A 56472-nucleotide genomic window follows, 5' to 3' on the forward strand; every position below is an offset into this window, starting at 1 on the left:
CCTACGCAACGGCGCCTGATCGACGGGACGGCCGCGAACCGCCGCTGCGCGGCGGCCCCTCCTCGAGCTCGGGTCGTGCGGGGCTGGTTCGGTGGCTGTGGGCTTGTCAGGGGTAGGTGGTAGACCTGGGCGCTGCGGAGCTTGCCGGTGCGGCGGAAGGATGAGGGCATGAGCGGGAGAACACGGCGCGAGCGGGCCGAGATCGTCGATCCGGCGGCGTTGACGCGCCCCACCGCGACCGGTGGTGTGCCCGCGACCCTGCGGGAGGTCGGCGAGCAGGCGATGGTCGCCGTGCGGCGCTGGGCCGATCCGCGGGAGCGGGAGCTGCGCCGCCGGCGCCGGGCCCGCAGGCGGAGTTTCCAGCTCGGCACCGCGTCGGGCATCACGACGGTCGGTGCGGTGGGTCTGGCTGTGGTGTCGGCCCCGGCCTGGGCGGTCGTCGTGATCGGCGGCGGCGCTGTCGCTTTCGTGACCGGTACCGCGCTGAGTGCCCGCCGGTATCTGCAATTGCGCGGTCAGCCGCTGCCCCAGGCGGCGTTCGTCGCCCGCAAGTCACCCGGTCTGCGCTCGGTGGCCCGTGGCCCGATCCAGCGGTTGATCCGCGCCGAACGCGCGCTGCACGGTCTGGGCGCCCAGATCGCCCGCACCCGGCGCCTGCCCGAGGACGAGTTGCGCGACCTGCTCGAGACGGCCCGCTCCGGCGCGGCCGCCCTGCACGCGCTGGCCACCGACATCATGGCGATGGAACAGGCCGCCGACACCGTCGGGCGCGCCAATCCCGACACCGTCGCCGCGCTGAAAGTCACCGTCAACGGGGTGCTCGCGCGGCTGGAGACCGGCGTCATGGAATACGAACAGCTCGTCGCCGCGGCGGCGCGCATTCTCGCCGTCCCCGAGGACACGGTGGTGGCCTACCAGTTCAACGGCATCGTCGCGGACCTGCGCGAGGCCGCCGACCGGCTCGACGGCTGGGCCCAGGCCCTCGCCGATCTGGCCGACGGTTCCGTCCACCGGCCGCGCTAGGCCCCAGCCGCACAACGACTTCCGGCCCCGACGCCTTCCGGTGGCGGGGCCGGTTCGTGTCAGGCGATGGTCTGGCGCAGCGCGTCGAGTTCGACCGCGCGCGGATCCGCCACGGTCGACGATTCCGGGATGTCGAAGATCCGTACCCGCTTGTCCGCGCTGTCGAAGGGTGCCCAGCCCGGGTCGCCATCGGTCGCGAAAGCCACCCAGGCCGCGTGGATCTCGTCGGCCAGCGCCTGCGGTGGGTTCGGTCCGGTCAGCGAATGCGCCCCGTCGAGGGCGTCGAAGACGAACGGCACCTCCAGCACGTGGCAGGCGCCCAAGCCGGGAAGACCGGTGGGCCAGGCGAATTCGTAGACATGGGTCGGCGCGCCCGCCGCGTTCGCCTCGGCGAAGTCGACGGTGCCGGCGCGGAAGCACCAGTCGGTGAGGATCGCATTGAAGATCTCGGCCGGCGTGGCGTCCGGCCGCTGGGCCGTATACGTCTGCGCGACAGCCGGATCGATGCCGTAGCGGGTGAGCACGAACGGCAGGGTGTCGGCGGTGACGGCGGCGGTGATGCCGGTCGGGACGGTGAAGAAGCGGAATTCGTCGGCGGTGGTGCCCGCGATGAGCGGGACCGCGCGCTCCGGATGCTCGGCCAGGACCGCCGTGGGCGCGCCGGGCACGATGTCGTCGTCGAGCACCGGGAACAGGCTCATGATGCCCATGCCCTGCCCGATCACCGAGGCGCCCCAGCGCTGCGGGTCCGGATCGGTCATCATCGCGAGTGCGACCGCGTTCTGCGCGGCACGCAGCTCGTCCGGGCCGAGTGTGCCGAAATCGGCCGCGGTCGGCGCGATGCCGAGTTCGTCGGCCAGCGCGGCCGCCACCCGCCGTGCGTCCTGCGCGTCGGCGGCGACCGACCCGTTGCCGCTCTGCATGATCGCCCGCCGGAACAGCCCGGCCGACTGCGGCGCGGCGATCAGCGCCGCCACGCTCATCCCGCCGGCCGACTCCCCGAAGATGGTCACATTGTCCGGGTCGCCACCGAAGGCGGCGATATTGTCGCGGACCCAGCGCAGCGCGAAGAGCTGGTCGTGCAGGCCGCGATTGAGCGGGGCGCCGTCGAGCGCGGCGAACCCGGAGATCCCGAGCCGGTAGTTGATCGATACCAGCACCACGCCGTCGCGCGCGAACGCCGTGCCGTCGTAGATGGCGCGCGCGTTCGACCCGCGCACGAACGCCCCGCCGTGGATCCACACCAGCACCGGCAGCCCGCTCGCGGCCGGGTCCGGCGTCCATACGTTCGCGTTGAGGTACTCGTCGCCGGGGATGCCGTCGCTGCCGATCAGCGCGTGGATCGGCGCCGGATACGGCGACTGCGCGCAGGTCCCGCCCATCTCCGTCGCCTCCCGCACGCCCTCCCAGGCGGGCGCGGGCTCGGGCAGCTGGAAACGTTTCGCGCCGACCGGCGCCGCCGCGTAGGGCACCCCGAGAAAACGGATGACGCCCGCCTCGGTCCGGCCGCGCACCGCGCCGCTCGCGATCGTGACGATGGGTTCCATGGACTCCTCCTCGCTGATGCCCCGATTATGGGCGCGCGCCCGGGCCGCCGTCAGTCGTTTGGCGGACGGACGGGACGGTGCCCCGGCTACGGGACCAGTGGCCCGGCCAGTACCCGCTCGCCGGCGGCGCGGTCGCCGGTCCAGGCGAGTGCGGGGTCGGACGCCGACCTGCGCGCCCAGAGCGCGAGCAGCAGATCCGAGGCGGTGCCGGCGAGCTCGGCGACCGGTTCACCGGGACCGTAGGTCCAGCTGCGGTCGGCGTCGGTGGCGCGCACGCGCAGGGCGACCTCCGGTGCGGTCGCCAGGCCACGGTGGATCATCCGGGGTGCGAAGAGCTCGAAGACCTCGTCGATGCCGTCGACCGCGATCTCGGGGTCGAACGGCTCGGCCGCACCGAGCGCGTTGCGGCCGTCCCACAGGTGCATGAGCGTCTCGTGCGCGCGTCTGCGGCGCCAGAACCCGACCGTGCGCGGCATGGTCCGGGTGAAGGTCCATGCCTCGCGATCCGGATCGGCCGACAGTGTGGTCACCAGGGCGTCGGCGGTCGTCTCGTACCAATCGCGGAGCGCCGCAGTGTCCTTCGGGGCGGGATCGCCCGCGTAATCGCCGCGCAGCTCCGTCACCGCGGTGACGACCCACATGTTGCCACTGCCGACATGGTCGACGAGGTCGTAGAGGGTCCAGTCGCCGCAGGAAGGGACCGGCGTGGCGAGGTCGGAGTCCGCCGTGACGAGTTCACCGAAGGACGTGAGTTTCGCGCGCAGCAGAGCCAGGTAGTCCATCTCACTCACGGTAGCCGCTCCGCAGGCGTGCAATCCGATGATCCGGTCTCGGGGTGAACCCTGAGATCGCCCCCGATTTCCGGGTTGACCTGGTGATTTATCGGATCGTGGGTGGGAGCATCGAAGGTGTCGGATCGCCGGAGGGCGGTCACGGAACTGGCGAGGAGCACATCATGGTCTGGAAAGTCATCGGCATCGTCGTGGTCGCATTGATCGCGTTCTGGATCATCGGGGCGCTGATCAAGGCGCTGTTGCCGGTCCTGGTGATCGCCGCGATCGGTACCGGCCTGTACCTGCTGTACAAGGCGGTGTCCGGGTCGAACGACAAGTCCCCGCTCGCCAAGCCGTAATCCGGCCTGCGCTTAGCATGGGCCGGGTGGATCAGGTACCTGAAGACTGGCAGCGCGGACTGGTGATCGTCGCGCATCCCGACGACATCGAATACGGCGCGGCGGCCGCGGTCGCGCGATGGACCGCGCAGGGCAAGGACATTCGCTATCTGCTGGTCACCCGCGGTGAAGCGGGAATCGCGGGAATGCCGCCCGCGCAGGCCGGGCCGTTGCGTGAGGTCGAGGAGATCGCGGGCGCTCGCGAAGTCGGCGTGCACACCGTCGAATTCCTCGGCCATCCCGACGGCCGGATCGAAGAGGGGCTCGCGTTGCGGCGCGAACTGGCCGCCGCGCTGCGCAGGCACCGCCCGGAGATGGTGGTGCTGTTCAACTTCGGCGATACCTGGGCGCCCGGGTTCGTCAACAGCGCCGATCACCGGGCGGTGGGCCGCTCGGCGATGGACGCCATCTCCGACGCGGGCAACGAGTGGATCTTCCCCGAGATCGCCGACCTGGCACCGTGGTCGGCACGCTGGGCCGCCGTGGTCGGTCCGGTCATGACTCACGCCGTCGATGTCGGCGCCCACCTGGAGCAGGCGCGGGCTTCGCTGTCCGCGCACCGGCGCTATCTGCAGGTGCTCAGCTCGGTGCCGGTCGAGCAGCAGGTCGACGAGATCATCGCGCGCGCAACAGGTCCCAAGGAGGGGTTCCCCGCCGCACACGCGGTCGGCTTCGAGCTGTTCACCTTCGCCTGGTGACCGCGGTGCGCCCGGCCGCAAGCTAGCGGCGCTGGGCGCCATTGCACGGCCACCACACGCCGACCCCGCGGCGGCGCGGCCGACCATGCCGAGGGATATGGCAGTCTGGCGGCATGCGAGTAGCTGTGGTGGCCGGGCCCGATCCGGGGCATGCGTTTCCCGCGATCGCGCTGTGCCTGCGATTGCTGAAGGCGGGAGACGAGCCGGTGCTGTTCACCGGTCCACGCTGGCTGGACGCGGCCAGAGCCGCCGGAATCAGCGTGCGCAGGCTCAAAGGGCTGGCCCCACGCCCCACCGACGACGACACCGACGCGGGCGCCCGGATCCACGAGCGCGCCGCTCACATCGCGACCGAGAACCTGCCCGAACTGAGCGCGATGCTGCCGGACCTGATCGTCTCGGACGTGCTCACTGCGGGCGGCGGGATGGCGGCCGAAAAGCTGATGCTGCCCTGGGTGGAACTGTCGCCGCATCCGCTGTATCTACCCTCGAAAGCGTTGCCGCCCATCGGCAGTGGGCTCGCACCGGGGGAGGGCGTGCGCGGCCGGGTGCGCGACGGGGTGCTGCGCACGATGACCGCGCGCGCGGTCCGGGTGGGCGCTCGGCAGCGCTCGGCCGCGCGCGAGACCATCGGCCTGCCCGCCGAGGATCCGGGTCCGACCGCGCGGCTCGTCGCCACGCTGCCCGCGCTGGAGCTGGACCGTCCCGACTGGCCCACCGACACCCATGTCGTCGGGCCGCTGCTGTGGGAACCGACCGACGCGATCCTGCCGGTGCCGCCGGGCGAGGCGCCCCTGGTGATGGTGGCGCCCTCGACCGCGCATACCGGGGTGGCCGCTATGGCCGAGACCGTGCTGGCCGGTTTGGCCGGACTCGGTGTGCGTGCGGCCATCTCGATGCTCGACACCCCACCGGCCGACCTGCCCGACTGGGCGACCGCCGGCTTGGGCCGCCAGGACGAACTGCTCACCAAGGCCGCGGTGGTCGTCGGCGGCGGCGGACACGGACTGCTCGCCAAATCCCTGGCCGCCGGGGTGCCGGTGGTGACTGTCCCCGGCGGTGGTGACCAGTGGGAACTGGCTAATCGCGCGGTGCGGCAGGGCAGTTCGGTGCTGGTGCGCCCGCTGACCCCCGAGGCGGTCGGTGCGGCGGTGCGGCAGGTGCTCGACGACCCGGCCTACGCCGCCGCGGCCCGCGAGGCTGCCGCGGGGCTGTCCGCGGTCGAGGATCCGGTCGATATCTGTCACGACGCCGCGAAGCGGTAGCGCCCGCCGGGTGGCGCCCGCCTCCGGCGGCACTGTCGGGTGTCGCCGAGCGCGAGTATCTTGGGCTTCGTGCGGTTGACCGAATTCCAGGAGCTGATGCACACCGAGTTCGGCGTGGCGCGCGCCGACGCCATGCTGGCCGATCACGTGATACCGGCGCTCGGGCGGACCGGCGCTGCCGCGATCGAATCCGGTGTCGATCCGCGTGATGTGTGGCGCGCCCTCTGCGCCGACTTCGATGTTCCCCGAACCCGATGGTGAGCAGGTCATGGCAGTGACAGCGCAGAACCCGGACACCCGACCATATCGGTTCGACGAGCGGTTGCGGATGATCCCGGTAGACCCCGAGACGCTCGCGGCCAGGGTCGCGGTCGCCGATCCCCACGATTTCGGCGGGCTACGCAGGCTCGGCATCGCCTTGATGCTGCTCGGCCGCCACGACGAGGCCCTGGACCGGCTCGATCAGGCACTGGAGCTGGCCGATACCGAGCAGCGGCGGATCACCGTCTGGATCAATCTCGGCGACGTGTACCGCTACCAGGGTGAACCCACACCCGCCGAGATCCTGTACCGGCGTGCGCTCGAGGCCAGCCGCGCCCTCGACCCCGATCTCGACCCCGATCTCGTCTCCTTCGCCGCCCACCATCTGGGCAAATCGCTGGCCGAACAGCACCGCCCGCGGGAGGCGCGGGAACTGCTCAACGAGGCGATGCGGTTGCGGGTGGCCGACGGCGACTCCGAACTCATCGAGTCCACCCGCGCGGCCCTCGACCACCTCGAAGAGCTGGCCCTGCCACTGCCGCCCGAGATCGCTGAGCTGCTCGGGCCGGTGCCCGCGTGGTCGGATGAGCACGAAGGCCGCGGCGGCAATCTCGTCCGCTCGGGCGGGTACTGGATCAAACACGGACCACGGGCCGTCGCCGAGCACGATCGCTTGAACTGGTTGCGCGACAAGGGCATCGCGGTACCCGCGGTGGCAGCCTTCGCCGAGGACATCCTGGTGCTCGCCGACGCCGAAGCCCGGTCGCTCACCGACCTCGCCGGTGACGCGGCCGAGGTCGGCGCACTGATGGGGCAGACCCTGCGCGCGCTGCACGCGCTGCCGGTCACCGACTGCCCGTTCGACGGCCGCCTCGACGTGACGCTCGCCCAGACCCGGCGCAATGTCGTCGAAGGCTTCGTCGACACCGCCGATTTCGACGCCGACCATCGCGAGCTCACCCCCGCCGCGATCCACGAGCACCTGCTGGCGCAGCGCCCCTCCGACGAGGATCTCGTCGTCGCGCACGGCGACTTCACTCCGGGCAATGTGCTGGCCGGTGGCGTGCTGATCGATGTCGGAGCGCTGGGCGTGGCCGATCGCTATCGCGATCTCGCCCTCGCCGAACGCGATCTGGCCGAGGACTTCGGCATCGACGCGGTGGTGGCGTTCTTCACCGCCTACGGACTGACCGGCCCCGATCGCGCGAAGCTCGAGTACTACCGGCTGCTCGACGAATTGTTCTGACGCCGTAGGCGGATCGCGCTCAGCTGCTCTTGGCGTAGTGTCGGGCGGCCTTGGTGCGGTTGCCGCAGGTCGCCATGGAATGCCAGCGGCGGGTGCCGTTCTTGGACGTGTCGTAGAAGAACAGCACGCAGTCGGGATGGGCGCACTGGCGGATCCGGTGCGGCGCCTCGGCGATGAGGTGCAGCAGATTGTCGGCGGCGAGCCAGCCGGGCAGCCAGGCTGGATCGGTGACCTCCGGGTCGTCGCGCGGTCCGTCGTCGGTGAGCTCGCGGCGGATGCGGCCGTGGTCGAGCACCCGGTTCAGGGCGGCGTGGTCGGCGGTGGTGACGGCCGCGTGGACGGCATCGCGGGCCGCGTGCAGCGCGGTCAGCGTGTGCTCGTCGACGGGGACGCGATCGGCGAGCCCGGTGAGCTCGAGCCACAGCCGCAGGCCGTCGAGATCGGTGAGCAGATCACCCGGGGTCGCGCCCGCCCATCGGGTGTTGAGCAGGTCCAGAGCCGGTGGTTCGCCGGTGTGCGGACGGGGATCGCGCATGCCTGAGGTTACCAACTCGCCTCCTGACCACTGTCGCGATTTCACGGGTTGACGGTGCTGCCCGGTCGCCCTACTGTCTAACCTGTCAACATTGAATAGGTAGTTATCATTCCGGGAGAGGTTCCACCGTGCGACCGCCACTGCCACCCTTCGACCTCGAATCCGCGCGCGCCAAGGTGCTCGCGGCCGAAAATGCCTGGAACACCCGCGATCCCGAGCGGGTCGCCGCCGCGTACACCGAGGATTCGGTGTGGCGTAACCGCGACGAGTTCTTCACCGGCCACGCCGCGATCGTCGACTTCCTCACCCGCAAGTGGTCGGCCGAGAACGGCTACGTCCTGCGCAAGGATCTGTGGGCCTTCCATGACAACCACATCGCGGTGCGCTTCCAGTACGAGTGGCACGACGAGTCCGGGCAGTGGTGGCGCAGCTACGGCAACGAGCAGTGGGAGTTCGCGCCGGACGGGCGGATGGCGCGGCGTGAGGCCAGCATCAACGACGTGCGCATCGAGGAATCGCAGCGGCGGATCTTCGGGCCGCGCGCCGAGGGTGACGACTCGGTGCTGCCGCAGCGGTAGGCGGCGGGCCTGCGGATGTGCGCCGGGTTTGCGGGTCCTCGCGTGTTGCTGGGCGCGTCGCTTGACTCGAATGGGTGTTCGACTAATCTGGGCGCCAGAACTTGTCGGTGCCGGCCTCTACTGTGGGCGCCAACCAGAGAGACACTCACCTCGAGAAGGGGACCACATCATGGCACCGCAGGCCTACGATCGCGACAAAGCGCTGGAGCTGGCACTGGCGCAGGTGGAGAAGAGCTTCGGCAAGGGTGCGGTCATGCGCCTGGGCGAGGAGGCCCGCCAGCCCATCTCCGTCATCCCGACCGGCTCCATCGCGCTCGACGTCGCGCTCGGCATCGGCGGGTTGCCGCGCGGTCGCGTCGTCGAGATCTACGGCCCGGAATCCTCGGGTAAGACCACCGTCGCGCTGCACGCGGTGGCCAACGCCCAGGCCGCGGGTGGTGTCGCCGCGTTCATCGACGCCGAGCACGCCCTGGATCCCGACTACGCCCGCAAGCTGGGTGTCGACACCGACGCGCTGCTGGTCTCCCAGCCCGACACCGGTGAGCAGGCGCTGGAGATCGCCGACATGCTGGTGCGTTCCGGCGCCATCGACATCATCGTCATCGACTCCGTCGCCGCCCTGGTGCCGCGCGCCGAGATCGAGGGCGAGATGGGTGACAGCCACGTCGGCCTGCAGGCCCGCCTGATGAGCCAGGCGCTGCGCAAGATGACCGGTGCGCTCAACACCTCGGGCACCACCGCCATCTTCATCAACCAGCTGCGCGAGAAGATCGGCGTCATGTTCGGCTCGCCGGAGACCACCACCGGTGGTAAGGCGCTGAAGTTCTACGCCTCCGTGCGCCTGGATGTGCGCCGCATCGAGACCCTCAAGGACGGCAGCGACGCGGTCGGCAACCGTACCCGCGTGAAGGTCGTCAAGAACAAGGTGAGCCCGCCGTTCAAGCAGGCCGAGTTTGACATCCTCTACGGCCAGGGCATCTCCAAGGAGGGCTCGCTCATCGACATGGGCGTCGAGCACGGCTTCATCCGCAAGTCCGGCTCCTGGTACACCTACGAGGGCGACCAGCTGGGCCAGGGCAAGGAGAACGCCCGCAAGTTCCTGCTGGAGAACACCGATGTGCGCGACGAGATCGAGAAGAAGATCAAGGAGAAGCTGGGCATCGGCGCCGACCTGACCGCCGAGGCCGACGCGCCTGCCGACTTCTGAGCCGATGCGCACGCCGAACCCCGGCCGCGCACCCCGCGACTCGGCCGATCCGGTCGAGGACATGCGACGGCAGCTGGCTCGCCTCGGCATCGAGGTCGAGCCGCCCGCGCTGACGTCGTCCGCGGCGGAGCGCGAGCGGGGCGCGGCCACCGAACTCGTCCGATCGGCTCGTGACGAACGAGTCGATCCGGACGCGCAGGGAATTCGGTCGGGTGCGGGCGATCCGCAGCGCGCGCACCCGACCGGATTCGCCGATGGTGACAATTCACCCAATTCCGCTGCGCGGATTGGGGATGATCATGAAGAGTGGGGGAGCGGGGTGCGACCCCGCCGTGCCCGGCGTGGACGCAGGTCCACCCGGCGCGACGCAGACTCCCTGTCGACCGGCGTCGGTGGTGACAACGGACGACAGGCGGATCCGGTGGCGGCCGGATCCCAGCCGGGAGAGCCCGACCGGCGAGCCGGCACACGCCGGCTCGCCCCGGGCGACCGTCCCAAGGCCACCGTCGACCAGGCGAAAGACGCCTGCCTGAATCTGCTGGCCGTACGCGCCCGCAGCCGCGCCGAGCTGGAGAAGCGCCTCGGGGAGAAGGGTTTCCGGGTCGAGGTCACCGAGGCCGCGCTCGACCGGCTCACCGAGGTCGGCCTCATCGACGACAGCTCCTTCGCCGAACAGTGGGTGCACGAGCGCCACACGTACTCCGGCCGGGGAAAGCGGGCGCTGCAGCGCGAACTTCGGGACAAGGGCGTCGCCCCCGCCGACGCCGAGAACGCCCTGGCCATCGTCACCGACGACGCCGAGCGCGCTCGCGCCACCGACCTGGTCCGCCGCAAACTCCAGACTCTGCCCCGGGACCTGGACCGCGACAAGGCGGTCCGCCGCCTTGTCGGCATGCTCGCCCGCCGCGGCTACGACCAGTCCACCGCCTTCGCCGTCGTCACCGCCGCCCTCGACGAGGCAGGCTTCGACCGCGCCCCGGCCGCGCCGCGCAGCGCGGGCCGATATCACGCGACTGCGGAAGCGACGACCTCGGCGGACACCGTCGACGAGTCGACCGCCGACACACCGGAGTCGGAGACGACGACCAGCCGATCTCCCCGTAGGCCGGTCCCCGGCGACGATCAGACCGCCATCGACCTGGTCCGCCGCAAACTCCGCGCCATGCCCGCCGACCTCGACCGGGCTAAAGCCACCCGCCGCCTTGTCGACATGCTCGCCCGCCGCGGGTACAGCCCAACCACCGCCTTTGCAGTGGTGAAAACCGAACTGTCGCAGGCAGATAGATGAGCGCAATGAGAAGCGCGGTAGTGCACGTCAAGTGATTCCGGACCGGTGACGCGTCACAGCGACCGAGGCGTGACGGGCGAGGTGATGGGAGGTATCGGGTGGCGCGATGAGAACCGAATTGCCGCGGCGGTTGCTCGCGAGGCGTAGGATGACCGTGGCGGTGAAACAGGGCTTCTCGCAGGCGAATTCGGTGTATAGATCCGCCGATGCGGGTGTGGGGACGGCAGGCTTCACCCCAGGCGGGGATAGTAGCAAAATGCTCGGCGAAACATGCGTGAATGTGAGTATCTGTCAACGAATGCATGGACCTGGGGGATGAAGTGGCGGGGGTGTGCGTCGTCGTGATCGCTTATTGCGGTCAGGCATTCGATCCCGATCCCGATTCTGCCGGGGCGAGGTAGATCGACATGGCTAGGTTTCAGGTGCCCGACGGCTGGACCGCCCAGGCGTATCGGTTCGCGTTGGATCCCACTCCGGCCCAGGGACGTGCAATTCGCTCCCATTGCGGGGCAGCGAGGTTCGCTCACAATCACATGCTGGCGCTGGTGAAAGCAGTCACCGCCCAGCGGGCCGCGGAACGCTCCTACGGTGTGCCCGAGAACGAGTTGACTCCCGCATTGGGATGGAGTCTTGTGGCGTTGCGTAAACCATGGAATTCCCGAAAGGGTGCCGTCGCTCCGTGGTGGGCGCAGAACTCGAAAGAGGCTTACAGTAGTGGACTGGACGGCCTTGCCCGAGGTTTGGACGCTTGGTCCACATCGCGTACAGGGCAGCGGGCGGGCGGCAAGGTCGGGTTCCCTCGTTTCAAGTCCAAGCATCGCGCGGTGAACTCGGTCAGGTTCACGACCGGCGCGATCCGAGTGGCCCCTGATCGACATCATGTCGTCCTGCCGGTACTCGGTTCGATCCACACTCACGAATCCACCCGTAAACTGGCGCGACGGATCGAGGCGGGAACCGCGCGGATTCTGTCAGCTACTGTCAAATGCGAGGGCGGCCGCTGGTATTGCGCATTCGGGGTGATTGTGGAAGGTAAGCAGCGGTCCGCGCGCAGGGTCCAGTCCGCGTATCCGATCGTGGGAATCGACGTCGGGGTCAAGGACCTGTTGGTGGTCGCGGCGCCAGATAGTGCCGAGATCGAGCGGGTGTCGGCACCGAAACCACTCACCGCCGCACAGATGACACTGCGGGTGTTGCAACGCAAGGCCGCCCGGCAGCAGGGTCGTTGGAATCCGGTGTCGCAAACCCGCCACGACCCATCGCGGCGGTGGCTTCGGACTCAAGCTCGGATCGCGAAAACCCATGCCCGCGTGGCGAACATCCGCCGCAACGAACTACACACCGCCACCACCAGACTTGCTCGCAACCACGACGTTATCGTGGTCGAAGACCTCAACGTGACGGGTATGGGCCGCGGTGGCGGTGCATACAAGCGCGGGCTGAACCGTGCGATCGGTGACGCCGCGCTCGGCCGGATAGCCGCCCTGCTCGGTTATAAAACCAGCTGGAACCAGACCAGGCTCGTCACCTCAGACCGCTGGTTTCCTTCCACTCGAACGTGTTCGCGTTGTCAGGCGATAACCAAGCTTGCGTTGCGCGACCGTGTTTACCACTGCCGCAATGGTTGCCCGCCGATCGATCGGGATACCAACGCGGCGATCAACCTCGCTCGCCTCGGCGACACCACCGATTTCGGTGATGTAACGGGGACCGGTACCGGGAGTAGCCCGGCCGCCAGCGTTACGGCTGGAGAAGGACGTGGAGCCAACCGGAAGACCTGTCCCACCGAATGGGTGGGACAGGCAGGAGGCGTTGAAACGTCTACCCCGCACCGCCGCGGGTTGGTGGGTCGGACGGGGACTGCCTCTTCGCAAGGAGGGGCTGCCTGACATGGGTTGTCAAACAAACACTCACAATTCAGGTAACGGAGGTGGACCCTGGACGCGTTGTGGTCGTTCGTGGTGAACCGGCGCGAGCAGTTGCTGGTCGATTCGTATCTGCATGTGTCGGCGGTGGTGCAGTCACTGGTGCTGGCGACGATCGTCGCGGTGGTCGTCGGGGTGCTGGTGTACCGGAGCCCGCTCGGTTCCGCGGCGGCGACCGCGACCGCGGGGGCGATCCTCACCGTGCCGTCGTTCGCGCTGCTCGGGTTGCTGATTCCGTTCCTCGGGCTGGGGGTCGGGCCGACGATCGTGGCGCTGGTGCTGTACGCGCTGCTGCCGATCCTGCGCAACACCGTGCTCGGCTTGTCCGCCGTGGGTCCGGCAGTGGTCGACGCGGCGCGGGGCGTCGGGATGAACCGGTTGCGGATGCTCACCGCTATCGAGCTCCCGTTGGCGTGGCCGTCGATTCTGGCCGGGATGCGGGTCAGTACGCAGATGATCATGGGCATCCTGGCGCTGGCTGCCTATGCGAAAGGCCCCGGCCTGGGCAACCTGATCTTCTCGGGGCTCTCGCGGCTGGGCAGCCCCAATGCGGTGCCGCAGGCGCTCACCGGCACCGTCCTCATCGTCGTGCTCGCGCTCGCGCTCGACGGCGTCCTGGTCGCACTCGGCCGGCTCACCATATCGAGGGGAATTCGTGACTGACAGCGAAACCAGCACCGGGGCAGCGGCAGCTGCGGTCTCCGGAGTCGAGATCGTGCTCGACCGGGTGACCAAACGCTATCCGGACCAGCGTGATCCGGCGGTCGAGGAGGTCAGCATGACCATCCCGGCCGGCGAGATCGTGGTTCTGGTCGGGCCGTCGGGCTGCGGCAAGACGACCACGATGCGGATGATCAACCGGCTGATCGAACCCAGCTCGGGCACCGTCACCATCGGCGGCCGCGATGCCGCCGCGATCGACGCCGACGAATTGCGCCGCGGCATAGGCTATTCCATCCAGCAGGCCGGCCTGTTCCCGCATCTGACCGTCGCCAAGAACATCGCCACGGTCCCGGGACTGCTCGGCTGGGACCGGCGCCGCACCAGCGCTCGCGTCGACGAGATGCTCGCTCTCGTCGGCCTCGATCCCGCCACCTACCGCAACCGCTTCCCGCGTCAGCTCTCCGGCGGTCAGCAGCAGCGCGTCGGTGTCGCCAGAGCGCTGGCGGCCGACCCGCCGGTTCTGCTGATGGACGAGCCGTTCGGCGCCGTAGACCCGATCACCCGCGCCCTGCTCCAGGACGAATTGCTGCGCCTGCAGGGTGAACTCGGCAAGACCATCGTCTTCGTCACCCACGATTTCGGCGAGGCCGTGAAACTGGGCGACCGGATCGCGGTGCTGGGCGAGCGCTCCCGCATTCTCCAATACGACACCCCGGCGGCGATACTGGCCGCCCCCGCCGACGACACCGTCGCCGGCTTCGTCGGCGCCACCGCCACCATCGACCGTCTCGGTCTCGCCGTCCTCGCCGACCTCGACCTGGACCAGGGCATCGCCGTCGCCGAGGACACCGCACCGGCCGATCTGACCGACCGCCTGCACACCGCGAAACAGGACTGGGGCATTGTCCTGGACGCCCAGCGCAGACCGGTGCGCCGGGTCCCGGCGGCTGAACTCGCCCACGCGGATTCGCTGCGTGACCTGGGAACACCGATCGCGGCCACGCTGCCCGCCGAGGCGACTTTGCAGGACGCTCTCGCCATCCTGCTGACCGAGCGCACCGCCTCGGCGGTCGTCGTCGACAGCGCGGGCTCGTTCGCCGGAGTGGTCACCGTCGACACCCTGATCGGTCATCTGGCCGCTGAGGGTTCCACCGCGACGGTGCAGGCATGACCACGGTGACGGTCCGGACACCGGTCGCGCCCCGGAGTCCCGCACAGCCAGGCGACAGCGCTCGCGGCGTGCGACCTCAGGTGTTCTCCGTCCAGGTAGCCGATGTCGCCACCGGCCGGTCGACCCGAGCGCGGAGGGCAGCCGCGTGACGAATCCCGGTACCGTCCAGCCTGGTTCGATGGTGGCCGCGCCCGCCGCAATGGCTGCGCCCGCCGCTCAGCGCCGCGCCGAGTTTCTGCGTCTGCTCGTCCAGCCGGTGATCGTGCTGATCCTCACCGTCGGGGTACTGGTGTGGGCATTCCGGCGCGATCTCACGCTCACTCAGCAGGCCAGCGTCAATGTCGGCAATATCGCCGAGGTCACCTGGCAGCACATCCTGATCACCGCGGCGGTGGTACTCATCGTCGTCGTGGTCGCCGTGCCGCTGGGCACCCTGCTCACCCGGCCCGGATTCCGCCGCCTCGCCCCGTTTTTCGTCGGCATCGCCAATATCGGGGCGTCGGCGCCCGCCATCGGCCTGATCGTGCTGTGCTACCTGGTCACCCGCACCACGGGATTCTGGGTGGGGGTCGCGCCCATCGCGTTCTGTTCGCTGCTGCCGGTGCTGCGCAACACGATCCTCGGCTACCAAGAGGTGGACCCGACCCTCATCGACGCCGGGCGCGGGCAGGGCATGTCGGCGGTGCAGGTGTTGCGGCGCATCGAGTTTCCGCTCGCGGTGCCCTACATCCTGGCCGGGCTGCGGACCGCGCTGGTCCTGGCCGTCGGCACCGCGACGCTGTCGTTCCTGGTGAGCGCGGGCGGACTCGGCATCCTGATCGACACCGGCTACAAACTGCGCGACAACGTCACTTTGGCAGTGGGCGCCGTGCTCGCCGTCGCACTGGCACTGTTCGTCGACTGGCTCGGTGCGCTGGCCGAACAGTTCCTCGGACCGAGGGGGTTGCGGTGAGGATCACCCGATGGATGCGCGGGTTCGCCCCCGTGGTCGGCGTGCTGCTGCTCGCGAGTTGTGGTCTGCAATCGGGGAGTTCGGTGCCGCTGCCGGTCGGGCCGGGCAGCATCGTGGCCGTCCCGGAGCTCGACGGGGTCGCGGTCACGGTGGGCTCCAAGGACTTCACCGAGGCCAACATCCTCGGCTACCTCATCGAATTCGCGCTCACCGCGGCGGGCGCGAACGTGCGCGACCTGACCAACATCCAGGGCTCCAACAGCCTGCGTGACGCCCAGTTGCACGGCCAGGTCGACATCGCCTACGACTACACCGGCACCGGCTGGATCAACTACCTGGGCAACGAGACACCGGAGCCCGACGAGCGCCGCCAGTTCGAACTCGTCCGCGACGCCGACCTCGCCCAGCACGACATGGTGTGGGCCGCGATGGCACCGATGAACAACACCTACGCGCTCGTCGCCGCCCGGCGCACCGTCGAGGACACCGGGGTGCGCACACTGTCGGACTACGCGGCACTGATCGCCAAGGATCCCGCCGCGGCCTCGACCTGTGTGGGTACCGAGTTCAACGTCCGCCAGGACGGCTACCCCGGTATGGCGCGCAAGTACGGCATCGACGTCGGCACCGTACAGAAACAGATCGTCCAGGACGCGCTGGTCTACCAGGCGACCGCCGACGCGAAGCAATGCCGGTTCGGCTCGGTCGCGGCCACCGACGGCCGCATCCCCGCCCTGGACCTGGTGCTGCTCACCGACGATCGCGGCTTCTTCCCGAAGTACAACGCCGCCCTGGTCATGCACCGCGGCTTCGCCGACGCGCATCCGCAGGTCGCGCAGATCATGGAACCCATCTCCGCGCGCCTGACCAACGCGGTGATCACCGAACTCAATCGGCAGGTCGACATCGGCGGCCGCGAACCGGCCGACGTCGCGCGCGACTGGATGGTCGCCGAGGGGCTGGTCACCGCGGGCTGATCCACCGTGGCGGTTGGCCGAACTGTTACCAGCGTCTCACCCGAGATGCCCGAAACGCGTGGGTCGTTCACGCCACGGACTCAGCTTCCGACCATGATGGACGGCGGTGGTGACACCGGAAACCGACTGGGAGGATGACGTATGACCATCGAATTCCGCAAGGTAACCGTTCTGGGTACGGGGGTGCTCGGATCCCAGATCGCCTTCCAGACCGCGTTCCACGGGTTCGACGTGACCGCCTACGACATCGACGACAAGGCGCTCACCGCCGCCCGCACCCGCTTCGGCGACCTCGCCACGGTCTACCAGCGGGACGTGGCAGGCGCCGATGCGGGCAACACCACTGCGACCGCGGCGGGCATCACGCTGACCGCCGATCTGGCCGCCGCGGTGGCCGAAGCGGACCTGATCATCGAGGCGGTGCCGGAGGTACTCGAGATCAAGCGCGACCTGTACGGCAAGCTCGGTGCGCTCGCGCCCGAACGCACTGTGTTCGCGACGAACTCCTCGACGCTGCTGCCCAGCGACATCGTCGACTACACCGGCCGCGCCGACCGGTTCCTGGCGCTGCACTTCGCCAACCAGGTCTGGAAGTTCAACACCGCCGAGGTCATGGGCACCGAGCAGACCGATCCGGCGGTGTTCCGCGCGGTGGCCGACTTCGCGAAGGCCATCGGCATGGTGCCGATCGAATTGCACAAGGAGAAGGCCGGTTACGTCCTCAACTCGCTGCTGGTGCCGTTCCTGAATTCCGGAATCGCGCTCGCCGCAGGCGGATACGCCGAGCCCGCCGCGGTGGACGAGACCTGGCGCATCGCCACCGGCGCGCCCATGGGCCCGTTCCAGATCCTCGACATCATCGGCCTGACCACCCCGTACAACATCCTGATCAACGGCCGCGACGCCGACAAGAAGCTCGCGGCCTGGCTACAGGAGAATTACATCGCCAAGGGCAAGCTCGGCGTAGCCACCGGAGAGGGGTTCTACCGCTACCCCGCGTAGTCCCGCTAGCGAGGAGATGAGCCCGCCCGGACCGGAATTCGTCCGCAACCGGCTGCTGACGAAGCTCGGCGACACCGAGATCGGGCCGCTACTGCGCGAATTCGGCCTCATCGGCGAGGACCAGGAAACACACTGCGGGGCCCGATCCGTCCAGACCGGGCCCCGCGGTGTGTTCGCCGATCTAGTTCTTGGTGATGTCCACGCCGGGAGCGGCGTCGGTGACGATCGAATCGGCGGCCAGCACGGTGCCGCCGCCCTTCTTGCGCCGGGAACGCAGGCGCTTCTCCAGCGTCGTCGCCAGGAAGGTCAGTGCCAGGTTCAGCGAGATCATGATCAGCGCGACGACCATCAGCGCGGGGATCGTGTTCTGCTGCGAGGCGCCTTCCTGCTGACCCGCACGCACCAGCTCCACATAGGTGATCTGGTAGCCCAGCGCGGTGTCCTTGAGCACGACCACCATCTGCGACACCAGCGCGGGCAGCATCGCGGTGATCGCCTGCGGCAGCAGGATCAGGCGCATCAGCTGGGTCTTGCGCAGGCCCAGCGCCACCGCGGCCTCGGTCTGGCCCTTGGGCAGCGACCGGATACCCGCGCGCACGATCTCGGCGATGACCGAGGCGTTGTAGATGACCAGCGCGATGACGACCGCGGCCAGCGCCAGGTCGTCGGAGCGGAAGACCTTGTACTCGCCGAACACGGCGAACAGGAAGATCATCAGGATCAGCACGGGGATCGCCCTGGCCAGCTCGACGACCGCGCCCGCGGTCCAGCGGATCCACCGATGATCCGACAACCGCAGGATGCCGAAGATCATGCCGAAGATCAGCGCGAACACGATCGAGATGACCGCCGCGGTCAAGGTGCCCCGCAGACCGGGCAGCAGGTAGGTCTCCCAGACTCCCGCGTCCAGGAACGGCTTCCACTTGGCCGCGGTGAACTGGCCCTGCTCGGCGAACGCGTCGTACAGCAACCAGCCGAAACCGGCCAGCGCGACGACGACCAGGACCGAGTAGAGGCGATGCCGGACGCGCGCGCGCGGCCCCGGCGCGTCGAACAGGACCGAAGCTGCGCTCATCGGGCTACCTCGTATCGCTTGGCCAGCCAGCCGAAGAACAGGCCGGTCGGCAGGGTGAGAATGACGAAGCCGAGGGCGAAGATCGCGCCGATCGCGAGCAGCGCGGCCTCGTTCTCGTTCATCTCGCTCATCAGGAACGCGGCCTCGCCGACGCCGATCACCGAGGCGATCGTCGAGTTCTTCGTCAATGCGATCAGCACACTGCCCAGCGGGGCGATGACCGCGCGGAAGGCCTGCGGCAGCACCACCAGGCGCAGGTTCTGCGCGAAACCGAAGCCGAGCGAGCGGCCCGCCTCGGACTGGCCCAGCGCCACCGTGTTGATTCCCGAGCGCAGCGACTCGCACACGAAAGCCGCCGTGTAGACACTCAAGCCGACGATCGCCCAGCGATAATTGTTGTCCGACAGCGAATCACCGGCCAGCTTCCAGCCCAGCGTGGTGTACAGACCGAGCGAGCAGAACACGATGATCAGCGTCAGCGGGGTGTTGCGGAAGATCGAGACGTAGGCGGAGCCGACCCAGCGCGCGACCGGGATGGGAGACACGCGCATGGCGGCGACGAGGGTGCCCAGGATCAGCGCGCCGATCGCGGAGAAGAACGTCAGCTTGATGGTCACCCAGAAGGCATCGAGGATTTCGGTGTCATACCTCGAGATCAGGTCGAGCACGGACGCGCGTCCTCCGATCGGTGTGTAAGGGCCAGCAGGACATCAACCGCGACGGTGGCCCGGGATTTCCGAGCCACCGTCGCGGTGGTGATCAGTAGCGGTCGACGGTCGGCGGCTGCGGAATCGCGAAGCCGGTGCCGGCGAAGGACTTCTCCAGCGCGGCCTTCCAGGAACCGTCGGCGATCATCGCCTCGATCGCGTCGTTGATCTTGGTGCGGGCCTCGGTCTCGCCCTTCTTGATGCCGATGCCGTAGTTCTCGGTGGTGAAGGGCTTGTTGACCAGCTTGTACGCGCCCGGCGACTGCGCGGCGTAGCCGGCGAGGATGACGTTGTCGGTGGTGACCGCGTCCATCGCGCCGCCACGCAGCGCCTCGATGCACAGCGAGTAGGTGTCGTAGGTCTGCAGCTGCGCCTGCGGGTACTTGTCCTTGATGTTCTGGGCCGGGGTGGAACCCTTCACCGAGCACACCTTCTTGCCGGCCAGCGACTCGGGGCCGGTGATGTCGGTGTTGTCGGCGCGCACCAGCAGATCCTGACCGGCGACGTAGTACGGGCCGGCGAAATCGACCTTCTCCTTGCGCTTGTCGGTGATCGAGTAGGTCGCGACGACGTAGTCGACCTGACCGTTCTCGAGCAGCGTCTCGCGCTGCGCCGACGGCGACTCCTTGAAGGTGATGTTCTCCGGCTTCACGCCCAGCTTGTCGGCGACATACTTGGCCACCTCGACGTCGAAACCGCTGTAGGTGCCGTCGGTGTTGCGCAGGCCCAGGCCCGGCTGGTCGAACTTGATGCCGACCGTCAGCTTGCCTTCCTTGGCGTGGTCGAGCACCGACCCCTCGTCACCGCCGCCACAGCCCGCGGTGAGCGTGGCAGCCAATGCCAGTGCCGCGGCGCCGATTCCGACCCGCATCGCACGATTGATCCTCATCGAGTGTCCTTCTCCTGGTGATGGATGGGTGAGCTCAGTGACTGAGAATTTTGCCGAGGAAGTCCTTGGCGCGATCCGAGGACGGCGCGGTGAAGAAGGTGTCGGGGGAGGTGTCCTCGACGACCTCACCGTCGGCCATGAACAGCACCCGGTGCCCGGCACGGCGGGCGAAGCCCATCTCGTGGGTGACGACGAGCATCGTCATGCCCTCCTTGGCGAGGGAGACCATCACCTCGAGCACCTCGTTGACCATCTCCGGGTCCAGCGCCGAGGTGGGCTCGTCGAACAGCATCACCTTCGGGTCCATCGCCAGCGACCGGGCGATGGCGACGCGCTGCTGCTGGCCGCCCGACAGCTGAGCCGGGTACTTCTCGGCCTGGTTGGCGATGCCCACCCGGTCGAGCAGGGCGAGGGCGTGTTTGCGCGCCGCGTCCTTCTTGATGCCGCGCACCTTCATCGGCGCGAGCATCACGTTCTCGAGAATTGTCTTGTGCGCGAACAGATTGAACGACTGGAACACCATGCCGACCTCGGCGCGCAGTGCGGCCAGTGCCTTGCCTTCGGCGGGCATGGCGACACCGTCGATGGCGATGTCGCCGGAGTCGATCGGCTCGAGCCGGTTGATGGTGCGGCACAGGGTGGACTTCCCCGAACCCGAGGGGCCGAGGACGATCACGACCTGCCCGCGGGGGACCTCCAGGTTGATGTGGCGCAGAACGTGGAGATCACCGAAGTGTTTGTCCACGTTGCGCATCGAGATCATCGGCGGCGCGCCAGCTGTGGCGGCGGCGTCGGCGTTCCCGGTCGCGGGTGCGGCGTCGTCGGTCATGGTCAGAAACCTTAGGCGTTCTTCGGAGATTTGCCCGGGTTTCCGTGACTCGCCGCCGCGGCACGCCGAAACGACACCGGCCGGTAACCTGCCGGTACCATGGCCGACTCCCGACCGCGACGCAGACCACATCCGGTGGTGGCCGTACCCTGGACGGGTGGATTCGAACGGACAGAACGCGACGGAGCGCGCGGTGACGCAGGCGCGCAGTTACGAGGTCCGCACCTTCGGCTGCCAGATGAACGTACACGACTCCGAACGCTTGTCCGGCCTGCTCGAAGACGCGGGCTATGTGAAGGCCGCGCCGTCGGACACCCCCGACCTGGTGGTGTTCAACACCTGCGCGGTGCGGGAGAACGCCGACAACAAGCTCTACGGCACCCTCGGCCATCTGGCGCCGGTGAAGCAGGGCCGTCCCGGCATGCAGATCGCCGTCGGCGGCTGCCTGGCGCAGAAGGACCGCGAGACGGTCGTGCGCAAGGCGCCGTGGGTCGACGTGGTGTTCGGCACGCACAACATCGGCTCGCTGCCGGTGCTGCTGGAGCGGGCCCGCCACAACGAACAAGCCCAGGTCGAGATCCTCGAATCGCTCGAGGCCTTCCCGTCCACCCTGCCCGCCAAGCGGGAATCGGCGTACGCGGGCTGGGTGTCGATCTCGGTGGGCTGCAACAACACCTGCACCTTCTGCATCGTGCCCGCGCTGCGCGGCAAGGAGGTCGACCGCCGCCCCGGTGACGTGCTCGCCGAGGTGCAGGCACTCGTCGACCAGGGCGTGCTCGAGGTGACGCTGCTCGGCCAGAACGTCAACTCCTACGGCGTGAACTTCGTCGACCCGGAGCAGCCGCGTGATCGCGGCGCCTTCGCCCAGCTGCTGCGCGCGGCCGGGCAGATCGAGGGCCTGGAGCGGGTGCGGTTCACCTCGCCGCATCCGGCCGAGTTCACCGACGACGTGATCGAGGCGATGGCGCAGACCCCCAACGTCTGCCCGCAGCTGCACATGCCGCTGCAGTCCGGCTCGGACCGGGTGCTCAAGGCGATGCGCCGCTCCTACCGCAAGGAACGCTTCCTCGGCATCATCGAGAAGGTGCGCGCCGCGATGCCGCACGCCTCGATCACCACCGACATCATCGTCGGCTTCCCCGGCGAGACCGAGGAGGATTTCCAGGAGACCCTGGACGTGGTCCGCCGCGCGCGGTTCACCAGCGCCTACACCTTCCAGTACTCCAAGCGGCCGGGCACGCCCGCCGCCGAACTGCCCGACCAGCTGCCCAAGGCGGTCGTGCAGGAACGCTACGACCGGCTGATCGCGCTGCAGGAGCAGGTGTCGCTGGAGGCCAACCAGGCGCTGATCGGCACCGAGGTGGAGCTGCTCGTCGCCGAGGGCGCGGGCAAGAAGAACGCGGTCACCGCCCGGATGAGCGGTCGCGCCCGCGACGGCAGGCTGGTGCACTTCCGGCCCGGCGCCGACGCGGGGATCCGGCCCGGCGACATCGTCACCGTCGACATCACCGAGGCGGCGCCGCATCACCTCATCGCCGACGGTGTGGTCAAGTCGCACCGGCGCACCAAGGCGGGCGACGCGCACGAGCGTGGGGTGACGCCCAAGACCGAGCCGATCGGTGTCGGCCTCGGCCTGCCCCGGATCGGCGCCCCGGTCATCGAGCCCGTGGTCGACGGCTGCTCGACCGGGTGTTCGGCGTGAACCGTCAGCGCTCGGCGACGGCAGCCCAGTGTGATCACGCAAGGCGCCCCGCCACGCCGCGGGATGGCACAGCGTGACCTCCTCGGCGGACGAACCCGAACCTACTACCGATCGTAGTGGGTCGGGTGCGGGCGGCCCATCCGGGGATGGCACAGTAGAGCCCGGCGCACACGAGCCCAGCAACGATCAGCCTGCGGACAGGAGCGACGACGCGGTGAACCGGGTGGACGACAAGGAATTCGAACAGTTCCGCGGCGAACTCGACGCGGTGGAACGCCGCATAGCCGGCGAGATCGATCCCGGCGCGCGGGCGCTGGTCGTGGCGGGCGCGGTCTTCGCGCTGCTGATCTCGCTTGTCCTGCCGACCGCGGGCACCGCACGCGGCTTCGATGTGCTGCTCGATACCGACGCCGCGGGAGTCGAGCACATCGGCTTGCCCTCGCGGATCTTCGTCTGGCTGGTCATCGTCTTCGGTGTCGGCTTCTCGCTGCTCGCCCTGACCACCCGCCGCTGGGTGCTGGCCTGGCTGGCCTGCGCGGGCTCGGCGGTCGGCAGCGTGTTCGGCGTGCTGTCGATCTGGCACCGCCAGACCCCCGGGCTGGGCAACTACGAAGGCGCGGGCCCCGGCATCGGCCTGATCCTGGGCACCATCGCGATCATGGTGCTCACCTTCCACTGGGTTCGCGTCGTGTGGAGCCGCACCGCAATTCAGCTCGCCGCCGAAGAACAGCGCCGCAACGCCGCCCGCGAAGCCGAAGAGCGCGACCGCAAGCGCCTCACCGGCGAATAAGAGAAGATCCGCCGATCAGCGGCGACTGATTTCGTCAGTACATCGGTAACTCGCCGGGTACGCCCAGAACTATCGGCGCACTCCGGCGAGTCCGGTTGCCGACCCAGCCCGCTCCCCACGACCGGCAAAAGTCGCGGGGAGGCGGTTACCGATTGCTGACGGCGCCCTCGGCGGCTTCGGCCCATTCGCGCCATTGCTTGGCCTGCTCGAGCGCCTTCTCCGCGTCGCGCTTCTTACCCGCCGCGGTGGCCTTGGCGGCCTGCTCCTCGAACTGGGCGACCCGCTCGCGGAACTGCGCGGCCCGGGCCACGGCCTCCGGATCGGTCCGGCGCCACTGCTGGTCGGCGGCGTCGCGCACGCGCTTCTCGATGGCGCGCAGCTTGCCTTCCAGCTCCTGCATGCGCTCGCGCGGCACCTTGCCGATGGCGTCCCACTTGTCCTGCAGTTCGCGCAGCGCGTTGCGGGCGGCGTCGAGTCCGGCGGCCGGGTCGATGTGCTCGTAGGCGCTCAGCAGTTCCTGCTTGGCGGTGGCGTTGTGCTCGAACTCGGCGTCGCGCTCGGACACCGCCGCGTTGCGGGCGGCGAAGAACACGTCCTGGGCGCTCTTGAACCGGCGCCACAGGGCCTCGTCGGCCTCGCGCGGCGCGCGGCCCGCGGCCTTCCACTCGGTGAGCAGATCGCGGAACACCGCGGCCGTGCCGGTCCAGTCGGTGGACCCGGACAGCTCCTCGGCCCGCACGCACAGCTCTTCCTTGCGGGTCTTCGCCGAGGCGCGTTCCCGGTCGAGCTCGGCGAAGTGCGCGCCGCGGCGGCGGTTGAACGCCTCGCGGGCCTTGGAGTAGCGCTTCCACAGTGCGTCGTCGACCTTGCGATCGACCCCGCGGATGGACTTCCACTCGTCGAGGATCTCGCGCAGCCGATCGCCCGCGTGCTTCCACTGGGTGGACTCCGCGGCGATCTGCTCGGCCTCGGCGGCGAGGGCTTCCTTGCGCTCGGTGTGCTCGTGCCGGGCGCGCTCCTTCTCCTCCTTGGCGTGCGCGGCGGCTTCCTCGGAGTGCTCGGTGATGGCCTGCAGGCGCGTGGCCAGACCGTCGATGTCGCCGATGACGGCCGCGGTGGGCAGCGTCTCGGCGATCGCGAGCGCGGCGGCCTTGGTCTTACGGGCGTCGGCGCCCGCGGCGAGCCTGGCCTCGAGCAGCGCGACCTCGGTCGCCAGGTCGTCGAAGCGGCGGCCGAAGTGCTCGAGCCCCTCGGCGGCGTCGCCCGCCTGCCAGGAGCCGATGACACGCTCGCCGTCGGCGGTCTTCACCCAGGCGGTGCCGTCCTCGTCGACGCGGCCCCACTTGCTCGGGTCGGTGACGGTCGGCACGACCACGGGATGCGGATGGGGTTGATCGGGTCCCGGCGCCGGTTTCACGGCGTGCGGCTTCGGCGGACGCGGAGACTTTCCGCCGGGCTTGGGGCTAGCGGACGGTCGCGGGCCCGGACCGGGGGTGGGCTTCGCGGTTCCGTTGCTGTCGGTCATTGCTCTCCGTCCCTGCCGCGCGTCACGGCTGCCTGGTTACGCCCTAGCACATCCCATTGAACCCGGTTCGAGCCGAGGAAACCATCGATCGCGGGGATCGGATGCCGGATTTCCTGGGATTTCGTCCCGGACGACGTGGGTAGTCGCACCTGAAAACACTAGCAATCTCGGTGCGCATCACCGCGCCGGACACTCGCAGACCGCAGCCGGGTCGCGGTGCGGCGGGTGCCGGGCCGCCCGCGCGGTACGGCTACGGTTACGGCGTGTTCTCGATAGCGGCCCTGGTCCCGTCGCCGCCGATGCTGGTGCCCGAACTGTGCGGGCGTCCCGTCGCGTCCGGCAGCGATCCCGACGACCCGATCGCGGTGCTGCGCGCCGCCACCCTCGAGGCCGCGGCCACGCTCGCCGCGTCCGCCGCCCGCTGGACCGTCGTCGGCGTCGGCGCACACGACCAGAACTTCCCTGCCACGACCAGAGGGACGTTCCGTGGTTTCGGCGCCGACGTGGTCGTGGGACTCGGCCCCGCGGGCGAGGATCCGGGCCCAGCAGACGCCCAGCTTCCCCTGCCCGTGCTGGTCGCCGGGTGGTTGCGCGAGCAGGTGGCGCCGGGGATCTCGGTGCGGGCGCGGCTGCTCGCCGCCGACTCTTCGCCGTCGGAGTGCGCGCGCGCCGGCGCCGCACTGCGGGCCGAACTCGACGCTGATCCGGTGCCGCACGCGGTGCTCGTCGTCGCCGACGGTGCGGCGACGCTGACCGTCACGGCGCCGGGCTACCTGGACGAGCGGGCGGCCACGGTGCAGCAGGCCCTCGACGCCTCGCTGCGCTCGGGATCGCGGTCCGGACTGGCCGTGCTCGACCCCGCGCTGTGCGCCGAACTGCTGCTCGACGGACGCGCCGCCTACCAGGTACTCGGCGGTCTGTTCACCGCCGATCCGGCCGATCCGCGGGTGCGTACCCTCTATCAGGGCGCACCCTATGGCGTCGGCTACGACGTGAGCGTGTGGCAACCGGGTGGACAGGAAGGTATCGACGAGTGACGAGCAGGCCGGGACGCCCGATCGCGGTGGTCGGCCCCACCGCCACCGGGAAATCCGATCTCGCGCTCGATCTCGCCGAACGGCTCGGCGGCGAGATCGTCAATATCGACGCGATGCAGCTCTATCGCGGGATGGACATCGGCACCGCGAAACTGCCGCCCGACCAGCGCCGCGGTATCCCGCACCACCTCCTCGACGTCCTCGACGTCACCGAGACCGCGACGGTCGCCGCCTATCAGAGTGCCGCGAGCGCGATCGTCGAGGACATCATGGCCCGCGGACGCATCCCGGTGATCGTGGGCGGCTCGATGATGTACGTGCAGGCGCTGCTCGACCAGTGGGACTTCCCGGCGACCGACCCCGAGGTCCGCGCCCGCTGGGAGGCGCTGCTCGCCGAGGGCGGGGTGCACGCGGTGCACGCCGCACTGAAGGAAGCCGACCCGGTCGCGGCGTCGACCATCCTGCCCACCGACGGCAGGCGGATGGTGCGCGCGCTCGAAGTGGTCGAGCTGACCGGGCAGCCCTTCGCAGCCTCGGCGCCGACGATCGGGCCGCCACGCTGGGATACCGCCATCCTCGGTGTCGACCGGGAGACCGCGGCCCTGGATGCCCGCATCGAGGCACGTACCGCCCTCATGTTCGACACCGGCCTGGTCGAGGAGGTGCGCGGCCTGATCGAACTCGGGCTGCGTGACGGCCAGACCGCCCGCCGCGCGATCGGCTACGCCCAGGTGCTGGCCCATCTCGACGGCGAGTACGACCTCGCCCACGCCCGCGAGCGCACCCTGATCGGCACCCGCCGGTATGTGCGCAGGCAGCGGTCGTGGTTCCGCCGTGATCCCAGGGTCGCCTGGGTCGACGGCGCCGATCCCGAGCTCGCCGCGACCGCGCTGGCGCTGCTCTCCCAGCACCGAGCAGACCCGACAGGACGGACAGCGCAGTGACGCGACGAGTGAGTACCCGCAACGCCTCGGTGCAGGTGTGGCAGGCCTATCTCAACAACCGGACGAAACGTCATCGTGACGGCCGGTTCCTCGTGCAGGGCGTGCGCCCGATCACCCAGGCGCTCGCCAACGACTGGCCCCTGGAAACGCTGCTCTACCGGCTCGGTACCCCCGAACTGTCCAGCTGGGCGCGCGAGGTACTCGACACCGCCGACGTGCCGCAGGTCGGGCTGGTGCCCGAGCTCATGGCCGAGCTGGGGGAGAAGGCGGCGAGCGTGCCGGAGATCGTCGCGGTGGCGGTCTCCCAGCAGCCGGACCTGGCCGACTACGAGCCCGGCGACCCGGGGGAGGACGCGCCGGTCGTCGTCGTGTTCGACCGCCCCAACTCGCCGGGCAACCTCGGCACGCTGATCCGCTCCGCCGACGCCTTCGGCGCGTCCGGGGTGATCGTCACCGGGCACGGCGCCGACCAGTTCGATCCGCAGGCCGTGCGCGCCTCCACCGGTTCGCTGTTCGCCGTCCCGGTCCTGCGCGCCGCCGGGCCCGCACAGGTCCTCGAATTCCGGGACCGCCAGGTGGCGCGCGGCATCCCCACCCGCATCGTCGGCACCGACGAAGACGCGCCGAGCACCATCTACGACTACGACTTCACCGAGGCCACGATCCTGGTGGTCGGCAACGAGACCACCGGGATGAGCTCGGCCTGGGCCGAGGCCTGCGACGACCTGGTGACCATCCCGATGGGCGGCACCGCCAGCTCGCTGGGCGCGCCGTCGGCGGGCGCGATCAGCCTCTACGAGATCGCCCGCCAGCGGCGCACCTTCGCCCGGTAGCGCGGCGCCCGGCGGCCGAGAGGAGAATGACGACCGTGTCCGACATCGAATTCAGCAAAGGCAACGGCACCCAGAACGATTTCGTCGTGCTGCCGGACCCGCAGGTCCGGCTCGACCTGACCGCCGACCGCGTCGCCGCGCTCTGCGACCGGCAGCGTGGCCTCGGCGCCGACGGCGTGCTGCGGGTCGCCAAGACCGGCGCACTCGTCGCTGCGGGGGTGCTCGCGGCGCTGCCCGACGGCGTCGGCGCCGACGACTGGTTCATGGACTACCGCAATGCCGACGGCTCGATCGCCGAGATGTGCGGCAACGGCGTGCGGGTGTTCGCGCACTACCTGAACGCGTCCGGAATGGAATCGCGCACCGAGTACGTCGTCGGCAGCCGTGCCGGCGCCCGGCCTGTCGTGGTGCACGCGGCGGGGCCGGTCGACGGCGAGGTCACCGTCGACATGGGTGTGGTGCGTGAACTCGGCCCGTCCACCGCGACCCTGGGCGGCTGGGCGCTGCCGGGGATCGGCATCGATGTCGGCAATCCGCATCTGGCCTGCGTCGACGACGGACTCACGGCCGACGCGCTGGCCAAGCTCGATCTGGCCGTCGCACCGGGTTTCGATCCCGATCTGTTCCCGCACGGGGTCAATGTCGAGATCCTCACCGCGCTGGGCCCCGACAACGCCGTCGACATGCGGGTCTACGAACGCGGCGTCGGCGAAACACGGTCCTGCGGAACGGGAACCGTCGCCGCGGCGGCCGCCGCGCTGACCGCCGCCGGTGTCTCGGTCGGTACCGGGTCCGGCGCGGTGACGGTGCGGGTGCCCGGCGGTCAGGTACTGGTGACCATCGACCAGGGCCGGGCCTGGCTGCGCGGTCCGTCGGTGCTGCTCGCCGCCGGCACGTTGTCGCGGGACTGGTGGGACGCGCAGTAGGCCGATAACCGGATGCGCGCTGTCACCGTGACGTGGCAGCATAGAAGGCGTATGACGAAATCAAAACCCCCCACAGAGCCCACCTCGGCCGAGCACACCACCGCGGCCGATCCCGACGTGGCCGCCGACCGCGGCGACGTCGACGACGCGCTCGCCCGCCACGCGGCCCGCATGCAGCGTCCCGGCTGGGCGCCCGAACCCACGGTCGGCGAGATGCAGCTCGACGAGCGCTCCTCGCTGCGCCGCGTCGCCGGGCTGTCCACCGAACTCACCGACATCACCGAGGTCGAATACCGGCAGCTGCGCCTGGAACGGGTCGTGCTGGTCGGTGTGTGGACCACCGGCAGCTCCGCCCAGGCCGAGGCGAGCATGGTCGAGCTGGCCGCCCTCGCCGAGACGGCGGGTTCCGAGGTACTCGAAGGCCTGATCCAGCGCCGCGACAAGCCCGACCCGGCCACCTACATCGGTTCCGGCAAGGCCGAGGAACTGCGCACCGTGGTCCTCGACACCGGTGCCGACACCGTGATCTGCGACGGTGAACTCACCCCGGCGCAGCTGACCGCGCTGGAGAAGGTCGTCAAGGTGAAGGTCATCGACCGCACCGCGCTGATCCTCGACATCTTCGCCCAGCACGCCACCTCCCGCGAGGGCAAGGCCCAGGTCGCACTCGCGCAGATGGAATACATGCTGCCGCGGCTGCGCGGCTGGGGTGAGTCGATGTCGCGGCAGGCCGGTGGTCGCGCGGGCGGCAACGGTGGTGGCGTGGGTCTGCGTGGTCCCGGTGAGACCAAGATCGAGACCGACCGCCGCCGCATCCGCGAGCGGATGGCCAAGCTGCGCCGCGAGATCCGGGAGATGAAGACCGCCCGCGACACCATGCGCGCACGTCGCGCGGGCAGCGGCGTCCCCGCGATCGCCATCGTCGGCTACACCAACGCGGGCAAGTCCAGCCTGATGAACGCGCTCACCGGCGCCGGCCTGCTGGTGCAGGACGCGCTGTTCGCCACCCTGGATCCGACCACGCGCAGGGCCGCGCTCGACGACGGCCGCGAGATGGTGTTCACCGACACCGTCGGCTTCGTCCGCCACCTGCCGACCCAGCTGGTCGAGGCGTTCCGCTCGACGCTGGAAGAGGTCACCGGCGCCGACCTGCTGCTGCATGTCGTCGACGGATCCGATCCGCTGCCGCTCGAGCAGATCAGGGCGGTCCGCGAGGTGATCACCGACGTGATCAAGGAGCAGGGCACCGCCGCACCGCCGGAACTGCTGGTGGTCAACAAGATCGACGCGGCCGACCCGAACGAGCTCACCCGGCTGCGCGGGCTGCTGCCCGACGCGGCCTTCGTCTCCGCGCAGACCGGCGCCGGGGTGGCGGAGTTGCGCGAGCGGCTCTCCGAGGTGCTCGGCGGGCTCGATGTCGACATCAGCGTGCTGCTGCCCTACAGCCGCGGTGATCTGCTCGCGCGCATCCACGCCGACGGCCGGATCATCTCCACCGAGCACGAGGAAGGCGGCACCCGGGTCCGGGCGCGCGTGCCACAGGCACTGGCCGCCCCCCTGTCGGAGTACGCCCATTCGGGTCCGGCCGAAGTCGTGCCGAGCTGATCCGACCAGCCGGGTTTGCCGCCGGGTAGCGGCCAACATTGATGCGACACAGCCATTTTCGGGCGCTATGGTCGATTGTCGACAGCAGGAGGGTGTTATGTCGAATGACCAGCGGGGTCCAGAGAGTGTGAACGGGAACAGGGCGGGATCGGTCGAGCAGGGCGACCGGATCCTCTCCGACAACGCGCCGTCGAACCCGACGCCGAGCGAATGGGAGATCCGCGCGTTCGAGGCGGTGTTCGCGCCGGTGCGCGCGTGGGCGAGCCCGCGGTTCTACGGCCTGGACAACATTCCGGCCGAGGGCCCGGTGCTGATCGTGGCCAACCACAACCTGCTCGGCGGAATCGATGCGCCGTTGCTGATGCCTGCGATCCTGCGGGCACGCGGCAGACTGGTGCGTGGACTGGCCGAGCATGTGCTGATGGTGCCCGGTGTGCGCCATATCCTGCACCGCTTCGGCGCCGTGCGCGGAACCCGCAACAACTGCCTGGCGCTGCTGGAGCAGGGTGAAGCAGTTGTCGTGTTCCCCGGTGGCGGTAGGGAGGCGATCCGCCGCAAGGGCGAGAAGTACGTGCTCAAGTGGGAGGGCCGGACCGGGTTCGCGCGGATGGCGATCCAGGCGGGGGTGCCGATCGTGCCGCTGGCGATGATCGGTGTCGACGATGCGTTCGACATCGTCTTCGACGGCCAGCATCCGGTGATGCGCCCGCTGCGCTGGACGTGCAGCCTGCTCGGCATCAACCCGGAGCTGAACCCGCCGATGGTCAAGGGCATCGGCCCCACCCCGCTGCCGCGGCCGGAACGCTTCTACTACTCCGCGGGCGCGCCGATCGACCCGACGCCGTGGCTCGAGGCCGAGGATCTCGATGCCGCGGCCGCCGATCTGCGCGATGTGGTGCGCAAGGGGCTCGAGGAGGAACTGCAGTTCCTGTTCGCCGAGCGTGACCGCGATTCCGGCCGCACCCTGGTCGGCCGTCTGCGCGGCGCACTGCCTTTCTGAGCCCGGTCGGCGCCGTGGAATGCCCGCGGCGCCGACCGCGTTACCCGCTATACGGACCAAAGTCCGGATAGTGGAAGGTGGCGACGATGGTGACGTCCCAGGTTCAGGTGGTACCCGGCGCGGACCGCGCGCACTGGTGGAACGAGTGGCTCGACTCGCGGCAGTCGTTCCCGGCGACCGGCAACTTCGCGCTCGAGGACCATGCGCACGGCCTGCTTCTGGTGCACAACGAGGACACCGTCGGCCCGGGCGAGGGTTTCGACACCCATCAGCACCGCGACACCGAGATCCTCACCTGGGTCCTGGAAGGCACGGTCGTGCATCAGGATTCGGCGGGCCGTTCCGGGATGATCCATCCGGGGCTGGCGCAGCGGATGAGCGCGGGCACCGGCATCCGGCACTCCGAACGCAACGGCGCGGGATACCGGGAGCGGGAACGCCTGCATGTCGTGCAGATGTGGATTCCGCCCGACACCCCTGGCGTCGCACCGAGCTACCAGGAACTCGACATCGAGGGCGACCTGCGCCGCAACACCCTGGTGCCCGTCGCCTCCGGTATGCCGAGATACCGCGGCGAGGCCGCGATCGGCATCGGCAACCGGCATGCCACGTTCCATGTGGCGCGACTGGATCCCGGTCGGGCGATCACCGTTCCGGACGCGCCCTACGGTCATGTGTTCGTCGCGCGCGGCTCCGTCGACTTCGAGGACACCGGCACCCTGGAACAGGGCGACGCCGTGCGCCTGACCGCAGCGGGCGGCCACCGCGTCACCGCGCTGACCGCCGCCGAGTTGCTGATCTGGGAAATGGACGCGTCCGCGCGCCGCTGAGCGCGGCGCTCAGATCTTGCGGATGACGGTGACGACCTTGCCGAGGATTTGCGCGTCGTTGCCCGGGATCGGTTCGAAGTGCGGGTTGTGCGGCATCAGCCACACGTCCTTGCCCGTGCGCTTGAACGTCTTCACGGTCGCTTCGCCGTCGATCATGGCGGCCACGATGTCGCCACCCTCGGCGACATTCTGCTGCCGCACCACGACCCAGTCGCCGTCGCAGATGGCCGCGTCGACCATCGACTGGCCGACGACCTTCAGCAGGAACAGGGAACCGTCGCCGACGAGCTCGCGGGGCAGCGGGAAGACGTCTTCGACGGCCTGCTCGGCCAGGATCGGCCCACCGGCGGCGATCCGGCCGAGGACCGGGACGAAGGTCGGCGTCGGCCTGCTCGCGTCGACGTCGTCGGCCGGTTCGGCGGGCAGCGTGGTCACCGAACGGACGGCCTCGTCGAGCCCGCGGACGTTCACCGCGCGCGGGCGATTCGGGTCGCGGCGCAGATACCCCTTGCGCTCGAGCGCCCGGAGTTGATGGGCCACCGAGGAGGTGGAGGTGAGCCCGACCGCGTCGCCGATCTCGCGGATACTGGGCGGATAGCCGCGCTCGGTCACCGAGGTCCGGATGACGTCGAGGACCGTGCGCTGACGCACGGTGAGATCCGCACCGGATCCCGATGTGACGGTGCCGGTAGCGCTTTCGTCACCCGTGTCGTCTGTGTGGGTCACCGTGTCCCGCCCTTCCGCTGGTCGATTTCGCCTTTCCGAGGCTAGTCGTGCCACGCCGAAGTATCAAACATCTGTTCGAGCATGTCGGGCGTTTCGTGCTGACATCGCCGTCGCGGCGTGGTAGAAATCGAACATCAGTTCGTCGCACACATGTTCGAACAATGTGTGACACAGCGGCTTCACCAGCTATTCCTTCAGCAGCGGAGCACACCACCCCGGAGGTTCTTCCGATGAGCACAGCGACCAGCGCCCTGCAGTCCTACGACCCCGCCGCCTATCCCGAACCGATCACCCGGCGTCGCCGCAACCCTCGTGCGCGACGGCCGTTCTCCCTCGTGCGCGGCGCGGGTGGCAGCCCGGTGGGGCGTCGTCCCGCGCAGGCGGCGCGGCCCGCGATCGCTCGTCCCGAGGTGTCGCGTGGGCCCGCCGCCGAGGTGTTCGCCGCCTATGGCATGGACGGTCTGGCCGCCGCGCGTGGCGTGCTCGCGGAGGCGGCGGCGCGGCCCGCCGACGCGGCGCTCGACATCGCCTTCGCCACGGTGCCGCAGACGGATTCACCGCGGCCGCGGGTCGTGCGCCCGGCGCGCGCCGATCGTGGTCGGCGAGCGACCGGGCCCCGCGGCGAGGCGGTGCTGTACGCCCGCGTCGGCGGTGCTCGGCCTGCCCGTGGTGTGCATCCGGTGCGCCGGGTCGAACAGGCAAAGGTCGGGTTCGCGGTGCTGGCGGTGGCGGCGCTGGTGACCGCGCTGATCGTCGTCGCGTTCCTCGGTCTGGCGCACATGCGGGCCGGCAGTTTCGGTGACCGGTTCGATCCGGCCGCCGCCGGGATTTCCGAGCAGGTGGGCGCTCCGTCGGCAGAACTGTCCGGGACAGTTCGATAGGGTGAAAAGTCCTGTACAGGAACGGTTTCCGCGCTGAATTCGAGACCTGACGGGTCGGCCGGCTGGACGAAAAGCGCACCAAAACTAGAACGCGTTGCTACGGTGACGTGCATCCTGAGCCGGGGCGGGTACGGACCCCCGGCCGAAGTCCGGATGCGAGGTCACGGTGCGCCGCTGCTGGATCGCTCTGCTGCTCAGTCTCGTTCTCGGCGCGCTGCTCGCGCCCGCCGCCCGCGCGGTCCCCGCGTACGCGGAGTACCTCGATCTCCCCGCGATCAATGGCGAGGGTGAGTTCGGCGGCGGCCTGCATCCGGCGCTACCACTGAGCGAACCACCGCTGCGGGCCGCACTGACGCAGGCGCGGGCCGACGGCATCGCACCGTCACGCTATGCCACGCTGCTGCACCAGTACTGGCTCGTCGTCGCCACCGACAACGCGGCCGTCGACCTCGTTGCCTGGGAGCCCTCTCGCGGCGTCGCCGCCAATACGGCGACCTTCGGTCAGGTGTACGTCAACTACTTCCGCATCGCCGCCGCCCGCCCCGACTTCTACTGGGCCGGGCTGGCCGGCATCGCGGGCGGCTCCTTCGCCTCCGGCTTCTTCGACGTCGGCGATGTCGGCGCGGTGCTGTCTGTCGGCGGGATCCACGAACTCGGCACCGCCGTCGCCGAGCTGCTGCGGGCCACGCCACCCGAGCTCGTCGCGGGGGTGCCGGCCGATATCGCGGGCCTGGCCGTCAACGGCCCCCGCCTGAGCGCCGCCGACCTCGCCTGGTATCAGATCCGGCTGATGATCATGCAGAAGCACATCTTCACCGACCTGGTCCCGATGCACGAGGCCTACCTCGCCGACGGAATGGCCGGCATCGATGAGCTGTTCGCGGCGGGATTGATCGACGACGGCATCCGCACCGCCTGGGTCGGCATCGACGGCGGCACCGCGGCGGGCCGCGCGGACGCGCTGGTCCGGATGACCGACCGGGAGCAGAACCACATCGTCGCCGACCAATGGGACGCGACCGCGGCCGGACGCGACGGCATGGGCCGGGTGCTCACCTACGTCACCACGATCGCGGGCAAACCCGCCGTCCCCGGTGTCCGCGCGCCCGGCGTGTACGCCCCCGCGACGGTGCGCGCAGGCGGGCTCGGCCTGCGGATGCCGCTGCCCGACTTCAACTGGGCCGACCGCGACTCCCGCTGGGCCTACCTCACCGCCGACCTGGTGCCCCGCCATCTCGACCTCACCGCCGACGCGGCGCACGCGGTGACGGTGTACTCCGAGCCCTTCCCCGCCAAGCTCACCCGCGGCCGGATGCTGGGCCGGTTGCCGGAGCTGATCGCGGACCTGACCACGCAGTGGCAGGTGTGGCACCAGTGACAGGTATTCTGTCAAGTGCCATGGAGTAGACGTCGCATCGACGAAGGAACCCTCGGATGCATTGCCCGTATTGCCGACACCCTGACTCGCGAGTCGTCGACTCGCGTGAAGTCGAGGAGGGCACGGCGATCCGCCGCCGGCGGTCGTGTCCGACCTGCGGTCGCCGGTTCACCACCGTCGAGACCGCGATCCTGTCGGTGGTCAAGCGCAGCGGCGTCACCGAGCCGTTCAGCCGCGAGAAGGTGATCGTCGGTGTCCGGCGCGCGTGCCAGGGCCGCGAGGTCGACGACGACGCGCTGAACCTGCTCGCCCAGCAGGTCGAAGACACGGTGCGCGCCAAGGGATCTCCCGAAGTGCCGAGCCATGAGGTCGGTCTGGCTATCCTCGGCCCACTGCGCGATCTGGACGAAGTGGCCTATCTGCGATTTGCCTCGGTGTACCGATCCTTCACCAGCGCAGCCGATTTCGAACGCGAGATCACCGAGATGCGCAAGGCCCGCGCGACCGCGGTCGCCGCGACCGACTGACGATCAGCGCCGGATCGCGCCGATCGCCTTCTCGATCCGTTTGGCCGACACCGGGTACGGTGTGCCGATCTTCTGCGCGAACAGGCTGACGCGCAGTTCCTCGACCATCCACCAGATCTCGGTGACGTCGCGCGCGTTCCTGCGGCCCTCGGGCAGGCTGCGCACCAGCTTGTCGTAGGCGGCCAGCATCCGGTCGACCTCGGCCATGCCCTGACGATCACGCACCGCCGAGCCGGGCAGCGATTCCAGTCGTTGCGCCGCGGCGAGCAGATAGCGGGGGAGTTCGCGCAGCCGGGCGCGGCCCCACTCGGCGACGAAGCCGGGGAACAGCAGGTCGTCGAGCTGCTGACGGACATCGTCGGCGATATCGGTCTCGGCGGTGTCGGCCAGGGCGGCGCGCGCCTGGTGCGCGGCCGACAGGACCGGCGCCACCGCGCGGATCAGGCCGGTGACCGCGGTCGCCAGCTGTGGGCGGACGGCGGCGACCAGCTTGTCGAATTCCTCGGGGGTGCGCACGGGGCCACCCGCTGCCGCGATCAGCTCGTCGGCGGCCGCGACCCGGCAGTCCTCGACGAGCTTGTCCAGGGAGCCGTCGGGATTCTGGCTCAGGGCCAGCCGGTCGGCGGCAGGCACTCCGGCGGTGACCGCGCGGGTGGAGGTCGGGATCGCGGCCAGCAGGAGGGTTCGCACACCGGCGCGCATGGCGGCCGCCTGCTCGGCGGGGGAACTGAGCACGCGCACGGCCACCCCCTCGCCCTCGGGCACCAGCGCCGGGTATCCGGTCACCGTCTGACCGGCCACCTCACGCCGCACCGTCGGGGCCACCGCGCCGAGGGATTCGGAGGTCCAGACCGTCGCGGGTGCGCGTTCGGCACCCGCGGTGGCGCGGGCAACCGACGCTGAAACCTGCTCGGCCAGTGTCGATTTCAGCTGTGCGAGATTCTTGCTCTTGGCCAGTACCGTGCCGCGCTGATCAACCGCGGCGAAGGTCATCCGCAGATGATCCGGCAGTGCCGTGGGGGACAGGTCGTCGGCGGAGATGGTGACCGAACCCAGTCGCGAGAGTTCCCTGGACAGTCCGGTGCGCAACGGCTCGGCGCGCGGGGTCAGCTCGCGCAGCGCCGCCGCGGCGAAGTCGGGCGCGGGAACCACGGTGCGGCGCAATGCCTTCGGGAGGGTCTTGATATAGGCGGCGGCCAGTTCCTCGCGCATGCCCGGCACCAGCCAGTCGAAGCCGACGGCCCGCACGTGCGCGAGTTGCTCGACCGGAATCCGCACGGTCACACCGTCGTCATCCTGCCCGGGTTCGAACTGATAGGTCAGCGGGAAGCTGAGTTCGCCCTGACGCCAGGCATCGGGGAAGTCGGTGGGGTCGAGCGCGGCCGCGCCCGCGTTGACCACGGTGTCGGTCGAGAAGTCCAGCATCGCCGGGTCGGTGCGTTCGGCCTTGCGCCACCAGCTGTCGAAATGGCGTACCGAGACGATGTCGGCGGGCAGGCGCTGGTCGTAGAACTCGAACAGCACTTCGTCGTCGACCAGGATGTCGCGGCGGCGGGCCCGGTGCTCGAGATCGGCGACATCGTCGATCAGGGCGCGGTTGCGCGCGAAGAAGCCGTGCCTGGTCTGCCACTCGCCCTGGACCAGCGCGTGCCGGATGAACAGTTCGCGGGAGAGTTCGGGATCGATGCGGCCGTAGTCGACCGGTCTGCCCGTCACCAGCGGCACGCCGTAGAGCGTGGCCCGCTCGTAGGCGCGTGCCGCACCGCGCTTGGACGACCAATGCGGCTCGGAATAGGTGCGCTTCACCAGATCACCCGCGAGCCGCTCGGCCCATTCGGGTTCCACCTTCGCCGCGATCCGGCCCCACAGCCGGGAGGTTTCCACCAGTTCGGCCGCCATCACCCAGCGCGGTGGCTTCTTCGCCAGCGAGGAGCCGGGGAAGATCATGAACTTGGCATTGCGCGCGCCGAGGAACTCTCGCGACTCCGCCTCGCGCACACCGATATGCGACAGCATGCCTGCCAGCAGGGACTGATGGATCTGCGCGCTGGGCCACGGCATCGCGGCCTCGGCCTCCGCTGCTGCCGAATCCGCCGACCCGCGACCGGCTTTCGTCGCGGAAGTGCCCTGGCCAGGACGCAGCTCGGGCTGCGGTGCCCGCTGCGCCGCGTCGTTACCGCGCCCGCGCCGGGAACGGCCGGCGTGCTGCCGCGCCGACTCCGGCGCTCGGTCGTCGTTTCCGGCCGCGGCGTCCGAGGTATCGGTGGCGGCCGACCGCGGTCCGCGTTCGGGAGTGCGGCCCCGGCCGCGGCGGTTCCGCTTCGAGCCCGCGCCGTCCTCGGCCGCCGGGGGGCTGTCGGAGTTCGCCCGCTGCGCGCCCCCGTCGTTCCAGCCGAGCCCGCGGGTGATGGTGCGCAGCTGACCGTGCAGGTCCTGCCACTCCCTGATCCGCAGGTAGTGCAGGAACTCGTCGCGGCACATCCGGCGGAACTGGTTGGACGACAGCGACTTGCGCTGCTCGGTCAGGTAGTCCCACAGACGCAGGTAGGCCAGGAAGTCCGAACCGTCCACGGTGAAACGGGCGTGCTGGGTGTCGGCGGCCTGCTGGTGGTCGACGGGGCGTTCGCGCACGTCCTGGATGGACAGCGCGGCCACGATCACCAGCACCTCGTCCAGGCACCCGTTGCGGTGCGCCTCGACGAGCATGCGCGCCATCCGCGGATCCACCGGCAGCTGCGCCATCTCCCGGCCGGTCGGGGTGAGCGTGAGGTGCCCGCCCGAATGCGCTTCGCCGTCCACGGCTTTCGCGCTGCCGTGCGCGAGCGCACCGAGTTCCTCGAGCAGCGCGATGCCGTCGCGGATGGCGCGCCGATCGGGGGCCTCGACGAACGGGAAGCTCTCGATGTCGCCGAGGCCGAGCGCCGTCATCTGCAGGATGACCGCGGCCAGATTGGTACGCAGGATCTCCGGTTCGGTGAACGCGGGCCGCGATTCGAAGTCGTCCTCGGAATAGAGCCGGATACAGATGCCGTCGGCGACACGACCGCACCGGCCCGACCGCTGCCGTGCCGAAGCCTGCGAGACCGGTTCGATCGGCAGCCGCTGCACCTTGGTGCGCATCGAGTACCGCGAGATGCGCGCCGTGCCGGGGTCGATCACGTAGCGGATACCCGGCACCGTGAGTGAGGTCTCGGCGACGTTGGTGGCCAGCACCACCCGGCGGCCGGTGTGCGGGGCGAACACCTTGTGCTGCTCGGCGGCGGACAGGCGCGCGTACAGCGGCACGATCTCGGTGCGGGGGAGTCTCAGGTCGCGCAGCGCGTCGGCGGTGTCGCGGATCTCGCGTTCGCCGGACAGGAACACCAGCACGTCACCGTCGCCCTCGGCGAACAGCTCGGTGACCGCGTCGGCGACGGCGTCGGTGGGATCGCGGTCGACGACGCGGGTGTCCTCGTCCTCTTCGTCGGAGCCGGGCAGCTCCAGCGACAGTGGGCGATACCGCAACTCCACCGGATACGACCGGCCCGACACCTCGACGATCGGCGCCGGCGTGCCCTCGGCGTCGGCGAAATGGCGGGCGAACAGTTCGGGATCGATCGTCGCCGAGGTGATGATCACCTTGAGGTCGGGGCGCTGGGGCAGCAGCTGTTTGAGATACCCGAGCAGGAAGTCGATATTGAGGCTGCGCTCGTGCGCCTCGTCGATGATGATCGTGTCGTAGCGGCGCAGCATCCGGTCGCGCTGGATCTCGGCGAGCAGGATGCCGTCGGTCATCAGCTTGACCAGGGTGCGGTCCGAGGCCTGATCGGTGAAGCGGACGGTGTAGCCCACCACGTCACCCAGTTCGGTGCCCAGTTCCTCGGCGATGCGTTCGGCGACGGTGCGCGCGGCGAGCCGGCGCGGCTGGGTGTGGCCGATGGTGCCGCGGATGCCGCGACCGAGCTCGAGGCAGATCTTCGGGATCTGGGTGGTCTTGCCGGAGCCGGTCTCGCCGGCCACGATCACCACCTGGTGCTCGGCGATCGCGGCGGCGATGTCGTCGCGGCGCGCGGAGACGGGTAGTTGCTCCGGATACCGGATCGACGGAACCGCCGCGCGGCGATTGGCCACGCGGGTCGCGGCGGCGGCGATCTCTGCGTCCAGCGCGGGCAGATCGTCGGGGCGCGCCCGGTCGAGCTTGCGCCGGAGCCGGTGTTCGTCGCGCAGCGAGACCTCCGCCAGGCGGGTGCGCAGCGCGCGGGTTCCGGTGCTAGCTGTCCTGGTCATTGCGCCTACCAGCGTAGCGAAGCCCGCCACCGGTTTTCCGCTCGCGCTCCCGGTGCGCGGGGCGGCGGAGACCAACGACACACCGGCACGCTGTGCGGTCGCGTCCGCGCGTCCGCCTCGACCAGCCGCGACGCGCAGCCCCGGCATCGCCACATCTGCAGGTCGACGCGGGTGGCGCGTGCGAGGATCCGGACATGAGCGCAGCAGCGGGGACGGCGTGGTGGATCAGGGCCTACCGGATCGGGTTCGCCGCGCTCGGGCTGGTCGCGCTGCTGTGGATTCCGCTGCGCAACATCGACTCCGCGACCTTCTCGCTCACCAACTATCTGAGCTACTTCACCATCGAATCGAACATCCTCGGGGTGATCGTCTTGTTCGTCGGCGGGTTGCTCGCACCGCAGGGCCGCGGCTGGCACCTGTTCCGCGGTGCGGTGACGCTGTACATGCTCATCACGATGGTCGTCTACGCGGTCCTGCTGGCGCGGATCGACGTCATGCTCAACGACAAGTGGATCAACGACATCATGCACCGGTATCTGCCGCTGATCCTGGTGCTGGACTGGATGCTGGTCGCGATGCCGCAGCGGTTGCGCCCGAGCCCGCAGCTGATCGGGCAGTGGCTGCTCTTCCCGCTGATCTACGGCATCTACAGCCTGATCCGCGGTCCGATCGTCGACTGGTATCCGTACCCGTTCATCGACCCGCGCCAGCAGGGCTACGTGTCGATGGCCCTCGGATTGGTCGTGCTGACCCTGGTGTTCGCGGTGCTGGCGGTTGCCATGGCGTCGCTGGGTGACCTGCCTGCCTGGTGGCGGGAACGCGAGTCCGAGGACTGAGACATCCGCGAGTCCGGCGAGCGCGACCCCGCCGGTTCGGGTATGTGTGGAGCCATGAATGCGCTCTGGCATGGATTCGCCGATATGGGTGCCGTCACTCGTGACGGTGCGTTCGTCGTCGCCCGCGGCGACGGTGCCTACGTCTACGACACCGCGGGCACCCGGTATCTCGACGCCACGGCCGGACTCTGGTTCGCCAACGTCGGGCACGGTCGCGCGGAGATCGCCGACGCGGTCGCCGAGCAGTTGCGCACCATCGCCCACTACTCGAACTTCGGTGACCTCACCGAGCCGCCGACGCAGGAACTCGCCGAGAAGCTGTCAGCCATCGCGCCGGTCCCCGGCAGCAAGATCTTCTTCACCTCCGGCGGCTCGGACTCGGTGGAGACCGCGGCCAAACTGGCGCGCCGGTACTGGCACGAACTGGGTCGCACCGACAAGAAGATCCTGGTCGGCCGTCGCCTGGCCTACCACGGCATGCACTACGCGGGCACCTCGATCGGTGGCCTCGCCGGCAACACCGAGGGCTACGGCGAGCTCGTCGCCGACACCCGCACCGTCGAATGGAACGACGCGAAGTCGCTGCTCGCCCTGATCGAGGAGGTCGGCGCCGAACAGATCGCGGCGTTCTTCTGCGAGCCGATCATCGGCGCGGGCGGGGTGTACCTGCCGCCGGAGGGCTACCTGGCCGAGGTGCGCCAGATCTGCCGCGAGCACGACATCCTGTTCGTCGCCGACGAGGTGGTGACCGGCTTCGGCCGAATCGGCGGCAGCTGGTTCGCCTCCACCCGGTTCGGCCTCGAACCCGACCTCGTCACCACGGCCAAGGGCCTGACCTCGGGCTACCTGCCGATGGGCGCGGTGTTCATCGCCCCGCACCTGGCCGAACCCTTCTTCTCCGGTGGCGTGTGGTGGCGGCACGGCTACACCTACGGCGGGCACGCGGGCGCGGCCGCCGCGGCGCTGGCCAACCTCGCCATCATCGAACGCGAAGGGCTGCTCGAGGAAGCGGCCCGGCTGGAGCGCACGCTGCACACCCTGCTCGCGCCGCTGGCCGAGCATCCGCGCGTCGCCGAGGTCCGCAGCGGTCTCGGCGCGGTGGCCGCGGTCCAGCTGGCCGACCCGTCCGAGGGGCCCGCGCTGGTGAAAACCCTGCGCGAACACGGCATCTCGGGCCGCGCCGCCGGGCAGGGCGCGATGCAGATCTCGCCGTCGTTCGTGATGACCGACGCTCAGGTCGCCGATCTCGTCGAGGGCTTCACCCGCGCTCTGGGCTGACCCCTGCCGCGAGCGCGAGCGTGAAGAACTGGCTGTACGGGTCGAGGACGTAGTCGGCGAAGGGCTCGCACTCGGTGAATCCGTGGCGTAGGTAGAGGCGCCGAGCCGGCGCGAAGTACTCGCCCGACCCGGTCTCCAGGCTCAGGCGGGTGTATCCGCGCCGGCGGGCCTCGTCGACGATGTGGGTCAGCACCGTCGCGGCGACCCCGCGGCCCGTGAATCCGGCTGCGGTGCGCATGGACTTGATCTCGCCGTGGCGCGCGTCGAGGTCCTTCAGCGCCCCGCAGCCGGCCAGCTCGTCGTCTGCCCAGGCGCTCCACACCGTGACCGCCGGATCGCGCAGAGCGCTCAGATCGAGCGCGTGCATGCTGTCGGCGGGGGAGTTCGCGGCCATCTCGGTGTGGTGGCCGGTCAGCAGGTCGCGGATCGGGGCGCCGGTGAGGTCGTCGACCGTCACGCGCACCGCCTGCCTCGCGGCGACGGACTGTGTATCGGACATCGGTCCATGATCCGTCATCGCTATGACGGCGACGTCGCCTGGGTGGAAACCGCCCGCGGGCGCCGCCTCGATGCGAGCATGGTGAGGCGCGGGTGGCGACTCGAAGGTGGTGGGGTGTGGCCGAATTCGTTGAGCACTATGCACTCGTACGCTGGCCGGTCGTCGCCGCGTTCGTGCTAGCGACGCTCATCGTCGTGGCGCGGCTGATCAGGCAGCCACCACCCACCCACCGGGTCGACACCGCGGCCGACAGCGCGCACCTGCTCATGTGCCTGGTGATGCTGGCCATGCTGGTGTTCCCCGCCGCGACCGACCCCCACGCCGTCCGTGGCGTGCTCACCGCGCTCACCGTCGCGTTCGCGATCCTGCTGGCCGAACGCATCGTGGGGTGGCGCACCGGCGCGACGGCGGGCCCCGACGGGGTCATGGCGATCGGCTACCACACCGTGGCCGCGGCGGCCATGCTGTACGCGATGGCCGGTCACGGCGGCGACCACGCGACCGGTCCGGCGCCCTGGCCCGCGCTGGCACTGGCCGCCCTGTTCACGGTGGACGCCCTGCTCGCGCTCGGTACCGCCCGTCACGGCCCCCGCTGGCACCGGTTCGTGCACCCCGCCGGCGCCCACCCGCTGACCTCGGCGCTGGTGCCCCACGTGGTGATGGATATCGGTACCGCGTTCATGTTGATCGCCGCGATCGGCCGGTGAATACCGATCCACAACCGCCCGCGCTGCGAATTGCCGTTGTGTGGACAGGAATTCGACGATGAATCGGCAGCGCGGTCCCGACCCGGCGCCGGGTGGCGTCGCGCTGCCCGTTCCCGAGTTCCCGTCCGGCGCCGACGATCGCGACGCGCTGCGTGCGCTGTACCGCGCCACCGGCGCCGCCGCCTTCGGGCTCGCGCTGCGCGTCCTGCATCGCCGTGGATCGGCCGAAGATGTTGTCCGCGAGGGATATCAGCGCCTGCGTGCCGCGCCGTGGCCGGTCGACGACGCCGTCCCGAGCCTTGCTGCCGCGGCGCCGATCGCTGTCGAGGAGCCGCCCGTCCCCGACCTCGGGACACCCTGGGGCCGTTCTGCATTCGCCGCCGGCCTGGGTACCGAGACCGGTGGCGATACCACGTTCGGCCACGGTGCGGTCTACGACCGTGACGGCGCCCGGACCGGACCAGGCGCCGAGCACCCCGGCGAGCCTACGGCGGCGTCCTCGTGTGCGGGCCGCGACGACGCGGTGTTCAGCGCCGACCAGACATGGCTGCTCGCCCAGGTCCATCGGCTCGCGGTGCAGCGGCTACGGCTGGACCGCCACGACGGCGACGACATACCCTGGCTCGCGGCCTCGGCTCGCCTCGGCTTCGCCGATCCGCTCGACAGCCATTGCGAAGTGTTCGTGCTCGCCTACTACGGCGGGCGCACCTACCGGGCGATCAGCCGGGAACTGGGCCTGCGCCTGCCGGTCGTCACCCGGCTGCTCGCCGAGGGTGTCGAACGGCTCGCCGAGCAGCGGATCGTCCGCGTCGGCAGCACCCAGGCCTGGTGCCCGCCCGGCTCGATCCTCGCCCTGGCCGACGCCTACGCCCTGGACGCGGTCGCCGAACTCGAGTATCACCACATCGAGAACAAACTCGCCGCGGTCGCCCCGCACCGGCTCGCGCAGTTCGCCACCCGGGTCCGCGGCGTGCACGACATGCTCGCCCGCCTGGCCGTCGACGACCGGCGCACCCCGCCACGGCATCTGGAGACCCGCATCCTCGCCGACCTGAGTACCGCCGAGACGCCGCGGCGCGGGACCTGGACGACCCGGCCGCCGTGGCTGCGCCGCTTCGGCCAGCTCGGACACTGAGGTCAGAGCACCACCACGTGGTCCTCGGCGACCCAGCCACCCAGGCGCACCCAGCCGTCGGAATCCCATTCGGTGTAGAGCTGTGAACCCTGACCCTGGGTCACCACCAGCCCGCGACGCAGCTGCCCGGTGAGCGCCACCGCGGCGGCCCCGGTCGCCTCGTCCTCGGCGATACCCATCGCCGGCGCGAACATCCGTGACCGCAGCGCGCCGCGCGGCTCGTCGGTCCACACCCAGAAGTAGTGCTGGCCCTCGGTGATGTCGCCGGGCTGCAGCAGCGCCAGTTCCTCGACCGAATCCAGTTGGTGGAAGGTGAAATCCGGTGCCCACTCGGCGCGGGCCGTGATCCAGGTGATGCCGTCGGTCTGGTCGACGGTGACCGGACCCGCGGGCATCTGCAGGGTGTGCACCGGCGTGCGCTGTACCGCCAGCCACCACGCGGTGCCCACGCTCGGGTGGCCGGCGAACGGCAGTTCGACGGTGGGGGTGTAGATGCGGACCCGCGCCACGCCGTCGACGGGATCCTCGACGACGGTGGTCTCGCTGAAGCCAAGGCGCGCGGCCAGTTCCTGCTCGTCGAGCGCGACGACATCGCCCGCGCGGGCGATCCCGAGCGCGTTGCCGAGCTGCCCGGCGGGGTCGGTGAACACTCTGACGACCTCGACCTGGATATCCGGGGCTTCGGGCACCTCGTGTGCGTTCATGATCGCGAGCCTACCGGCCAGGTCACGGGGCGACCGGACCGCGCGAGCCCGGTCGTGTCCTTGGGAAACGGCCGCGGCCCCGATCGGAGGAGTCCGATCGGGGCCGCGGCGAGACGCACATCAGACGGCAGCGGCCGCCAGCGACTCGGTGGACTGCACCGCCTGGCCGACACCGGCGACGATGGCTGCCGCACGCAGCGACTCGAAGATCACCTCGCGCGACACACCGGCCTCGCGCAGCGTCTTCTCGTGCGCCTCCAGACAGTGGGCACAGCCGTTGATCGAGGACACCGCGAACGACCACAGCTCGAAATCGGCCTTGTCGACACCGGGGTTGCCGATGATGTTCATCCGCAGGCCTGCGCGCAGGTCGTCGTAGCGACCGTCCAGGAACGCCTTACCGCGGTAGAACACGTTGTTCATGCCCATGATCGACGCGGCGCCCAGCGCGGCCTCGTAGGCCTCGGCGGACAGCACATCGGCGGCTTCCTCGGCGATCTCGCGCAGGGTGGTCGCCGAGCGGGTCGCGGCGGCCGAGGCCAGCAGGGTGCCCCACAGCTGCTGCTCGTTGAGCACCGTGGTGCGGGCCAGCGAGGACAGGTTGAGCTTGAGGTCCTTGGCGTACTCGGGAAGGGAGTTCTTGAGGTTCTCGATGCTCATGACAGTGGGGCTCCTTACAGGTGAATCGGCGGGAAGGGTGGATCAGACGCTGGCGGAGAGCAGTTCGCCCGCGTTGATGGTCGGATCGCCCTTCTTCCAGTTGCAGGCGCACAGCTCGTCGGACTGCAGGGCGTCCAGGACGCGCAGCACCTCGTCGACATTGCGGCCGACCGAACCGGCGGTCACCGACACGAACTGCACCTCGTTGTTCGGGTCGACGATGAAGGTGGCGCGGTCGGCGACACCGTCGGCGTTCAGAACGCCGGTGGCCGCGGCCAGTTCACGCTTGAGGTCCGACAGCATCGGGAAGGGGAGGGTCTTGAGATCCTCGTGCTGGGCGCGCCACTGGAAGTGGACGAACTCGTTGTCGACCGAGGCGCCGAGGACCTGGGTGTCGCGATCGGCGAACTCGTCGTTCAGCTTGCCGAACGCCGCGATCTCGGTGGGGCACACGAAGGTGAAGTCCTTGGGCCAGAAGAACACCACGCGCCACTTGCCCGCGTGATCGTCGCTGGTGATCTGGGTGAAGTAGTCGTCGGGCTGCTGCGCGTCGACCTTCGACAGGTCACCTCCGATGACGGCCTTGAGGTTGTATGCCGGGAACTGGTCGCCGATGGTCAGCAGAGCCATGCGCGTCTCCTCATTCGTGGTGTGGTTGCTCATCGTGTGAGCTCGTCGGGGATCTTGCCGAAAACGTACTGAAAGGTAAAGCCGATCGCTTGCTCTACACTGATAGGCGTGACTGATCAGACTTATCAGCCGACCCTGTCGCAGCTGCGTGCGTTCGTCGCCGTCGCCGAGTACCGGCATTTCGGCACCGCCGCAGCGCGTTTGACTGTGAGCCAACCCACGTTATCGCAGGCACTGGCATCACTGGAAAACGGACTGGGGCTCCAGTTGATCGAGCGCAGCACGCGGCGGGTGCTGGTGACCGCGGCCGGGATGCGACTGCTGCCGCAGGCGATGGCGACGCTGGAAGCCGCCGACCGGTTCGTGGCCTCGGCGACCGGTGACGGCCTCGGCGGCGTGCTGCGCCTGGGCATCATCCCGACCGTCGCGCCGTACGTGCTGCCGGAGCTGCTGCCCGAACTTCGCCGCAAACTGCCCAGCCTGGTTCCGCACGTGGTGGAGGACCAGACCTCCCGGCTGCTCGAGGGCCTGCGCACGGGTGTGCTCGACGTCGCCCTGCTCGCCCTGCCGACCGGAGCGCCGGGGCTCGTCGAGATCCCGCTCTACTCGGAGGAATTCGTGCTCGTCACCCCGCGCGGGCACGAGCTGGCCGGGCGCACCGACCTGGCCGCGCCGGTCCTGGCCGACATGCCGCTACTGCTGCTGGACGAGGGCCACTGCCTGCGCGATCAAACCCTGGAGTTGTGCCGCACCGCCGAGGTGCATCCCGGCACGGTCGGCGACACCCGCGCCGCCTCGCTGACGACGGTGGTGCAGTGCGTGGCAGGCGGTCTCGGCGTCACCCTCATTCCGGAGATGGCCGTGGCCACCGAAACCGCGCGCGGCACTCTCGATACCGCCCGCTTCGCCGATCCGGCGCCGGGGCGCACCATCGGTCTCGCCTTCCGCGCTTCGTCGGCACGGGCCGAGGATTACGAATACCTTGCGGCAGTGATCCGCTCGAAGCGACCCTTCTGAGTGGCGTGGGACCTCGATCACCGGAATCGGTCTGCCCGCGCAGTTCCCGGCCGTCGCGTGCAAGGGAAGGACGAACAACAGGGCAGACCTGTGGTTATTGCGCCGACATCGCGGTGGTCAACAGTAGCCGGACCAATTCGGCCTGCCGGTGTGTTTTCGTCTTGGCGAAAATATGCTGCAGATGCGTGCGCGCGGTGAATACCGAGACCGAGAGCTCATCGGCGACGGCCTGCAACCCGTCGCCGCGCAGAACCGCCAAGGCGACCAATGTTTCCGCGTCGGTCAAGCCGTACAGGTCGTGCAGCGCTTCCGGTTCCGGTTCCGGATCGCGGTCCGGGTCGGCGATCAGCAGCAGAACGGCCCGATGCCAGGGGCCGTCCCCGGCTCCGGAGATGCCGTCCAGCGGCGAGACCCGCACGATCAGCGGCCGCAGACCGGAGGCGCGCGCGACCGCCACATTCCCACCGCCGTCCGGCGATTCCGCGGCCTGTTCGATCAGCGCGCGCAGTCGCGGCTGGGCGGACGACGACCTGGCTCGCAGCCGGCCGAAGGTATCCACTGTCAGCCCGTCGGTCTGCCGGATGATGCGCCCGGCCATGGAGTTGGCGAACGCCAGTGCCGCGTCGGCGCTGACGATCATGATGCCGTAGTGCGCCTGCTCCAGTGTCGCGAGCGCCAAGGCCCGCTCGCGGGACAACTCGACCAGCCTGGACTGGGTGCGCAGCGCCCCGCGCAGATGCGGCACGAGCGCCCGCAGCAGAGCCAGCCCTGCCGAGTGACCGTTGATCGCGCCGTGGTCGGGCATGGTCAGGCAGATCCACGAGGGCGGCCGATCGTCGCTGAGCCGGGCCAGGAAACTGTTGGCCAGGCCGTTCGCGCTCACGCGGTCGAACAGCTCGTCACTGGTGGTGGCCGAACCCGCGGGGAGGCGCTGCATGTGTTCGGCGACCCGGTCGAGCGAGGAAGACAGGTCCGGCGAGCTGCCGTTGCCCGAGGTTTTGATCGCCCACCGTTCGCGGGCCGGGTCGGCGATGACGAGAAAGCCGTGGACCGCGCCGAAGGTATCCGTGATCTCGCGGACCACCTCGTCCCATCGGGCCGGGTCGTTGCCTGCGCTGTAGATCGCGGCGATCAAGTTCGAAAAACGTTGTAGCGCAATCGACATGATGGCCCTTCCTCGGCCACGGTGGGTCGGTGCGATGCCGTTGCGCGGCGAACGCCCTCCGAGAAGCTCCCAACCTTGGGATCCTAGTCGATCATCGGGCGTAGCGAAATGATCGTGCTCCACCTGCTACCTTGAACGTCGTTCAATTCCGTTGTGAAGGATGTCTGCTGTGCCCGATGTGGAGAAGTCCCCGAAGCCGGCGCTCGGTTTCGCCGCCAGGGACATGGCGCAGATCGCGGTGTTCGCGGCGCTGATCGCCGCCCTCGGCCTGCCGGGCGCGATCACCGTCGGGTTCAGCGGTGTGCCGATCACGCTGCAGACCCTCGGGGTGATCCTCACCGGCGCGATCCTCGGCGCGCGCAAGGGCACGGCCGCGGTCGCGGTCTTCATCGCGCTGACCCTGATCGGTCTGCCGCTGCTCTCCGGCGGCCGCACCGGCCTGACGGCGCTGGCCTCGCCGACCGCGGGCTACCTCATCGGCTGGATCCCGGCGACGCTGGTGATCGGCGCGCTGACCGCCGCGATCCTGCCGAAGTATCCGATCGCCCTCGGCCTGCTGATCAACGCGTTCGGCGGGCTCGTGGTCATCTACCTGTTCGGGACCGCCGGTCTGCTGATCCGTACCGATCTCGGGGTGTGGGCCGCGGTGTCGGCCAACTTCGCGTTCGTGCCAGGCGATCTGGCCAAGGTCGTCGTCGCCACGGTCGTCGCCAAGGGTGTGCACCGCGCGTACCCCGGGCTGATCCGTGGCTGAGCGCGCGGCGGGGCGGCTGTCGTGAGCGAGATCGTCCTCGACTCGGTCGGCCACCATTTCGGTGATCGGACCGTGCTGCGCGACATCGATCTGCGGATCACCGAACGGCGGGTCGGCCTCATCGGTGCCAACGGTTCGGGGAAGTCGACGCTGGCGCGGATGCTCAACGGTCTGCTCAAACCGGCGTCGGGCACCGTCACCGTCGACGGGATCGACGCCGCCCGCAAGGGCGCGCAGGTCCGGCGCAAGGTCGGTTTCGTGTTCACCGATCCCGACACCCAGATCGTGATGCCGACCGTCGCCGAGGATCTCGCGTTCTCGCTGCGGCGCAGCGGCCTGAGCCGGACCGAGATCGCGGCCAGGGTGGCGCGGATGCTCGACCGCTTCGGGCTGGGCGCGCACGCCGACCATCCGGCGCACCTGCTCTCGGGTGGGCAGAAACAACTTCTCGCGATCGGCTCCGCCCTGATTCGCGAGCCCGAGGTGATCGTCGCCGACGAGCCGACCACGCTGCTCGACCTGCGCAACGCCCGCCGGGTGTCGGAGGCGCTGAACTCCCTCGACCAGCAGGTGATCGTGGTGACCCACCAGCTCGCGCTGCTGGACGGATTCGATCGGGTCGTGGTGCTGGACAGCGGGTCCGTGGCCTTCGACGGCACCCCGGCCGACGCGGTCGGCGCCTATCGGCGCCTGGTCGAATGATCGGTCTGTACCACCCCGGCGACTCGGTGCTGCATCGGTTGCCCGCGGGTGTGAAGCTGGCGCTGCTGGTGCTCGCGATCGTCGCGATGACGGTGTTCGTGCGCGGTCCGCTCGGGGTCGGCGGTGCCGTGGTCGTCGTGGCCTGCCTGTTCGCGCTCGCGCGGATCTCCTGGCGGGTGGCCCTGGCCCAGGTGCGCCCGGTGCTGTGGATGACGCTGATCATCGGGGTGTTCCAGCTGCTCACCACCTCGCCCGCGCGGGCGGTCGTCGTCTGCGGCGTACTGCTCGTCTCGGTGGCGCTGGCGGCGCTGGTGACGGTGACCACCCGCGTCACCGACATGCTCGACGCGCTGACCCGCGCGCTCGAACCGCTGCGCCGCGTGGGGGTGAATCCCGAACGGGTGAGTCTGCTGCTGGCGCTGGCCATCCGGTGCGTGCCGCTGCTGGCGCAGATCGTGGCTGACGTCGCCGAGGCGCGGCGGGCGCGCGGCGTCTCCTGGTCGGCGACGGCCCTGGTCACGCCCGTGCTGGTGCGGGCGCTGCGCACGGCCGACGCGATGGGCGAGGCACTGGCCGCCCGCGGTGTGGACGACGACTGACCAGCGCGCTTGCCATTAGTAGACGACCGGTCGTATAGTTCGGTGCATGGCACGACCACGGCGCAGCGACGACACGCGAGCACTCCTCATCGAGGAGGGCGCGGCCGGCCTGCTGTCCAACGGCTACCACGGCACCGGTATCAAGCAGGTGCTCGACAAGGTCGGTGTGCCGAAAGGGTCGTTCTACAACTACTTCGACAGCAAGGAGAGCTTCGCGCACGCGGTGATCGAGCATCACTCGCTGTGCGTGCAGCGCAACCTGGCCGCGGCGTTCGCCGGCGCCCCCGACGCGCTCACCGGTCTGCGCCGGTTCTTCGGCGCGCTGATCGACGATTTCGTGGCCGCCGACTACACCGGCGGCTGCCTGATCGCCAATCTCGGCGGCGAACTGGAGGGCAGTGAGCTGCTGCGGACGGCGCTGTCGGCCGCGTGGGCGTACTGGCGTGACGGCGTGGCCGGTGCGCTGCGCACCGCGCAGGCCGAGGGCGCGGTGCGCACCGACATCGATGCCGTCGATCTCGCCGATATCCTGCTCGAATCCTGGGAGGGTGCGGTGATCCGGATGAAGATCGACCGCACGGTCGAGCCGCTCGAGAAATGCTTGCGCCGCTTCCTCGACGACTACTTCCGGCCGTGATCGCGCCGCCATCCTGACCTGACCGCCGACCTGGTCGGCCCAGGCCTCTTCGGTCGCCCATTCATAGACGACCGGTCGTATATCAACCCGAAAGGACCAGTCCATGTCGACACCCAAGACGGTCATCGTGACCGGCGCGTCCAGTGGAATCGGGCGCGACATCGCCCGCGCCTTCGTCGCCCGCGGTGACGCGGTCGTCCTCGGCGGGCGCGACGCGGACAAGCTCGCCGCCGTCGCCGCCGAGCTGGCCGCCCCGGACCGGGTGGCCACGGTGGTCGGCGATATCGGCTCGCCCGCAACGGGATCGGCGTACGTGCGGGCCGCGCTGGACCGGTTCGGCCGCGTCGACGCGCTGGTCAACAGCGCGGGTGTGTTCGGTGCGACCCCGTTCGTGGACGTCACCGAGGCCGAGCTCGACCGCTATCTCGGCGGCAACCTCAAGGGCACCTACTTCACGACCCAGGCCGTGGTGCGACAGCTGCTCGCGCAGGGCGATGGCGGCAGCATCGTGAACATCGGCACCGTGCTCATCGACCACGCCATGACCGGCTTGCCCGCGTCGGCGGCGCTGATCAGCAAGGGCGGCGTGCACGCGCTCACCACCAGCCTGGCCGCCGAACTCGCGCCGGCCCGGATCCGGGTGAACGCGGTCGCTCCCGGCATCATCCGCACCCCGCTGTTCGGTGCCGGCGACGTGCGCGCGGCCGCGAGCGCGGCACTGCTCGGCCGGATCGGCGAGGTCGCCGACACCACCGCGGCCGTGCTGTATCTGGCCGACGCCGAATTCGTCACCGGCCACATCCTCCCCGTCGACGGCGGGTTCATTGCAGGTAGAGCGGCGTAGAAAGGAAACCAGCCATGCCGTATGTGAATATCAAGGTCACCGATGAAGGGGTCACCCCGGAGCAGAAGGGGCAGTTGATCAAGGGCGTCACCGATGTGCTCTTCGACGTCCTCGGCAAGGCGCCCGACAGCACCTACGTCGTGATCGACGAAGTGCCGCTGACGGATTGGGGTGTGGGCGGGGTCAACGTCGCCGAGTATCGCGCGCAACGCGCGGCGCAAAGCTGACACCTTTCCGGCGAGCCGGGTGCGGGTCCCCCCGCGCCCGGCTCACCGGCGTTCAGGCGGGTCCGTCGAACGGCACCGAGGCGTCGAGTGCGAACCAGCCCATGGGGATTCGTTTCCCCCGCGTGGAGAAGTAGCTCGGGCCCAGCCACAGATCCGGTTCGACCTCGCGCAGTTCGTCGTAGATCCGGCGGGCCGGTCGCCGCGATCCCACCCGCGGGTCGTCGTAGTCGAACAGCACCGCGGGCCGCCCGTCGATCACGGAATCGCCCACCGTCGCCACGAAATTCAGCGCGCGCATGCCGCCCAGCAGGCGAAAGACATTGTGGCCGACAGCGACGCCGCCGTCCACGTGACGAAACGACTTCGCCACCCAGAAGTACGACGGCCGCGCCATCACCGGAGCGAGCACCCGCTCGCCGGATCCGGGAAACGACCGCATCGTCACGTCACCGTCGAGCCGCGCGAAGTCGGCCGCTGTCACGTCGGGCGCCGCGGCGAACAACGCGCGGAACGCGGCGATGCCCGCCTCGGACAGCGCGTCCAGGCGGGGTCGGTGGCCGGACGGAGAGCGGACCGGCATCAAACCGTCGGCGGACAACGGTGTCGGCGTCATGGGTGGACTCGATTCTCCTCGAAGCTGCGCACCTCGCATAGTGCCAACATTCGGTGCCCCGCGGCACCGGAATCGAGAGCCCGATGGTCATCGGCCGCCGGAAACGACGAAGGCGGTGACCCGGGAATCCGGATCACCGCCGTCGGTGTCTGTCGCTCGACCGAGCTCAGCCGCGCAGGGCGTACGGCTCGATCGCGCCGCGCTCGAGGGCGCGGGCGTCGATGGTCTCGGCGCGGTAGGGGAGCAGGGCCAGGCGATCGGCCATGCCGCGCACCGGGTCCTCGATCTTCTCGTTCAGGCCGAACAGGAAGGTCCACTCGTGCTCGTCGCTGCCGTAGGGGACCACGGTGGCGAACTGCTCGTGGAAACGGCCCCACGAACGCTTGAGGGTCTCGTTGCGCCACATGGTCGCGCAACCGGCCTGGGCCGACAGCACGCCGCCGGGGGCCAGCAGTGCCTTACATCGGGACAGGAACTCCGACTCGTAGAGGCGGTTGTGCTGGGCGTCCTCGACGCGCTCGTCCGGCAGATCGATGACGATCACGTCGTAGCGGGTGCCCGCCTCCTGCGACTTCGCCAGGAAGTCCCAGCCGTCGGCGTAGTGCACGTGCACCGGGCCCTCACCCTGCACCGCGGCGGTGAGCTCGGCGGTGGTGTAGCCGTAGGGCAGGTGCTGTGCGCACAACTCCACCTCGAGCTGGTCGATGTCGACGTGGTCGACGTGGGTCGCCCCGGCCGCCACCGACATCTGCGAGGCGACACCCTCGCCGGAACCGATGATCAGCACCCGATCGAGCTTCTCCGCGAGCACGAACGCCGGGACCATCATGGCCTCGTGGTAGGTGACCTGGGAGAACTCGGTGGACTGGCGATCGTCGTCGGAGAACAGGGAGATGCCCTGATCGGTCCGCGCGATCACCATGTGCTGGAACGGGGTGTTCGTGTCCACGATCACCTCGTGCAGATCCCAGATCCGGGTCAGGCCGTCGCCCACCGGTTCGTAGATCTTCTCGGCACCGTGGCCGCGCTGGACGACCTGCATCCGAACGTTCTCGGGAGACAACTTGTCTCGCAGAAGTTCCACAGCCTTCGTGGCGCCCGCACCGATGCTGCCGCAGGTGAAGACGTCGACGAAGATGTCGCCGGACTCCGGATAAGTGTGAATCGAGGCGTGGGACTCCGACAACAGGGCGAGGACGGTCACCCCCTGCGGATCGAACTTTTTGTGAACGACATCGCAGATGGTGACGCCCGCCGCAATCAGAGACTCACGCAACGCCGATTCGAGTCGTTCGAGATCGTCACACAGGTCTGTGTCGACACCACCGAACTCGGCCAGCACGTGCCAGCCGGTGAATTCCGCCGTCATGGGCAAACTCACTCTCGCTCAGCGCCCGAGACATGAACGGTCAAGGGCGGAAAACCATTGAAGGACACCGACGAATAACTCGCGGTATAGGCGCCGGTGTCGAGGATCTGGATCTGATCACCGGCTCGCAACGTGGTCGGCAGAAGGACCTTCGTGCGTTGATACAGTACATCGTCGCCGTCGCAGGTCGGACCCGCGACCACCGCCTCGCCCACCGGATCGCCGTCGCGATCGGTGACGAAACGGTAGGCGATGTACTCGTTCTCCGTCTCGGCCATACCGTTGTACCGGCCGACGTCGAGATACACCCAGCGCCGGCCATCCGGCGCGAAACGCACGCCGACGACCTCGGCGTGAATGGTGCCCGCGTTGCCCACCAGCGCTCGGCCGGGTTCGACGACCAGGCCGGTGGATTCGGGCAGGAACTCCGCGGCCGCGCCGGTCATGGCGGCGGCGATCGCGTCGAGTTCGGGGGCCGCGTCGGCGTAGGAGATCGGCAGACCGCCGCCCACGTTGACCGCGGTGACGTGAATGTCCTTGTCCGCCAGCGCCGTCACGATCTCACCGGCCTGCCGGATACCGATCCGCCAGGCGGCGGGGTCCAGCTGCTGGGAGCCGACGTGGAAGTACGGGCCGCCCACCACCAGGCCCAGATCGCGGGCGCGTACCAGCAGCCGCAGCGCCTCGGCCGGCGCGCAGCCGAACTTGGTGCCGAAGGGGGTGCGCGACTCCGGCGCCGAGGACAGGAACCGGCACTCGACCTCGGCACCGGGGGCGTGCTCGGCGATGCGCAGCAGGTCGTCTTCGGTGTCGAAGGCGTAGCGGCGCACGCCGAGGGCGAAGGCGCGCGCGATGTGGGCGCTCTTCTTGATGGGATTGCCGTAGCAGAGCTTGCCCGGGTCGATGCCGAGGCGCACGGCCTGGTCGATCTCGCCGATGCTGGCGACGTCGAACTCCGCGCCCTCGGCGTCGAGCAGCGTCAGCAACTCGTCGACCGGTGCCGCCTTCACCGCGTACCTGATCCGGGTGCCCTGGGTGCGCCGCGCCGACACGGCGGCTGCGAGAGCTCGGTAATTGGCACGTACCCGATCGGGGTAGATGACAAGGTACGGGGATTCGGGCATAGTTGAACTTTCGGTCGGCGGCCGGGAGAGACTATCAGCGGCGCCTACCCAACAACGAATCCGTCAAACATTCGTCATTTTCCGTGATAGCGAACGGGTATGGTTCAGCCCGCCGCTACCGTGACCTCGTCGAACACCACCTCGCCCGCGGCGTCGGACTCCTCCAGATCGACGATGGCGCTCAGCGCCCAGCCGTGGTCGCCCGCGGGGTCGTCGAGCACCTGGCGCACATGCCAGAAGCCGGGTCGCTGCTCCACCTGGAACAGCTGCGGGCCGCGTGCGTCGGGGCCGGTGCCGATCGAGGCGTACTCCTCGAAGTAGGGCGCGAAGTCCTGCGCCCAGTCGGGGCCGGGGCTGAGTTCGTCCAGGTCGTACCAGCGTTGCCGGGCGGCCAGCTCGACCCGGCGGAACATGGCGTTGCGCACCATCACCCGGAAGGCGCGTTCGTTGGCCGAGATCGGGCGCACCGACTCCGCCCCGAACGCGATCTGCTCGGCGTCGTTCTCCGCGCCGGGGTTGGTGAGCTGCTCCCATTCGTCGAGCAGGCTCGAATCCACCTGGCGGATCAGCTCGCCGAGCCATTCGGTGAGGTCGTCGAGCTCCTCGGTACGGGCCGCGTCGGGCACCGTGCGGCGCAGCGCCCGGTAGGCGTCGGCGAGGTAGCGCAGCACCACGCCCTCCGAGCGGGCGAGTTCGTAGAACGAGATCAGTTCGGCGAAGGTCATCGCGCGCTCGATCATGTCGCGTACCACCGACTTCGGCGACGGCGCGAACTCCGAGACCCACGGATGCCCGGCCCGGTAGGTCTCGAACGCGGGGTCGATCAGCTCGGCCAGTGGCTTGGGCCAGGTGACCTCTTCCAGGAGCTCCATCCGCTCCTCGTATTCGATGCCGTCGGCCTTCATCTCGGCGACCGCGGCGCCGCGGGCCTTGTGCTGCTGGGCCATCAGCAGCTGGCGCGGGTCCTCCAGGGTCGCCTCGATCAGCGAGACG

Annotated in this window: 57 protein-coding genes (1 of these 57 only partly in view); 38 read left to right on the forward strand and 19 right to left on the reverse strand. The window is 69.6% G+C overall.

Translation table 11 applies throughout. The features are described from left to right. Positions 1 to 168 precede the first annotated feature (168 nt). On the forward strand, positions 169 to 1023 hold the full coding sequence (locus ACFVAV_RS32010; protein ID WP_379039325.1) for a hypothetical protein: 855 nt from the start codon (positions 169 to 171) through the stop codon (positions 1021 to 1023). Positions 1024 to 1082: 59 nt separating this feature from the next. Here the strand turns inward: ACFVAV_RS32010 and ACFVAV_RS32015 are convergent, their stop codons facing one another. After that, entirely contained in the window at positions 1083 to 2570 is a 1488-nt protein-coding gene (locus ACFVAV_RS32015; protein WP_379039326.1) for a carboxylesterase/lipase family protein, read from the reverse strand. Between the two features lie 86 nt (positions 2571 to 2656). Further along, a complete protein-coding gene (locus tag ACFVAV_RS32020) occupies positions 2657 to 3352 on the reverse strand; it encodes a maleylpyruvate isomerase family mycothiol-dependent enzyme (RefSeq protein ID WP_379039327.1) in 696 nt (231 codons plus the stop codon). 173 nt (positions 3353 to 3525) lie between these two features. On the opposite strand from ACFVAV_RS32020, the gene ACFVAV_RS32025 reads away from it, so the two are divergent. The 5 genes from ACFVAV_RS32025 to ACFVAV_RS32045 all read left to right on the forward strand — a co-directional run bounded on the left by ACFVAV_RS32025 (position 3526) and on the right by ACFVAV_RS32045 (position 7211). Then, on the forward strand, positions 3526 to 3702 hold the full coding sequence (locus tag ACFVAV_RS32025; RefSeq protein WP_379039328.1) for a hypothetical protein: 177 nt from the start codon (positions 3526 to 3528) through the stop codon (positions 3700 to 3702). Positions 3703 to 3728: 26 nt separating this feature from the next. Beyond that, a complete protein-coding gene (locus ACFVAV_RS32030) occupies positions 3729 to 4439 on the forward strand; it encodes a PIG-L deacetylase family protein (protein WP_379039329.1) in 711 nt (236 codons plus the stop codon). Positions 4440 to 4552: 113 nt separating this feature from the next. After that, positions 4553 to 5704, forward strand: a complete 1152-nt coding sequence (locus ACFVAV_RS32035; protein WP_379039330.1) for a glycosyltransferase — start codon at positions 4553 to 4555, stop codon at positions 5702 to 5704. Positions 5705 to 5773: 69 nt separating this feature from the next. Then, a complete protein-coding gene (locus tag ACFVAV_RS32040) occupies positions 5774 to 5965 on the forward strand; it encodes a DUF3046 domain-containing protein (protein ID WP_189024134.1) in 192 nt (63 codons plus the stop codon). Positions 5966 to 5972: 7 nt separating this feature from the next. After that, positions 5973 to 7211 carry a phosphotransferase gene (locus ACFVAV_RS32045; protein WP_379039331.1) on the forward strand — a complete coding sequence of 413 codons (1239 nt, stop codon included), beginning with the start codon at positions 5973 to 5975 and terminating at the stop codon, positions 7209 to 7211. Positions 7212 to 7230: 19 nt separating this feature from the next. Here the strand turns inward: ACFVAV_RS32045 and ACFVAV_RS32050 are convergent, their stop codons facing one another. Next, positions 7231 to 7746: a CGNR zinc finger domain-containing protein gene (locus ACFVAV_RS32050; RefSeq protein ID WP_379039332.1), complete on the reverse strand. Its 516-nt coding sequence runs from the start codon at positions 7744 to 7746 to the stop codon at positions 7231 to 7233. Between the two features lie 128 nt (positions 7747 to 7874). On the opposite strand from ACFVAV_RS32050, the gene ACFVAV_RS32055 reads away from it, so the two are divergent. From ACFVAV_RS32055 to ACFVAV_RS32095, 9 genes are all read left to right on the forward strand, one after another. Beyond that, positions 7875 to 8324 carry a nuclear transport factor 2 family protein gene (locus ACFVAV_RS32055; RefSeq protein WP_379039333.1) on the forward strand — a complete coding sequence of 150 codons (450 nt, stop codon included), beginning with the start codon at positions 7875 to 7877 and terminating at the stop codon, positions 8322 to 8324. Positions 8325 to 8493: 169 nt separating this feature from the next. After that, entirely contained in the window at positions 8494 to 9531 is a 1038-nt protein-coding gene (gene recA / locus ACFVAV_RS32060; RefSeq protein ID WP_189024126.1) for a recombinase RecA, read from the forward strand. Between the two features lie 4 nt (positions 9532 to 9535). Then, entirely contained in the window at positions 9536 to 10819 is a 1284-nt protein-coding gene (locus ACFVAV_RS32065; protein ID WP_379039334.1) for a regulatory protein RecX, read from the forward strand. A gap of 407 nt (positions 10820 to 11226) precedes the next feature. Continuing rightward, complete coding sequence (tnpB, locus tag ACFVAV_RS32070; protein WP_379039335.1) at positions 11227 to 12708, forward strand: IS607 family element RNA-guided endonuclease TnpB; 1482 nt, start codon at positions 11227 to 11229, stop codon at positions 12706 to 12708. 48 nt (positions 12709 to 12756) lie between these two features. After that, on the forward strand, positions 12757 to 13407 hold the full coding sequence (locus ACFVAV_RS32075) for an ABC transporter permease (RefSeq protein ID WP_379039386.1): 651 nt from the start codon (positions 12757 to 12759) through the stop codon (positions 13405 to 13407). Further along, the gene (locus ACFVAV_RS32080; protein ID WP_379039336.1) at positions 13400 to 14578 is read left to right on the forward strand and encodes an ABC transporter ATP-binding protein; all 1179 of its coding nucleotides are present in this window, start codon (positions 13400 to 13402) and stop codon (positions 14576 to 14578) included. Before ACFVAV_RS32075 ends, ACFVAV_RS32080 begins: the two co-directional genes overlap by 8 nt. A gap of 199 nt (positions 14579 to 14777) precedes the next feature. Further along, positions 14778 to 15530, forward strand: coding sequence for an ABC transporter permease (locus ACFVAV_RS32085; RefSeq protein ID WP_379039387.1), 753 nt, complete (start codon positions 14778 to 14780; stop codon positions 15528 to 15530). Between the two features lie 14 nt (positions 15531 to 15544). Continuing rightward, positions 15545 to 16507, forward strand: coding sequence for a glycine betaine ABC transporter substrate-binding protein (locus ACFVAV_RS32090; protein WP_379039388.1), 963 nt, complete (start codon positions 15545 to 15547; stop codon positions 16505 to 16507). A 141-nt stretch (positions 16508 to 16648) separates the two neighbouring features. Further along, complete coding sequence (locus ACFVAV_RS32095) at positions 16649 to 17509, forward strand: 3-hydroxyacyl-CoA dehydrogenase (protein ID WP_379039337.1); 861 nt, start codon at positions 16649 to 16651, stop codon at positions 17507 to 17509. A gap of 181 nt (positions 17510 to 17690) precedes the next feature. Here ACFVAV_RS32095 and ACFVAV_RS32100 read toward each other — a convergent pair whose 3' ends face one another. The 4 genes from ACFVAV_RS32100 to ACFVAV_RS32115 form a co-directional block, all read right to left on the reverse strand. Further along, positions 17691 to 18584, reverse strand: a complete 894-nt coding sequence (locus tag ACFVAV_RS32100) for an amino acid ABC transporter permease (RefSeq protein WP_379039338.1) — start codon at positions 18582 to 18584, stop codon at positions 17691 to 17693. Further along, a complete protein-coding gene (locus ACFVAV_RS32105; RefSeq protein WP_379039339.1) occupies positions 18581 to 19252 on the reverse strand; it encodes an amino acid ABC transporter permease in 672 nt (223 codons plus the stop codon). The genes ACFVAV_RS32100 and ACFVAV_RS32105 overlap by 4 nt, the downstream gene beginning before the upstream one ends. Before the next feature lie 91 nt (positions 19253 to 19343). Next, complete coding sequence (locus ACFVAV_RS32110; protein ID WP_379039340.1) at positions 19344 to 20180, reverse strand: glutamate ABC transporter substrate-binding protein; 837 nt, start codon at positions 20178 to 20180, stop codon at positions 19344 to 19346. A gap of 34 nt (positions 20181 to 20214) precedes the next feature. Then, positions 20215 to 20943 (reverse strand): amino acid ABC transporter ATP-binding protein, encoded by a 729-nt coding sequence (locus ACFVAV_RS32115; protein ID WP_379039389.1) that lies wholly within the window; start codon positions 20941 to 20943, stop codon positions 20215 to 20217. Between the two features lie 259 nt (positions 20944 to 21202). Between ACFVAV_RS32115 and miaB the strand changes: the two genes are divergently transcribed. Further along, entirely contained in the window at positions 21203 to 22711 is a 1509-nt protein-coding gene (gene miaB, locus ACFVAV_RS32120; protein WP_379039390.1) for a tRNA (N6-isopentenyl adenosine(37)-C2)-methylthiotransferase MiaB, read from the forward strand. 214 nt (positions 22712 to 22925) lie between these two features. After that, complete coding sequence (locus ACFVAV_RS32125; protein ID WP_379039341.1) at positions 22926 to 23501, forward strand: hypothetical protein; 576 nt, start codon at positions 22926 to 22928, stop codon at positions 23499 to 23501. 145 nt (positions 23502 to 23646) lie between these two features. Here the strand turns inward: ACFVAV_RS32125 and ACFVAV_RS32130 are convergent, their stop codons facing one another. Continuing rightward, positions 23647 to 25026 carry a DUF349 domain-containing protein gene (locus ACFVAV_RS32130; protein WP_379039342.1) on the reverse strand — a complete coding sequence of 460 codons (1380 nt, stop codon included), beginning with the start codon at positions 25024 to 25026 and terminating at the stop codon, positions 23647 to 23649. A gap of 263 nt (positions 25027 to 25289) precedes the next feature. Here ACFVAV_RS32130 and ACFVAV_RS32135 point away from each other — a divergent pair, with 263 nt between their 5' ends. The 7 genes from ACFVAV_RS32135 to ACFVAV_RS32165 all read left to right on the forward strand — a co-directional run bounded on the left by ACFVAV_RS32135 (position 25290) and on the right by ACFVAV_RS32165 (position 32201). After that, positions 25290 to 26063, forward strand: a complete 774-nt coding sequence (locus tag ACFVAV_RS32135) for a hypothetical protein (RefSeq protein WP_379039343.1) — start codon at positions 25290 to 25292, stop codon at positions 26061 to 26063. Further along, on the forward strand, positions 26060 to 27007 hold the full coding sequence (miaA, locus tag ACFVAV_RS32140; RefSeq protein WP_379039344.1) for a tRNA (adenosine(37)-N6)-dimethylallyltransferase MiaA: 948 nt from the start codon (positions 26060 to 26062) through the stop codon (positions 27005 to 27007). Before ACFVAV_RS32135 ends, miaA begins: the two co-directional genes overlap by 4 nt. An 8-nt stretch (positions 27008 to 27015) precedes the next feature. Continuing rightward, positions 27016 to 27840: a TrmH family RNA methyltransferase gene (locus tag ACFVAV_RS32145; RefSeq protein WP_379039345.1), complete on the forward strand. Its 825-nt coding sequence runs from the start codon at positions 27016 to 27018 to the stop codon at positions 27838 to 27840. Between the two features lie 44 nt (positions 27841 to 27884). Beyond that, positions 27885 to 28766 carry a diaminopimelate epimerase gene (gene dapF / locus ACFVAV_RS32150; protein ID WP_379039391.1) on the forward strand — a complete coding sequence of 294 codons (882 nt, stop codon included), beginning with the start codon at positions 27885 to 27887 and terminating at the stop codon, positions 28764 to 28766. A 171-nt stretch (positions 28767 to 28937) separates the two neighbouring features. Beyond that, a complete protein-coding gene (gene hflX / locus ACFVAV_RS32155; RefSeq protein WP_379039392.1) occupies positions 28938 to 30371 on the forward strand; it encodes a GTPase HflX in 1434 nt (477 codons plus the stop codon). Between the two features lie 127 nt (positions 30372 to 30498). Beyond that, on the forward strand, positions 30499 to 31371 hold the full coding sequence (locus tag ACFVAV_RS32160) for a lysophospholipid acyltransferase family protein (protein WP_379039346.1): 873 nt from the start codon (positions 30499 to 30501) through the stop codon (positions 31369 to 31371). 86 nt (positions 31372 to 31457) lie between these two features. After that, positions 31458 to 32201 (forward strand): pirin family protein, encoded by a 744-nt coding sequence (locus ACFVAV_RS32165; RefSeq protein WP_379039347.1) that lies wholly within the window; start codon positions 31458 to 31460, stop codon positions 32199 to 32201. A 9-nt stretch (positions 32202 to 32210) separates the two neighbouring features. On the opposite strand, the gene lexA is transcribed toward ACFVAV_RS32165, so the two are convergent. Continuing rightward, positions 32211 to 32927: a transcriptional repressor LexA gene (gene lexA / locus ACFVAV_RS32170; protein ID WP_379039348.1), complete on the reverse strand. Its 717-nt coding sequence runs from the start codon at positions 32925 to 32927 to the stop codon at positions 32211 to 32213. 230 nt (positions 32928 to 33157) lie between these two features. Here lexA and ACFVAV_RS32175 point away from each other — a divergent pair, with 230 nt between their 5' ends. The 3 genes from ACFVAV_RS32175 (at position 33158) to nrdR (ending at position 35713) form a co-directional block, all read left to right on the forward strand. Next, positions 33158 to 33808, forward strand: coding sequence for a hypothetical protein (locus tag ACFVAV_RS32175; protein ID WP_379039349.1), 651 nt, complete (start codon positions 33158 to 33160; stop codon positions 33806 to 33808). A gap of 166 nt (positions 33809 to 33974) precedes the next feature. Then, the gene (locus tag ACFVAV_RS32180; protein ID WP_379039350.1) at positions 33975 to 35186 is read left to right on the forward strand and encodes a hypothetical protein; all 1212 of its coding nucleotides are present in this window, start codon (positions 33975 to 33977) and stop codon (positions 35184 to 35186) included. A gap of 56 nt (positions 35187 to 35242) precedes the next feature. Beyond that, complete coding sequence (gene nrdR / locus ACFVAV_RS32185; protein WP_379039351.1) at positions 35243 to 35713, forward strand: transcriptional regulator NrdR; 471 nt, start codon at positions 35243 to 35245, stop codon at positions 35711 to 35713. A 3-nt stretch (positions 35714 to 35716) separates the two neighbouring features. Here nrdR and hrpA read toward each other — a convergent pair whose 3' ends face one another. After that, positions 35717 to 39979, reverse strand: coding sequence for an ATP-dependent RNA helicase HrpA (gene hrpA / locus ACFVAV_RS32190; protein ID WP_379039352.1), 4263 nt, complete (start codon positions 39977 to 39979; stop codon positions 35717 to 35719). 194 nt (positions 39980 to 40173) lie between these two features. Between hrpA and ACFVAV_RS32195 the strand changes: the two genes are divergently transcribed. Both ACFVAV_RS32195 and ACFVAV_RS32200 read left to right on the forward strand, forming a co-directional pair. Then, the gene (locus ACFVAV_RS32195; protein ID WP_379039353.1) at positions 40174 to 40815 is read left to right on the forward strand and encodes a Pr6Pr family membrane protein; all 642 of its coding nucleotides are present in this window, start codon (positions 40174 to 40176) and stop codon (positions 40813 to 40815) included. 54 nt (positions 40816 to 40869) lie between these two features. Further along, complete coding sequence (locus ACFVAV_RS32200) at positions 40870 to 42093, forward strand: aspartate aminotransferase family protein (protein ID WP_379039354.1); 1224 nt, start codon at positions 40870 to 40872, stop codon at positions 42091 to 42093. Here ACFVAV_RS32200 and ACFVAV_RS32205 read toward each other — a convergent pair. Then, positions 42074 to 42592, reverse strand: a complete 519-nt coding sequence (locus ACFVAV_RS32205; protein WP_379039355.1) for a GNAT family N-acetyltransferase — start codon at positions 42590 to 42592, stop codon at positions 42074 to 42076. The genes ACFVAV_RS32200 and ACFVAV_RS32205 overlap by 20 nt on opposite strands. A 116-nt stretch (positions 42593 to 42708) precedes the next feature. Between ACFVAV_RS32205 and ACFVAV_RS32210 the strand changes: the two genes are divergently transcribed. Continuing rightward, positions 42709 to 43299, forward strand: coding sequence for a DUF5134 domain-containing protein (locus tag ACFVAV_RS32210; protein WP_379039356.1), 591 nt, complete (start codon positions 42709 to 42711; stop codon positions 43297 to 43299). 58 nt (positions 43300 to 43357) lie between these two features. Beyond that, positions 43358 to 44434, forward strand: a complete 1077-nt coding sequence (locus tag ACFVAV_RS32215; protein ID WP_379039357.1) for a hypothetical protein — start codon at positions 43358 to 43360, stop codon at positions 44432 to 44434. A gap of 2 nt (positions 44435 to 44436) precedes the next feature. On the opposite strand, the gene ACFVAV_RS32220 is transcribed toward ACFVAV_RS32215, so the two are convergent. From ACFVAV_RS32220 to ACFVAV_RS32230, 3 genes are all read right to left on the reverse strand, one after another. Beyond that, positions 44437 to 45138: a PhzF family phenazine biosynthesis protein gene (locus tag ACFVAV_RS32220; RefSeq protein ID WP_379039358.1), complete on the reverse strand. Its 702-nt coding sequence runs from the start codon at positions 45136 to 45138 to the stop codon at positions 44437 to 44439. A gap of 120 nt (positions 45139 to 45258) precedes the next feature. Beyond that, positions 45259 to 45798 (reverse strand): carboxymuconolactone decarboxylase family protein, encoded by a 540-nt coding sequence (locus ACFVAV_RS32225; protein WP_379039359.1) that lies wholly within the window; start codon positions 45796 to 45798, stop codon positions 45259 to 45261. 42 nt (positions 45799 to 45840) lie between these two features. Further along, complete coding sequence (locus ACFVAV_RS32230; protein ID WP_379039360.1) at positions 45841 to 46428, reverse strand: peroxiredoxin; 588 nt, start codon at positions 46426 to 46428, stop codon at positions 45841 to 45843. A 108-nt stretch (positions 46429 to 46536) separates the two neighbouring features. Between ACFVAV_RS32230 and ACFVAV_RS32235 the strand changes: the two genes are divergently transcribed. After that, positions 46537 to 47445 carry a hydrogen peroxide-inducible genes activator gene (locus ACFVAV_RS32235; RefSeq protein ID WP_379039361.1) on the forward strand — a complete coding sequence of 303 codons (909 nt, stop codon included), beginning with the start codon at positions 46537 to 46539 and terminating at the stop codon, positions 47443 to 47445. Positions 47446 to 47539: 94 nt separating this feature from the next. On the opposite strand, the gene ACFVAV_RS32240 is transcribed toward ACFVAV_RS32235, so the two are convergent. Beyond that, a complete protein-coding gene (locus ACFVAV_RS32240; RefSeq protein WP_379039362.1) occupies positions 47540 to 48610 on the reverse strand; it encodes a helix-turn-helix transcriptional regulator in 1071 nt (356 codons plus the stop codon). A 160-nt stretch (positions 48611 to 48770) separates the two neighbouring features. On the opposite strand from ACFVAV_RS32240, the gene ACFVAV_RS32245 reads away from it, so the two are divergent. The 6 genes from ACFVAV_RS32245 to ACFVAV_RS32270 all read left to right on the forward strand — a co-directional run bounded on the left by ACFVAV_RS32245 (position 48771) and on the right by ACFVAV_RS32270 (position 52373). Next, positions 48771 to 49364 carry a biotin transporter BioY gene (locus ACFVAV_RS32245; RefSeq protein WP_379039363.1) on the forward strand — a complete coding sequence of 198 codons (594 nt, stop codon included), beginning with the start codon at positions 48771 to 48773 and terminating at the stop codon, positions 49362 to 49364. Positions 49365 to 49385: 21 nt separating this feature from the next. Beyond that, the gene (locus ACFVAV_RS32250; RefSeq protein WP_379039364.1) at positions 49386 to 50066 is read left to right on the forward strand and encodes an energy-coupling factor ABC transporter ATP-binding protein; all 681 of its coding nucleotides are present in this window, start codon (positions 49386 to 49388) and stop codon (positions 50064 to 50066) included. Beyond that, a complete protein-coding gene (locus ACFVAV_RS32255) occupies positions 50063 to 50665 on the forward strand; it encodes an energy-coupling factor transporter transmembrane component T family protein (RefSeq protein WP_379039365.1) in 603 nt (200 codons plus the stop codon). The genes ACFVAV_RS32250 and ACFVAV_RS32255 overlap by 4 nt, the downstream gene beginning before the upstream one ends. 46 nt (positions 50666 to 50711) lie before the next feature. Beyond that, the gene (locus tag ACFVAV_RS32260; RefSeq protein ID WP_379039366.1) at positions 50712 to 51302 is read left to right on the forward strand and encodes a TetR family transcriptional regulator C-terminal domain-containing protein; all 591 of its coding nucleotides are present in this window, start codon (positions 50712 to 50714) and stop codon (positions 51300 to 51302) included. A 103-nt stretch (positions 51303 to 51405) separates the two neighbouring features. Beyond that, complete coding sequence (locus ACFVAV_RS32265) at positions 51406 to 52146, forward strand: SDR family NAD(P)-dependent oxidoreductase (protein WP_379039367.1); 741 nt, start codon at positions 51406 to 51408, stop codon at positions 52144 to 52146. Between the two features lie 14 nt (positions 52147 to 52160). Beyond that, entirely contained in the window at positions 52161 to 52373 is a 213-nt protein-coding gene (locus ACFVAV_RS32270; protein ID WP_379039368.1) for a 4-oxalocrotonate tautomerase family protein, read from the forward strand. A 52-nt stretch (positions 52374 to 52425) separates the two neighbouring features. Here the strand turns inward: ACFVAV_RS32270 and ACFVAV_RS32275 are convergent, their stop codons facing one another. The 4 genes from ACFVAV_RS32275 to ACFVAV_RS32290 all read right to left on the reverse strand — a co-directional run. Then, positions 52426 to 52986, reverse strand: coding sequence for a hypothetical protein (locus tag ACFVAV_RS32275; RefSeq protein WP_379039369.1), 561 nt, complete (start codon positions 52984 to 52986; stop codon positions 52426 to 52428). A gap of 166 nt (positions 52987 to 53152) precedes the next feature. Continuing rightward, on the reverse strand, positions 53153 to 54355 hold the full coding sequence (gene speD / locus ACFVAV_RS32280) for an adenosylmethionine decarboxylase (protein ID WP_379039370.1): 1203 nt from the start codon (positions 54353 to 54355) through the stop codon (positions 53153 to 53155). A gap of 8 nt (positions 54356 to 54363) precedes the next feature. Next, on the reverse strand, positions 54364 to 55479 hold the full coding sequence (locus tag ACFVAV_RS32285) for a type III PLP-dependent enzyme (protein ID WP_379039371.1): 1116 nt from the start codon (positions 55477 to 55479) through the stop codon (positions 54364 to 54366). 104 nt (positions 55480 to 55583) lie between these two features. After that, a protein-coding gene (locus ACFVAV_RS32290; protein WP_379039372.1) for a DEAD/DEAH box helicase crosses the window boundary here: on the reverse strand, positions 55584 to 56472 show its end. It continues 1610 nt past the right edge of the window; only the last 889 of its 2499 coding nucleotides appear in the window; the start codon falls outside the window, past its right edge; it ends in the stop codon at positions 55584 to 55586.

Origin of the sequence: Nocardia sp. NPDC057663, assembly GCF_042799895.1 — a bacterium.
In the GTDB taxonomy this organism is placed as follows: Bacteria; Actinomycetota; Actinomycetes; order Mycobacteriales; family Mycobacteriaceae; genus Nocardia.

Coding starts and splice junctions, on each gene's coding strand:
- ACFVAV_RS32010 (WP_379039325.1), top strand. CDS start 169: ATGAGCGGGAGAACACGGCGCGAGCGGGCCGAGATCGTCGATCCGGCG.
- ACFVAV_RS32015 (WP_379039326.1), bottom strand. CDS start 2,570: ATGGAACCCATCGTCACGATCGCGAGCGGCGCGGTGCGCGGCCGGACC.
- ACFVAV_RS32020 (WP_379039327.1), bottom strand. CDS start 3,352: ATGGACTACCTGGCTCTGCTGCGCGCGAAACTCACGTCCTTCGGTGAA.
- ACFVAV_RS32025 (WP_379039328.1), top strand. CDS start 3,526: ATGGTCTGGAAAGTCATCGGCATCGTCGTGGTCGCATTGATCGCGTTC.
- ACFVAV_RS32035 (WP_379039330.1), top strand. CDS start 4,553: ATGCGAGTAGCTGTGGTGGCCGGGCCCGATCCGGGGCATGCGTTTCCC.
- ACFVAV_RS32045 (WP_379039331.1), top strand. CDS start 5,973: ATGGCAGTGACAGCGCAGAACCCGGACACCCGACCATATCGGTTCGAC.
- ACFVAV_RS32050 (WP_379039332.1), bottom strand. CDS start 7,746: ATGCGCGATCCCCGTCCGCACACCGGCGAACCACCGGCTCTGGACCTG.
- recA (WP_189024126.1), top strand. CDS start 8,494: ATGGCACCGCAGGCCTACGATCGCGACAAAGCGCTGGAGCTGGCACTG.
- ACFVAV_RS32065 (WP_379039334.1), top strand. CDS start 9,536: ATGCGCACGCCGAACCCCGGCCGCGCACCCCGCGACTCGGCCGATCCG.
- tnpB (WP_379039335.1), top strand. CDS start 11,227: ATGGCTAGGTTTCAGGTGCCCGACGGCTGGACCGCCCAGGCGTATCGG.
- ACFVAV_RS32085 (WP_379039387.1), top strand. CDS start 14,778: ATGGCTGCGCCCGCCGCTCAGCGCCGCGCCGAGTTTCTGCGTCTGCTC.
- ACFVAV_RS32090 (WP_379039388.1), top strand. CDS start 15,545: ATGCGCGGGTTCGCCCCCGTGGTCGGCGTGCTGCTGCTCGCGAGTTGT.
- ACFVAV_RS32095 (WP_379039337.1), top strand. CDS start 16,649: ATGACCATCGAATTCCGCAAGGTAACCGTTCTGGGTACGGGGGTGCTC.
- ACFVAV_RS32100 (WP_379039338.1), bottom strand. CDS start 18,584: ATGAGCGCAGCTTCGGTCCTGTTCGACGCGCCGGGGCCGCGCGCGCGC.
- ACFVAV_RS32110 (WP_379039340.1), bottom strand. CDS start 20,180: ATGAGGATCAATCGTGCGATGCGGGTCGGAATCGGCGCCGCGGCACTG.
- ACFVAV_RS32115 (WP_379039389.1), bottom strand. CDS start 20,943: ATGATCTCGATGCGCAACGTGGACAAACACTTCGGTGATCTCCACGTT.
- ACFVAV_RS32130 (WP_379039342.1), bottom strand. CDS start 25,026: ATGACCGACAGCAACGGAACCGCGAAGCCCACCCCCGGTCCGGGCCCG.
- hflX (WP_379039392.1), top strand. CDS start 28,938: ATGCAGCGTCCCGGCTGGGCGCCCGAACCCACGGTCGGCGAGATGCAG.
- ACFVAV_RS32165 (WP_379039347.1), top strand. CDS start 31,458: ATGGTGACGTCCCAGGTTCAGGTGGTACCCGGCGCGGACCGCGCGCAC.
- ACFVAV_RS32175 (WP_379039349.1), top strand. CDS start 33,158: ATGAGCACAGCGACCAGCGCCCTGCAGTCCTACGACCCCGCCGCCTAT.
- nrdR (WP_379039351.1), top strand. CDS start 35,243: ATGCATTGCCCGTATTGCCGACACCCTGACTCGCGAGTCGTCGACTCG.
- hrpA (WP_379039352.1), bottom strand. CDS start 39,979: ATGACCAGGACAGCTAGCACCGGAACCCGCGCGCTGCGCACCCGCCTG.
- ACFVAV_RS32195 (WP_379039353.1), top strand. CDS start 40,174: ATGAGCGCAGCAGCGGGGACGGCGTGGTGGATCAGGGCCTACCGGATC.
- ACFVAV_RS32200 (WP_379039354.1), top strand. CDS start 40,870: ATGAATGCGCTCTGGCATGGATTCGCCGATATGGGTGCCGTCACTCGT.
- ACFVAV_RS32205 (WP_379039355.1), bottom strand. CDS start 42,592: ATGTCCGATACACAGTCCGTCGCCGCGAGGCAGGCGGTGCGCGTGACG.
- ACFVAV_RS32215 (WP_379039357.1), top strand. CDS start 43,358: ATGAATCGGCAGCGCGGTCCCGACCCGGCGCCGGGTGGCGTCGCGCTG.
- ACFVAV_RS32220 (WP_379039358.1), bottom strand. CDS start 45,138: ATGAACGCACACGAGGTGCCCGAAGCCCCGGATATCCAGGTCGAGGTC.
- ACFVAV_RS32225 (WP_379039359.1), bottom strand. CDS start 45,798: ATGAGCATCGAGAACCTCAAGAACTCCCTTCCCGAGTACGCCAAGGAC.
- ACFVAV_RS32230 (WP_379039360.1), bottom strand. CDS start 46,428: ATGGCTCTGCTGACCATCGGCGACCAGTTCCCGGCATACAACCTCAAG.
- ACFVAV_RS32240 (WP_379039362.1), bottom strand. CDS start 48,610: ATGTCGATTGCGCTACAACGTTTTTCGAACTTGATCGCCGCGATCTAC.
- ACFVAV_RS32245 (WP_379039363.1), top strand. CDS start 48,771: ATGTCTGCTGTGCCCGATGTGGAGAAGTCCCCGAAGCCGGCGCTCGGT.
- ACFVAV_RS32255 (WP_379039365.1), top strand. CDS start 50,063: ATGATCGGTCTGTACCACCCCGGCGACTCGGTGCTGCATCGGTTGCCC.
- ACFVAV_RS32260 (WP_379039366.1), top strand. CDS start 50,712: ATGGCACGACCACGGCGCAGCGACGACACGCGAGCACTCCTCATCGAG.
- ACFVAV_RS32265 (WP_379039367.1), top strand. CDS start 51,406: ATGTCGACACCCAAGACGGTCATCGTGACCGGCGCGTCCAGTGGAATC.
- ACFVAV_RS32270 (WP_379039368.1), top strand. CDS start 52,161: ATGCCGTATGTGAATATCAAGGTCACCGATGAAGGGGTCACCCCGGAG.
- ACFVAV_RS32275 (WP_379039369.1), bottom strand. CDS start 52,986: ATGACGCCGACACCGTTGTCCGCCGACGGTTTGATGCCGGTCCGCTCT.
- speD (WP_379039370.1), bottom strand. CDS start 54,355: ATGACGGCGGAATTCACCGGCTGGCACGTGCTGGCCGAGTTCGGTGGT.
- ACFVAV_RS32285 (WP_379039371.1), bottom strand. CDS start 55,479: ATGCCCGAATCCCCGTACCTTGTCATCTACCCCGATCGGGTACGTGCC.